51 protein-coding genes and 1 riboswitch (1 of these 52 running past the window's edge) are annotated in these 57,671 nt (G+C 40.4%); of the genes, 46 read left to right on the top strand and 5 right to left on the bottom strand.

Translation table 11 applies throughout. From position 1 onward, the window contains the following. The first annotated feature begins 387 nt into the window (after positions 1-387). Positions 388-720, top strand: a complete 333-nt coding sequence (locus G589_RS0111735) for a hypothetical protein (RefSeq protein WP_022769241.1) — start codon at positions 388-390, stop codon at positions 718-720. 556 nt (positions 721-1,276) lie between these two features. Here G589_RS0111735 and G589_RS19780 read toward each other — a convergent pair. Continuing rightward, entirely contained in the window at positions 1,277-2,992 is a 1,716-nt protein-coding gene (locus G589_RS19780) for a hypothetical protein (protein ID WP_035776003.1), read from the bottom strand. 115 nt (positions 2,993-3,107) lie between these two features. Here G589_RS19780 and G589_RS0111745 point away from each other — a divergent pair, with 115 nt between their 5' ends. Genes G589_RS0111745 through G589_RS0111755 form a run of 3 tightly spaced genes read left to right on the top strand, consistent with a single transcriptional unit; the run spans position 3,108 to position 4,829 of the window. Next, complete coding sequence (locus tag G589_RS0111745) at positions 3,108-3,788, top strand: DUF4417 domain-containing protein (protein WP_022769239.1); 681 nt, start codon at positions 3,108-3,110, stop codon at positions 3,786-3,788. Further along, positions 3,775-4,290 carry a YwqJ-related putative deaminase gene (locus G589_RS19785; RefSeq protein WP_035776004.1) on the top strand — a complete coding sequence of 172 codons (516 nt, stop codon included), beginning with the start codon at positions 3,775-3,777 and terminating at the stop codon, positions 4,288-4,290. The genes G589_RS0111745 and G589_RS19785 overlap by 14 nt, the downstream gene beginning before the upstream one ends. Further along, positions 4,287-4,829 (top strand): hypothetical protein, encoded by a 543-nt coding sequence (locus G589_RS0111755; RefSeq protein ID WP_026522283.1) that lies wholly within the window; start codon positions 4,287-4,289, stop codon positions 4,827-4,829. Before G589_RS19785 ends, G589_RS0111755 begins: the two co-directional genes overlap by 4 nt. A 71-nt stretch (positions 4,830-4,900) precedes the next feature. On the opposite strand, the gene G589_RS0111760 is transcribed toward G589_RS0111755, so the two are convergent. Both G589_RS0111760 and G589_RS0111765 read right to left on the bottom strand, forming a co-directional pair. Further along, on the bottom strand, positions 4,901-6,133 hold the full coding sequence (locus G589_RS0111760; protein WP_026522284.1) for an ATP-binding protein: 1,233 nt from the start codon (positions 6,131-6,133) through the stop codon (positions 4,901-4,903). A gap of 376 nt (positions 6,134-6,509) precedes the next feature. Then, positions 6,510-6,692: a hypothetical protein gene (locus G589_RS0111765; protein WP_026522285.1), complete on the bottom strand. Its 183-nt coding sequence runs from the start codon at positions 6,690-6,692 to the stop codon at positions 6,510-6,512. A gap of 451 nt (positions 6,693-7,143) precedes the next feature. On the opposite strand from G589_RS0111765, the gene dnaX reads away from it, so the two are divergent. From dnaX to G589_RS0111810, 8 genes are all read left to right on the top strand, one after another. Beyond that, the gene (gene dnaX / locus G589_RS19790; RefSeq protein WP_035776011.1) at positions 7,144-8,319 is read left to right on the top strand and encodes a DNA polymerase III subunit gamma/tau; all 1,176 of its coding nucleotides are present in this window, start codon (positions 7,144-7,146) and stop codon (positions 8,317-8,319) included. Between the two features lie 118 nt (positions 8,320-8,437). Then, positions 8,438-9,082 carry a hypothetical protein gene (locus tag G589_RS0111780; protein ID WP_026522286.1) on the top strand — a complete coding sequence of 215 codons (645 nt, stop codon included), beginning with the start codon at positions 8,438-8,440 and terminating at the stop codon, positions 9,080-9,082. A gap of 4 nt (positions 9,083-9,086) precedes the next feature. Further along, complete coding sequence (locus G589_RS21225) at positions 9,087-10,127, top strand: pentapeptide repeat-containing protein (RefSeq protein WP_051192348.1); 1,041 nt, start codon at positions 9,087-9,089, stop codon at positions 10,125-10,127. 141 nt (positions 10,128-10,268) lie between these two features. Continuing rightward, the gene (locus tag G589_RS0111790; protein ID WP_026522287.1) at positions 10,269-11,330 is read left to right on the top strand and encodes a helix-turn-helix transcriptional regulator; all 1,062 of its coding nucleotides are present in this window, start codon (positions 10,269-10,271) and stop codon (positions 11,328-11,330) included. Next, the gene (locus G589_RS0111795; RefSeq protein WP_026522288.1) at positions 11,317-12,087 is read left to right on the top strand and encodes a hypothetical protein; all 771 of its coding nucleotides are present in this window, start codon (positions 11,317-11,319) and stop codon (positions 12,085-12,087) included. The genes G589_RS0111790 and G589_RS0111795 overlap by 14 nt, the downstream gene beginning before the upstream one ends. Before the next feature lie 262 nt (positions 12,088-12,349). Continuing rightward, on the top strand, positions 12,350-12,697 hold the full coding sequence (locus tag G589_RS0111800) for a hypothetical protein (protein WP_026522289.1): 348 nt from the start codon (positions 12,350-12,352) through the stop codon (positions 12,695-12,697). Between the two features lie 25 nt (positions 12,698-12,722). Further along, a complete protein-coding gene (locus tag G589_RS21230; RefSeq protein ID WP_051192349.1) occupies positions 12,723-14,792 on the top strand; it encodes an AAA family ATPase in 2,070 nt (689 codons plus the stop codon). Between the two features lie 62 nt (positions 14,793-14,854). Next, entirely contained in the window at positions 14,855-15,610 is a 756-nt protein-coding gene (locus G589_RS0111810) for a metallophosphoesterase (protein WP_026522290.1), read from the top strand. 30 nt (positions 15,611-15,640) lie between these two features. Here the strand turns inward: G589_RS0111810 and ftsZ are convergent, their stop codons facing one another. Further along, on the bottom strand, positions 15,641-16,819 hold the full coding sequence (gene ftsZ, locus G589_RS0111815; protein ID WP_026489104.1) for a cell division protein FtsZ: 1,179 nt from the start codon (positions 16,817-16,819) through the stop codon (positions 15,641-15,643). A 164-nt stretch (positions 16,820-16,983) separates the two neighbouring features. Between ftsZ and G589_RS21235 the strand changes: the two genes are divergently transcribed. The 8 genes from G589_RS21235 to G589_RS0111855 all read left to right on the top strand — a co-directional run bounded on the left by G589_RS21235 (position 16,984) and on the right by G589_RS0111855 (position 23,865). Then, positions 16,984-17,427 carry a helix-turn-helix domain-containing protein gene (locus G589_RS21235; protein WP_026522291.1) on the top strand — a complete coding sequence of 148 codons (444 nt, stop codon included), beginning with the start codon at positions 16,984-16,986 and terminating at the stop codon, positions 17,425-17,427. Beyond that, positions 17,405-17,833 carry an ImmA/IrrE family metallo-endopeptidase gene (locus G589_RS21240; RefSeq protein ID WP_051192350.1) on the top strand — a complete coding sequence of 143 codons (429 nt, stop codon included), beginning with the start codon at positions 17,405-17,407 and terminating at the stop codon, positions 17,831-17,833. The genes G589_RS21235 and G589_RS21240 overlap by 23 nt, the downstream gene beginning before the upstream one ends. Positions 17,834-17,947: 114 nt before the next feature. Next, positions 17,948-18,469 (top strand): hypothetical protein, encoded by a 522-nt coding sequence (locus tag G589_RS0111830; RefSeq protein ID WP_026522292.1) that lies wholly within the window; start codon positions 17,948-17,950, stop codon positions 18,467-18,469. A 285-nt stretch (positions 18,470-18,754) separates the two neighbouring features. Beyond that, positions 18,755-19,402 (top strand): hypothetical protein, encoded by a 648-nt coding sequence (locus G589_RS0111835; protein ID WP_026522293.1) that lies wholly within the window; start codon positions 18,755-18,757, stop codon positions 19,400-19,402. 16 nt (positions 19,403-19,418) lie between these two features. After that, a complete protein-coding gene (locus tag G589_RS0111840; protein ID WP_026522294.1) occupies positions 19,419-19,895 on the top strand; it encodes a hypothetical protein in 477 nt (158 codons plus the stop codon). Positions 19,896-20,073: 178 nt separating this feature from the next. Beyond that, entirely contained in the window at positions 20,074-20,883 is an 810-nt protein-coding gene (locus tag G589_RS0111845) for a metallophosphoesterase (RefSeq protein WP_081669031.1), read from the top strand. Further along, positions 20,876-23,176 carry an MBL fold metallo-hydrolase gene (locus G589_RS21245; RefSeq protein ID WP_051192351.1) on the top strand — a complete coding sequence of 767 codons (2,301 nt, stop codon included), beginning with the start codon at positions 20,876-20,878 and terminating at the stop codon, positions 23,174-23,176. The genes G589_RS0111845 and G589_RS21245 overlap by 8 nt, the downstream gene beginning before the upstream one ends. Before the next feature lie 68 nt (positions 23,177-23,244). After that, positions 23,245-23,865 (top strand): HTH domain-containing protein, encoded by a 621-nt coding sequence (locus tag G589_RS0111855; protein WP_081669032.1) that lies wholly within the window; start codon positions 23,245-23,247, stop codon positions 23,863-23,865. Between the two features lie 48 nt (positions 23,866-23,913). Here G589_RS0111855 and G589_RS21250 read toward each other — a convergent pair whose 3' ends face one another. Continuing rightward, the gene (locus G589_RS21250) at positions 23,914-24,411 is read right to left on the bottom strand and encodes an SLOG family protein (protein ID WP_051192352.1); all 498 of its coding nucleotides are present in this window, start codon (positions 24,409-24,411) and stop codon (positions 23,914-23,916) included. Positions 24,412-24,635: 224 nt separating this feature from the next. Between G589_RS21250 and G589_RS0111865 the strand changes: the two genes are divergently transcribed. The 26 genes from G589_RS0111865 to G589_RS0111990 all read left to right on the top strand — a co-directional run. Beyond that, a complete protein-coding gene (locus G589_RS0111865; protein WP_026522297.1) occupies positions 24,636-24,920 on the top strand; it encodes a hypothetical protein in 285 nt (94 codons plus the stop codon). Further along, a complete protein-coding gene (locus G589_RS0111870) occupies positions 24,917-29,377 on the top strand; it encodes a PolC-type DNA polymerase III (RefSeq protein WP_026522298.1) in 4,461 nt (1,486 codons plus the stop codon). Before G589_RS0111865 ends, G589_RS0111870 begins: the two co-directional genes overlap by 4 nt. Positions 29,378-29,394: 17 nt before the next feature. Then, positions 29,395-30,783 (top strand): chromosomal replication initiator protein DnaA, encoded by a 1,389-nt coding sequence (dnaA, locus tag G589_RS0111875; protein ID WP_026522299.1) that lies wholly within the window; start codon positions 29,395-29,397, stop codon positions 30,781-30,783. 2 nt (positions 30,784-30,785) lie between these two features. Continuing rightward, positions 30,786-31,304, top strand: a complete 519-nt coding sequence (locus G589_RS0111880; RefSeq protein WP_026522300.1) for a DnaA ATPase domain-containing protein — start codon at positions 30,786-30,788, stop codon at positions 31,302-31,304. Positions 31,305-31,328: 24 nt separating this feature from the next. Further along, positions 31,329-32,678, top strand: a complete 1,350-nt coding sequence (gene dnaB, locus G589_RS0111885; RefSeq protein ID WP_026522301.1) for a replicative DNA helicase — start codon at positions 31,329-31,331, stop codon at positions 32,676-32,678. 26 nt (positions 32,679-32,704) lie between these two features. Beyond that, entirely contained in the window at positions 32,705-33,700 is a 996-nt protein-coding gene (locus G589_RS0111890; protein ID WP_026522302.1) for an ATP-binding protein, read from the top strand. A gap of 149 nt (positions 33,701-33,849) precedes the next feature. Further along, complete coding sequence (locus G589_RS0111895) at positions 33,850-34,311, top strand: hypothetical protein (protein WP_026522303.1); 462 nt, start codon at positions 33,850-33,852, stop codon at positions 34,309-34,311. A gap of 113 nt (positions 34,312-34,424) precedes the next feature. Next, the gene (locus G589_RS0111900; RefSeq protein WP_026522304.1) at positions 34,425-35,603 is read left to right on the top strand and encodes a replication initiation protein; all 1,179 of its coding nucleotides are present in this window, start codon (positions 34,425-34,427) and stop codon (positions 35,601-35,603) included. Positions 35,604-35,617: 14 nt separating this feature from the next. Continuing rightward, positions 35,618-36,274 (top strand): hypothetical protein, encoded by a 657-nt coding sequence (locus G589_RS0111905; RefSeq protein ID WP_026522305.1) that lies wholly within the window; start codon positions 35,618-35,620, stop codon positions 36,272-36,274. Positions 36,275-36,369: 95 nt separating this feature from the next. Then, a complete protein-coding gene (locus tag G589_RS19825; protein ID WP_029232603.1) occupies positions 36,370-37,716 on the top strand; it encodes a serine/threonine protein kinase in 1,347 nt (448 codons plus the stop codon). A gap of 2 nt (positions 37,717-37,718) precedes the next feature. Next, positions 37,719-38,408, top strand: a complete 690-nt coding sequence (locus G589_RS0111915) for a vWA domain-containing protein (protein ID WP_026522306.1) — start codon at positions 37,719-37,721, stop codon at positions 38,406-38,408. 12 nt (positions 38,409-38,420) lie between these two features. Next, on the top strand, positions 38,421-39,347 hold the full coding sequence (locus tag G589_RS0111920; protein WP_026522307.1) for a PP2C family serine/threonine-protein phosphatase: 927 nt from the start codon (positions 38,421-38,423) through the stop codon (positions 39,345-39,347). Next, entirely contained in the window at positions 39,340-40,248 is a 909-nt protein-coding gene (locus tag G589_RS0111925) for a hypothetical protein (protein ID WP_026522308.1), read from the top strand. The genes G589_RS0111920 and G589_RS0111925 overlap by 8 nt, the downstream gene beginning before the upstream one ends. A gap of 321 nt (positions 40,249-40,569) precedes the next feature. Continuing rightward, positions 40,570-41,667: an RNA-splicing ligase RtcB gene (locus G589_RS0111930; RefSeq protein ID WP_035776026.1), complete on the top strand. Its 1,098-nt coding sequence runs from the start codon at positions 40,570-40,572 to the stop codon at positions 41,665-41,667. Beyond that, positions 41,664-42,512 (top strand): hypothetical protein, encoded by an 849-nt coding sequence (locus G589_RS0111935; protein ID WP_026522310.1) that lies wholly within the window; start codon positions 41,664-41,666, stop codon positions 42,510-42,512. Before G589_RS0111930 ends, G589_RS0111935 begins: the two co-directional genes overlap by 4 nt. Next, entirely contained in the window at positions 42,509-43,138 is a 630-nt protein-coding gene (prfH, locus tag G589_RS0111940; RefSeq protein ID WP_026522311.1) for a peptide chain release factor H, read from the top strand. Before G589_RS0111935 ends, prfH begins: the two co-directional genes overlap by 4 nt. Beyond that, positions 43,135-44,220, top strand: coding sequence for an AAA family ATPase (locus G589_RS0111945; RefSeq protein WP_026522312.1), 1,086 nt, complete (start codon positions 43,135-43,137; stop codon positions 44,218-44,220). Before prfH ends, G589_RS0111945 begins: the two co-directional genes overlap by 4 nt. Then, positions 44,204-46,066, top strand: coding sequence for a vWA domain-containing protein (locus G589_RS0111950; protein ID WP_026522313.1), 1,863 nt, complete (start codon positions 44,204-44,206; stop codon positions 46,064-46,066). Before G589_RS0111945 ends, G589_RS0111950 begins: the two co-directional genes overlap by 17 nt. A gap of 140 nt (positions 46,067-46,206) precedes the next feature. Further along, a complete protein-coding gene (locus G589_RS19830; protein ID WP_081669034.1) occupies positions 46,207-47,133 on the top strand; it encodes an ADP-ribosylglycohydrolase family protein in 927 nt (308 codons plus the stop codon). Continuing rightward, positions 47,130-47,726, top strand: coding sequence for a hypothetical protein (locus G589_RS0111960; protein WP_022769186.1), 597 nt, complete (start codon positions 47,130-47,132; stop codon positions 47,724-47,726). Before G589_RS19830 ends, G589_RS0111960 begins: the two co-directional genes overlap by 4 nt. Beyond that, positions 47,701-48,987 carry an RtcB family protein gene (locus G589_RS19835; RefSeq protein WP_081669035.1) on the top strand — a complete coding sequence of 429 codons (1,287 nt, stop codon included), beginning with the start codon at positions 47,701-47,703 and terminating at the stop codon, positions 48,985-48,987. The genes G589_RS0111960 and G589_RS19835 overlap by 26 nt, the downstream gene beginning before the upstream one ends. Before the next feature lie 150 nt (positions 48,988-49,137). Then, positions 49,138-49,214, top strand: a riboswitch (cyclic di-GMP riboswitch). 65 nt (positions 49,215-49,279) lie between these two features. Next, positions 49,280-50,956 (top strand): dynamin family protein, encoded by a 1,677-nt coding sequence (locus G589_RS0111970; protein ID WP_026522314.1) that lies wholly within the window; start codon positions 49,280-49,282, stop codon positions 50,954-50,956. Positions 50,957-50,962: 6 nt separating this feature from the next. Next, positions 50,963-53,194, top strand: a complete 2,232-nt coding sequence (locus tag G589_RS0111975) for a dynamin family protein (RefSeq protein WP_026522315.1) — start codon at positions 50,963-50,965, stop codon at positions 53,192-53,194. Between the two features lies 1 nt (position 53,195). Then, positions 53,196-54,470, top strand: coding sequence for a dynamin family protein (locus tag G589_RS0111980; protein WP_026522316.1), 1,275 nt, complete (start codon positions 53,196-53,198; stop codon positions 54,468-54,470). 1 nt (position 54,471) lies between these two features. Further along, positions 54,472-57,039 carry a CFI-box-CTERM domain-containing protein gene (locus G589_RS21255; protein ID WP_051192353.1) on the top strand — a complete coding sequence of 856 codons (2,568 nt, stop codon included), beginning with the start codon at positions 54,472-54,474 and terminating at the stop codon, positions 57,037-57,039. Beyond that, a protein-coding gene (locus tag G589_RS0111990) for a helix-turn-helix transcriptional regulator (protein ID WP_051192354.1) crosses the window boundary here: on the top strand, positions 57,005-57,671 show its 5' portion. 341 nt of this gene lie beyond the right edge of the window; 667 of the gene's 1,008 nt are visible here — the first part of the coding sequence; the start codon lies at positions 57,005-57,007; the stop codon falls past the right edge of the window. Before G589_RS21255 ends, G589_RS0111990 begins: the two co-directional genes overlap by 35 nt.

Genomic DNA, 57,671 nt, shown 5'->3' on the forward strand with positions numbered 1-57,671 from the left:
TTCTGTTCCCCATACCTATGATTGCTAGTATAAGTTTTTCAATTGGTATTTTTCTGCTCCTAACAAAATCCTTTCCCGGAGAAACACAGAACTGATCGATGGACTTGCAAACGCTGTGTATCTCCTTTAGTAAAATATCTCTAACTTGTTTTGATTTCACGTGCACCTCCTTGAATTTAGACTTTTGCCTCTAATTTCAAGGGCCGCTTTCGCTACCTCTAAAAATAAATCTGTAGCGAAAGCGGCCGCACTTTTATGCTTACATGTCAACTGTTTTTAGAAAAAAAGACCCCTACATCATTTTCAGATGTAGAGATCTTTATAGTGTCATCTTAACTTAATGACATTGGGGGAAACCCTCTTTCCTGCGGAAAGGAGAACGAGGAAATGACAAACGAACAGATTATATTTAACAACCGCATGGAACTTATGAAAGAGGGTATAATAGGAACCACCGGCAAGAACATCGTTATCGAGGATGAAGAGGGAAGAAAGACCCTCACCAAAGAGCCGGAGCAGATACACACATACATGGAATGGAAAAGGCGGGGTTACACCGTAAAGCACGGAGAAAAAGCCGTTTCCGAGATCCCCATTTGGAAGTGCATGGGAGGACATAAAGGAAAGGAGGGAGAAGAACAGGGGAAGATGTTCATGAAACAGGCTTTTTTCTTTAAGGCATCCCAGGTAGAGCCGACAGAAGAGAGCAAGGCAGTTTAATACGGAGAAAAAAATGCAGCGGGCGGGAATTTATCACAGAAATCCTTTTGGCACCTGGCTGCATTTTTTGGTGGGGGAGCCGAGCCTGCCCTTTCCCCCACGCCCCCTTCCCCACACGGATAGCTGGTCCGCGGAGCGGGAGAATTTAGTGCGTCCCAGCTATCCGTGCATCGGGCGGCGATGGAGACGGGAGAACTAAGTTCGCCGCCCGAATAAAGTCAGGAACCCCCCGACACCCCGGCCATAAAGAAGACTGATAGGCCGCGCCCGGTTCCCGACACCCTCCCCAGGCAACGCCCCGCGGGGGCTAAAAAGCAGAAGATAGCCAGTCTGCTAAAAGGGTATGATCAGATGCATCCTGGCTATCAGATGCGGCGGGCGGCTATTGAAAAGGGAGAATTAAGCTCGCCGCCCGAACAAAGTCAGGAACTCCCCCGACACCCTGGCCATAAAGAAGACTGATAGGCCACGCCCGGTTCCCGACACCTTCCCCACAAGGGCGTATGATAGAAAAGAATAACGGAGATGTCTGGGCAGACATCTCCGCGTAGATAGGTTATTTCTTTGCTTTTTTGAAAGAGGATAGTTCTTTTTCAACAGTTTTACTAGGGATCATCCCGCTTTTGTATATTACCGCGACTTCGGCTAGGACGGTTGCTGAGTTTTGCTTGAATGAGATTTTATTAGAAACCCAGCACATATTATATTCATTATGAAATGTAATCGTTTTGCCAAATAATTGTATATATTCGAATTCGGAATCCCACTTTACAATCTTATTTTCCTTTATAAGCTGCCTAAGAACTTTCGTATCTTCTGCCGTGCATTTCATTGTTACGTTTTGATTTGTTAGTCTAACGAATCCTTTGTCGATGATAGTATATAAAGCTTCTGCAAAATATGCATCATCACGTTTCATATCCCGGACATCAAAAACTGTTCTATATGTCGCTTCGATTTTATATACTTTCTTGAAAAAATCGAGAAGTTTAAGGGAATCATCTAACAGTGTTTCGTTATCTGAAGCAAAACTCGTGGTGGAAATAAACTCTGTGTATGCTCCTTTATTTATACATTTATAGAAAGTCAGTTTTTCAGCGGCTTTCATCTTGGATAGCGTTGAGTAGTATCCTATGTTGTCTAATGAAGAGCTGGGATCTTTGATATTTATCTTGAGAGTGGTCTCTGATCTAGTGATATCCTTTTTTATCTTTGGAACTTTGAATATGATGCTCATTACTATGTGTGGGTTGTCATCAGATGTGAATGATGCATAAATACTGTCACCCTGTACTTCGCGTTCTATCTTATAGTTGTATAAAGGAAGTATGGTTTCTCCATATTCATTTCTCAGTTCAAGCGGAAGAGTGTTTCCTGTAGCTTGGATGAACAGCACGCCTGGGCATGCTGGGATGGCGGAATCATCGTATTGTGCTGAATACATATCCGGTAGCAGGGTTGATTCTCCGACAAATAGTTTGTTTTCTATATGCCTTAATAGGTTTTGGGCATAGTCATATATATCTAAGCTACAGATTGGTAATTCTAGTTTTTTTCCTGAGAAAACAAGATAACTGAATAAGGAATCAAAATTTTCATACTCATCAGGGAGGGAGTTCTTGGCAACTTTGAGCCGCAAGATAAACGAGTGACGAGGATCTTTTGCTGTTAAAGACACATTGTAGTTTTCGCTAGGTATATTGAAACTCAACATTTGCCCAAGATTAATTGGCTTTGAGGGTAAATTGCCTTCAATAGAACGCAAGCGATCGTTGATCTGTTTAAGATAGCTTTGATCATTTTCTGTTGCCATCGCGCCGTCCATCGAAGTCATTGGCTTGGCTCTGTTGCTGACGCTTAGACAGTACATGAAAGTATGTGCAAGAAATAAGCCTTCCTCATTTTCTTTGTAAAGATCAATATACTCCTTTCGTTTGATATCGCTTATAACAAATGAAGTCTGAATCGCATTGTATATTTCTTTACTCCAATCATGACCTGTATGCGGGTTTAGTTTTGGAACAATTTCTTTAATAAAGTATTTCTCATAAAAAGCAATAACTGTTTTCTTCTGGACGATATCTACTATTGCTCCATCGACGTCTTTTGATCTGTTTACCAATCTGGAAAAGTAAGTGTCACTGAAGTCAATATTCAGATTGAATCTTTCGTTTAATGGTGAAAAGAGCAGGGTTGCCTCATCAAACTGAGTGCTTAATCCGCTGATTCTACCATGTGCTGCTTTTATATAAAAAGAAATGTTTAAATCCATATTTTTTCTCCTTGAAAAAAAGATGCAAAAACTGTGCAAAATCAATGCAAGTACATTTTTACCCTTCTATTTTAGCCTAGAAATATGAAGTTCACCAATAAAGGAGGGTATGCAAATGAAGAAAAGAAGATTCGATATGGATGATGGTTTTAGGCCTGAGATTGTGGAGGGGGCTAGGTTTGAAGGAATATTGGAGATACCTGTCATAGAAAAGCCTGATCAAATTGTAATTCCAGAAAGCATTGTCCCTTTTAGTCGTGTCACAGCGGAGATAATTGGCAACACAGCTCTTTGCTTTAATGACATGGATGTTATCTTTGCGGATGTTATACGCAGGCCAGAAGAGTATATGGAAGTTATCGATAGGTATCCAATTGTGATAAGCCCAGATGTGTCGATGTACAGAGATCAACCGCTGTCTACGCAGATAATGAATGTATATCGGAATAGAGCTATAGGTTACTATTTGCAATCAAAGGGAAAATATGTCGTACCACAGATTCGCTGGGGAGATGAGAGGACATACACAAAGATGGTACTTCCTGAAAAGGTGGCATTTCTTGGAGCACCTAAGAATAGCATAGTTATGATTAGCCCATATGGATGCATCCAGGGGAAGGACAATAAGATGCATTTTAAAAACGGTCTTTATGCGATGCTAGAGGAGCTTGAACCGCAGGTTGTCTTAGTATATGGAAACATGCCTGATACAGTGTTCGCGGAATATCTTAAGTATACGCGATTTGTTCACTTTGAGGATTATACATCCAGGAGGTGCAAAGATGGGAAGCGGTGAAGGAGGAAGATATTCCGGTACAAGTGGAGCTAAGGCTGGCAGAGGTCCCTTTGCTAGGGTTATGCATTCGCGTGTAAGTAGTTGGGCAAATAAAAAGGCGTCTTTCTTAGACGGAGTATCGAAACGACAAAGAGATAAGTTTACTACGGCGACAGTAGTGTATGACGAATCTACCGGAAAGTATTATTATGGAATGAATAGGGGGATTCAGATAGACAACGATAAGAAAAATCCTATTTTGTTTGGGGACGGTAATCGAAAAGGAATTCTTCCAGAGAAGTCGCTGAATCAGTACTTGGTGGGTAACTGTGCAGAAGTGCATGCTGTGAATAAAGCATTGAATGCGGGCGCCAATCTTAAAGATTTGCATATTACTACTATTCACACAACAAAGTCTAGCATGGGGGATCCCAAGAGAGCATGTGAAAACTGTACATATACATTTAAAGGGAAAGTAAAACATAATAATACTGGTTGGTATAAAAAGGAGACGGGAAAATGATTAGAGAACAACTGGCATCAATATCTATGAATGGACGAATGGCATATGGCATCATGTGTGTAGAGCAGTTTCTTTTATCATTATATCCAGACAGGGATTGGACTATCCTTTCGGAACAGATGTGGCCGGTAACCAATATGTTCTGGGATGAATGGAATGAAAGATTTATGGAGATAATTCCTAAGTATCTCTTTGAATTTGAAAACTACAAAGAAGCTGAGTTTGAGTATCTGTCTGAAAATGATTATGCAGAGTTCGTGAAATTGTATTCTGGAATATCTGATGGGGAAAAGGAAGATGTTTCTGACCCTGTTAATTTCTTGCTCTTGGCCTTATACCGCATTGAAGAAGTTTATGCATATGCGAGCATACCTGGGAAGGGCGAAGAGTGCTTGGATATTCTCGATGAAATGATGTCTGTACTAAATGATGCATCCGTACAATTGCCGGATGTAAATAAAGTGGCGTTTTCATCATTTGATGAAAAGAATGGATGGGGAGAGTCCTTTGAAGGGCGAGACTTGTCATTTGTATTATGATTATTTGGAATACAAGTTGGGCACTTCGGCTAAAATCCGATTGAATCGGATTTTAGCCGAAGTGCTTTTCTTTATATATACCACACAGGAACTATCAGGTTATTACTGTCTACTGCTGAAAGCTCAGGTTTCATGCATATGATCGCGCCAGAGCCTCTTGGTGTTGTTGCTTTGTCTAATACTGAGAAAGCACCTACCGGCTCAGTGCCGGGATTGACCGATCTTTTGACCTCTATTGGATGGAGCATTCCATCACTTTCAAGGATCATATCGACTTCCTTATTGTCTTTATCCCTGTAATACCAGAAGAGGCAGTCCTTGGCTGCGTTTTTATAGGATTTGATGATCTCCATGACAACGTAGTTTTCAAGGATATGTCCTGCCAGAGCGCCATTTGCAAGGATCTCCGGGGATGAATATTTTGTCAGGTAAGCCACAAGGCCGGTATCAAAGAAATACAGCTTTGGCGTCTTAATCGTTCTATGGAGCAGGTTGTTGCTGTATGGACGTAGCAGTGTGATGATCTCTGACTTTTCCAGTACCTGTAGCCAGCGCTTTGCGGTATCATCGTTTATTCCGACGTCTCCTGCTATGGCATGTACATTAAGCACCTCGCCTATCCTTGATGCAGCTGACCTTATGAAGTCCTGAAATAAGAGCTTGTCTACTCCCTGGATCAGGTCGCTTACATCTCTTTCGATATATGTCTGGATGTAACTGCTGTAGTAAACATCCCTGTCAGTAAACTTTCCGCTGATAAGACCGGGCATTCCGCCCATCCAGATGCGTTCATATATTTCATCTAGTGTTGCCGGAGCATGTGTCTTTTTTCGCTTCTTGAGTTCGTTAAGATCGACTGAAAATGGTCTGGAGACATCTTTTCCATATGCCTCGTGCTGGGAAAGTGGAGGGAGCCTTAGTATCGCTACTCTTCCTGCCAGTGACTCCTGTGCCAGGTCCATGAGCTTGAAGGCTTGAGACCCTGTCAGCCAGAATGATCCCGGGGCAGCACCCTTGTCTATTGCGATCTTGATATATGAAAAGAGCTCAGGAGCATACTGCACTTCATCGATCATGACAGGAGGTTCGTGGATCTGCAGAAACATTGCAGGATCTTTCTTGGCAAGAGCACGCTCTTCCAGATCATCTAATGTGACGATCTCCCTTTCTTCTCCACGTTCCTTCATGATGGTCTCGAACAAAGTGCTCTTTCCGACCTGTCTTGCACCTGTGATCAGGATGGCCGAGTATTCTTTGTTAAGCTCTATTATCTTGGATTTAAGATCTCTTTCGATATGTCTCATGATAAATCCTTTCGGCTAAAATATGATTCAATCATATTTTAGCCGAAAATGGTTGCCATATCAATAGGGGTGGGATATTAACAATTTGTTCAATCTATGTTAAAGGCATGTTAATGCTCTTTTGATACCATGTCTTTAGACAGTTAAGCAAATACTTTTTCTTTTTCATAATCGGGCGGCGCCAGAAGGCACCGCCCACCTCCTTTTTATGGGGAGATGGGAACTGCTATCAGATAAGAGATGATATACGAATGTATATGAAAGTGATATGCATTTGTATATAAAAGATGAAAACGAAGATACCTGGGATGACAGGCATCTTCGTTTTTTGCTAGGTAAAAAGCACCGCTCCGGGGTGCGTATGGTTTAAATTGGTTCAGAATATTATGACTGCAAATGCCGCAAACAGGCTGCTTACAATGGCAGATGCAGATGCGATCATAATGACCTTTTCTTTGACAGCAGAAGCGTCAAAGTATTTATTATGTATCCTTATGGTATTTATGACCTTTGGGGAATTCTTGTAATAGCAAGAGGTTGATGAACTTGAACTGTACATGGGCATGTCCTCCATTGTACAAAGAAATAAACTTACCGTGTGACTCGAAACAATGAAACTAAAATACAATATATTGTGTCCTATAAGTGCATTATATACTAGATATTCTAAAATTAGTGTTAACAATTCGAAAGAATTTATTAAACGTTTTAGCAGTGATAATGCAGGGTGGCATCGTCTTTTTTTACATGACCAGGCTGCTGTCGCGCCATTTTGATAAGATGGCTCAAATACTTTTTTGAAGGGAAATAGCTATGGAAGAGCGGCTGGTATGTGAGACTTGCGGATGTACTTTCTTTGACCAAGAGGATGAAGGATATTATTGCTCAGACTGTGAGCGGTTCTATTCATTCTACGAAGCATTCGAGTTAATGGACAGGCAGGCTTATAGGGAATATGAAGCTGCTGTTGAGGAAAGTACTGTGCTCTTCTCGATCGCGTGGGTGTTTAGATGGGATACATAGCGCTTTACAGGAAATTCAGACCGCAAATTTATGACGAGGTTAAGGGCCAGGATCATATCGTTAAGGCACTTAGGAATCAGGTAAAACATGACGTGGTCTCTCATGCATATCTTTTTCATGGTACAAGGGGAACAGGCAAGACCACGATGGCCAGGATTTTTTCGAAGGCGATTAACTGTGAGAACCCAGTGGAGGGTAATCCTTGCGGAGGGTGCGAGTTTTGCAGATCCATCACGGATGGAAGTAGTGCAAATGTTATTGAGATAGATGCGGCTTCTAATAACAAGGTCAGCGACATCAAAAGGATCCTTGAGGATGTTTCGTATCCGCCAATAAATGGGAAATGGAAGATATATATCATTGATGAGGTCCATTCGCTTAAGGGACAGAGGGGAGAGGCTTTTGATATGCTTCTAAAGACCCTGGAAGAGCCTCCGGCGCATGCGGTTTTCATCATGGCAACGACAGATCCTCAAAAAGTCCCTGCGACCATTCTATCCAGGTGCCAGCGGTATGAATTTCGGAGGATCTCAGTTGACCTTATAAAGATGACGCTTCAGAGTGTGGCGGCCTCTGAAGGGATAGATGCTGAAAACAGGGCGCTGGAATACATTGCGAGAGTGGCAGATGGGTCTATGAGAGATGCGCTGAGTATATTGGAGCATTTCGTGACAATAGGCGAAGATAGGCAGCTTACGTACAACTTTGTGGTTAAGACTTTGGCTAAGAGTGATATGGAGAAGATGCATAAGCTGTTTCAGGCGCTATATCACAAGGATCTGCGGACATCAATACTGATCTTGTCAGAAGCTAATAGCAATGGGATCAATCTTTTTGAGTTTGTAAACGACTTCGTCTGGTTCCTTAGAAGTATTATGATTGCGCAGGTGACGGAAAATCTTGAGGATTTCTTTGATGCACCGGAGGAAACAATAAGATCTGTAAAGGAACTTGCTAAGAGCGTTGATCAGTATACAGTTGATGATCTGGTAAGGCATTTTTCGGATCTGTCTTCTAACATCGCCCGCTCAGACCAAAAGAGAGTAATGATAGAAGCTCTGTTTGTCCGTATCTGCAGGAAGGACGATAGGCAGTCAGTTGAGAACCGGATACGGCTTCTTGAGGAGCATGAAAAAGACATTAGAAATCAAATAAGCATATAGATCAGGCGGGCTCACGAGCCTGCCATTTTCATGCGTAAAAATTTCCACATGCCTTCTTTTATCATGAAATCACAAGAACAGAAAACATAAGAGTTTATCAAAGATAGGAGCAGATGATATGGAGAATGTTAAATTTGTTCGTTCTGAAGAAAAAGGTAGAATCTTATATCTTTATTTTAAGATTCATGATAGAGTAGCCGACTTTATCAGGAAGCATACACATTATTATGAGGCTCTGCTGAGTGATTTCTTGGATACAGACAACATATATAGATATTCACTGGATGGAACTGAGTGTTCTGATGAGCTTAGGGAGCTGCTGATAGAGACCATTGAAAAGATAAGTAATGAAGGCTCTGATGACTACTTCTGTAACCATCTGATTACCAACAATGGACGAGACGTGGCTCCCAGTAAGATACATGAGCTTATGCGCGAGAAATATGGCCTTGCAGACATTGATGCAGTTGGAGATACAGAAGACTATGATCAGGGTCAGGTAGATCTTGAATGGTGGACGGCCCATTTCTTTATTTCACTTAAAAACGTAATCTTTGATGATCCTTATCCATTTGAAGGAGATGATGAGGCTCAGCCTGAGGCGATGTGCCATGAGACACTATCTTTTTCTGAGGTTTCAGATTTTCTAAAGATACTTAAATCCATCGATAAGATAGTGGTTGTCGATGATGTAAGAAAGCATGGTCCTGAAGAATTATCGAGGCTTTGTGAAGAACTAAAGGAAGATGATAAAGAGGACTAATTGATTGTTATGGAAAGGAACAGGTGATGATATGCAGATATCTATGGGAATGACGATTTTATCGCAAAAAAAGATTGAAAGGTCTGAATTTGACAGACGAATGGAAGAGCATGCTAAGTGGCTTAAAAATAATGAGGAAGGAAAGCGTGCAGACTTTAGCGATGTTGACCTCAGTGAGATGGATCTGTCTGGGATGGATTTTTCATATGCAGACATGACTGGCGTTAATCTTGGAAGCTCCAATCTTACTGGAGCCAATTTGTCTAATGCTAACTTCTGGGGAGCATATATGCACAATGCAGATTTGACGGGGGCTGTAATTGATGGCACCACTTTCTACAATGTAAACTTAACGCTCTCTAAACTCAATGAGTGCAAAGGAGAAAAGGCATGTTTTAGCTTTTCTTGCATGTGGGACTGTGAGATAAAGAATGCTGTTTTAAAGAAGGCAAATTTCTTTGCGGCAGAAATCTGTAATTGTGATTTTTCCGGATCGGATTTAGAAGAAGCGCGCTTTTGCTGTGCTGACTTTGATGATTCAACATTCGAGGATACGAGGCTCTGCAATGCCGATTTCGATTTCGCCAGAAGGACGTACTGGACCGATTTTACAAACTCTGATATGACGGGACTTAGCACCGCTGACATCGATTTGGATCCTGACAATTTGAAGGGAGTAAAGGGGCTTCACATGCCTATATTCTGCCCGGAAGAGGGATCATTTATTGCCTGGAAAAAGTGTAGGGAAGGAAAGATTGTGAAGTTACTGATCCCTGAGCACGCAAAGAGGAAAGGAAGTACGTTTCATTCTTGCAGAGCATCTGAAGCAGTTGTCCTGGATATTTTTGACAAGGAAGGGAATCCTGTTGATGAAGCAGTAAGCCGTGTGGACAAAGAATTTAAGTATATCAAAGGAGCTACTGTTACAGCGAAGGAAGTTGATCCTAACCGACATGGCGATGTTTCAGGAATATACTTCGAATTATCACGCGCGGAGGCTGAGGCTCTTACTGATAAGGATGAGGATGAAGAAGATAACGACTAATTCTTTATCTGCGATGCATTGCTGACATGCTTCAAGATTCTTTATGATTTCTTAATTTGTCTATGTGGAAAAAATTGCCCATAATTATTAGTAGAATGGTAGCTGACAAAGGGATCCAAATCCCGGTAAAAAGGAGCTGACATGGGCACAAAACAATCAAAAAAACTGATGCTTTTTAACCTTTTGGACATACTAAGGAAATATACAGATGAGGATCACAGGTTAAGCCAGAAGGAAATAGAGGAGCGGCTTAAGGAAGAATACGACATGACGGCTGACAGGAAGTCTATTAAGACAAACCTGATGAATCTTGAAGAATTTGGCTATGAGATCGCCTATAGCGAGTCGATTCGTATGGTCAAAAACCCAAAGACCGGAGAGCTGGAAGAGAATTATATTCTTAGTGACTTTTATCTTGTGAGGGATTTTGAAGACAGCGAGCTGCGCCTTCTTATTGATGGACTTCTTTTTTCCAAGCATCTGCCTTACAGCCAGTGTAAAGAGCTTGTTGAAAAGATCGAGAAGCTTTCAAATATCTATTTTAGGTCCAGGGTTAAGCATATTGCTACAATGCCAAAGGACAGGACAAATAATAAGCAGCTATTTTATAACATAGACGTCATTGATGAGGCTATCAACGAAAAGAAAAAGATAGCCTTCAAGTACGTGGAATATGGAACAGACCTTAAGCAGCATCCAAAGAAGGATGATAACGGGAAGGATCGGGTATATGTTGTAAGCCCCTACCAGATGGCTGCTAAAGAAGGGAAATACTATCTTATCTGCAATTATGACCAGTACGAGGATATATCTAACTACCGTGTGGATCGAATCGTAGATATTGAGAAGTTGGATGAGACGGCGAAGTCCTTTAGTAAGCTCAAAGGTGCGAACGGACAGGCCTTGGACCTTTCAAAGTATATGAAAGAGCATGTTTATATGTATAGCAGCGATACTTCCAGGGCAAAGCTCAGGATAGTCAATGCCATGATCAGCGATATTGTTGATATGTTTGGAAGTGATGTTCGTTTCTATGATCAGGATGATACTCATGTAAGCGTTGCAGTAAATGCCAATGAGACGTCGGTGCTGCAGTTTGCAAAGAACTATGCTCCGGATGTAGTTATTTTAGAGCCAAAAGAATTGAGAGATAGAGCGATTGAGGATTTGAAGAAAGGACTGAAAGGGTATGAGCAAAAATAATAAGGATGGTTTTTATACCTTAGATTTTGATGAGCATGGAATGCTGATACTTAATAGAAAAAATGCACAATTGATCAATGCGTGTATAGCGATTGATTCTAAATATGCTGAAGCCAGCAACGAGGAGAACAAGGAATCCTCGTGTGCTTATATCATAGAGAACCAAGATAATCTGTTGGATTTGAAAATAATGAAAGAGATATGCAGGCGATTGGATAAAGAAAACTCAACGCATCTGGCTGCTTCAGGCAGTAAAAAAGGCGATAATAAAGGTATTGATCAAACTGCTGAGACTATTTGTAATATCCGCAATTTGAAGCAGAGGCTAAAGGATGGCGATGCAGAGTTGGTGACAACGATCTCTGAAGCCGTTCGTGCTTCTGATGGTAAAATACGTAATACATTTAGCTTTGCTTCTAAGTTTTGTACTTTTCTATGTAGGTACTTATTCGAAGGCCAAGAAGCAGACAATTATTCAATATATGACAGTGTTTTGGAATATGTAATCCCATATTATGCATTGGTTTACTTGAATGATTATGACCGCGAAATGGTTAAGAATAAGCATGTAATCAGGAGAACTTTTTTTGATAAGCGTAATTATGATGGTTACAGAAAACTCATAGATGATATACGAGAGAAAGTACACCCCGAGAATGAAGAAAAATTAAGCAGAAAAGATTTTGATAATGTACTTTGGTATTACTATAAAGGGCGGGAAAGAACGGTAAAAAATGTATTGCAGAATCTCCGCTAAGGAATGTAGAGTTTATGAGGGGGGACGTACATGCAATAAAACGGTGGACATTTTTTGTCCATGACGCTTTGTATTATGGGACGATGCAGTTTGCATCGTCCTTTTTTACTTCAACCAGACTGTTGTCGTGATGCTCTGATAGGATTAGCAAAACTGAAAACGATTATGGAATGGCGATTTTTATGTACAAAAAATTCCCCACAGGGACATTTATAATGTGACCATAAGATAGCAGAGAAGCACTAAAATGCAGGAGTTTACTATGAGCAAGGAAGGAATAAGAGGAGTGTTCTGGCTGGTAGAAGATGAGCTGGTTATTGTCAGATATGAAGAAGGAGTAACTGAAGGACTATCCAAATCAGGAAATAACTACAATCATGAGAGGCTTTGGGAGAGCGTTAAGCCAAAGGGATGCAATAAGAAATATGATTATTATCCACGTGGAAGAGTAGAGGTTTCAAATAAGGGAAAGCCCGTTGTTTATATGAGCCCTTACATAGGAAATGAACAGGTACAAACTGTTCTGAAGACGCTTGGGATAGATGTCGAGCCCATTATACATATAGATGGCAGCAAGCATTACCATTGTCACTTTGATGAGGAGAACTGAAGGCGCTACAGCAGGAGGTAAAGAGATGGTTTTTTATGAGTTTTTATATAGCTATACAAGAAGGAAAATAGTTGAAGAAGCTGAAGAAAATGTATCTAAAGCACGTAAGAATAAGCGGAACGAATTTGCGGATTTTGTGAGTGATTTAAATTCGCAGCTCGGGCCAGAATGCGGCTTAGAGGGTAATATATCTATGCTTATTGTTGCTGTAAATGAAAATGAGCTGACCGTTCTTGCTGGTTGTAGCCTTGAAAATGTATCTTTGAAAAAATGTAAGGATTTTGTTAGCAAGACATTAGCGGATTCTGATAAAGCTATTGAAAATGTGTCATTTAAATCGCAGAAAGAAATATGCCCTTATGAGGTCAATGAACTGTATAGGAAGGCCGATCGTCAGGATTTGATACCATGGCAATGTAGGAACTTTACTGATGAACTTCTTATAGACTATTTCCATGGTGCAAACAATTTCAATGTCAAAGAAAAGTGTATCAGTAAAAAAATAACGTATAAGCAGGCTGTAAAGAAAGCAGAAGAGCTGATGGCAGATGATACGCTGATAGAGGAATTGAAGAGGATATATTCGAACGATAATTCCAGGAAGTACTGCGGCAATCCTGTTCATTACAAAATCATTGTTGGCGATTACCAGGCTGCAGAATCAATCAGCGAGCTACTTATCAGCGCACTTTGGTCAAACAACCGCGTTTTGGGTACAAGAATAGAAAAACTGACATCTATTGGTGAACGGGCATATCGAAATGAAGATGAACTGGATAAGATTTTTCAGGTTGCACAGGGAAATGCTGTTTCAATCGATATGTCAGGTGATGATGGAATGCATGGAGTATATGCATCTGCTTACGAGCAGGTTACGGAGCAGCTTAACTCTTTTGTAAAAGATTATGGACTGTATACATTGTGCTTCTTTATTGAAAACACATCTAACCCGGGCTTCTCTAATGCTATGATTTCTAAGGCGGTTGAGAATATAAGTATCATAGAGCTAAAAGAAGGAGCGGGAGATTACAATAAGTCCTTCAGATTCTTTCAAAAGCTTGCAAAAGAACATGATAGTGTTGTGACGGAAGAAGACTTTTATAGCGTACTTTCTAAGAAAAAGCTTTATACCGTTGCAGAAGTTTATAAGGCGTTCAATACCTGGTACGGAAGAAGCCTTAAGGAGCGGATTTATAAAGCCTATAAGGCTTGTGATGTGGTTAAGGTGGATAAAAAAGGACCTGAATCAGAACCATATAAAGAGCTTAAGGAAATGATAGGTCTTTCAGAAATCAAGAATGTTGTCGATCAGATAATCGATTCTGGAAAGGCTCGAAAGTTAAGGTCAAAGATGGGACTGGATACATATTCGAACTCTATGCATATGATATTTACCGGCAATCCTGGTAGCGCTAAGACTTCTGTAGCAAGACTTCTAGCCCAGATATTAAAGAAAGAAGGTGTCCTTGAGAGCGGAAATTATGTGGAAGTAGGACGTGCTGATCTTATTGCCAGGTATGTAGGATGGACAGCAAAGACTGTATGCGAGAAGTTTAGAGAAGCTAATGGAGGAATTCTCTTTATTGATGAAGCGTATTCTCTTGTTGATGGTTCAAATTCTTTTGGCGATGAGGCAATAAACACTATAGTACAAGAAATGGAAAACCACAGAGAAGATGTGATTGTGATTTTTGCTGGATATCCTGAAAAAATGAAAGAGTTCCTTGATAAGAATGAGGGCCTTAGAAGTAGGATTGCATTCCATCTTGACTTCCCGGATTATAAAGCTGATGAAATGTGGCAGATCCTGAAGCTAATGGCTGAAAAGAGAGGATTTATGCTTTCTGAAGACGTTGAACCAAAATCTATGGAGATATTTAAGGAAGCATGCTCCCACGAGGAGTTTGGTAATGGACGATTTGCCCGTAACCTATTAGAACAGGCAGAAATGCGTCAGTCACAGAGGCTCTTTAGGGAAAACAAGGGCAAGAAGATCTCCAAAGAGAAGATTATGCAGCTTAAAGCGGAGGACTTTGAAACAGTAGCTGGCAACCAGTTTAAAGAGAAAAAACAGGGAATTGGTTTTGCGGTATGATAGGTGGACATTTATTGTCCTCGATGTATAGTAGAGTATTATAAGGTTTTTTAGGGGGCATTATGTCAACGTACGCGGTGGCAGATATACATGGACAACTGAATACTTTTCTTGCTGGGCTTAAAGTGATTGGGTTTTCTCCGGAAGATAAGATATATGTCTTAGGTGATGCCGTAGACAGAGGCCCTGACGGGATAAAGGTTCTTCAGAGAATCATGGCAGAGCCTAACATGGACCTAATCATTGGAAACCATGAGTTCATGATGCTTAACTCTGTGGATTCCAGCGGCAAAAATGAGTGGAACGGAAGAGACTGGGACCTTTGGTTATTCTACAACGGTGGCGATAAGACGTTTTCACAGTACGAGACATTAAAGAAAGCCGAAAGAAAAGAACTATTGAAATGGCTTAATGACCGGTATGTCATGATGACAACAGAAGTAGAAGGCAAAAAGATTTGTCTTTCTCATTCGTATTACAAGAAGGGGCTTGAGAACCTGAAGTACAAAGAGATGAGCTACAAAGATGTTTGGAACATTGTCTGGACTTCAATATACCGTGATGATTATGAGACTCAGGGTGAGAACATCTATGGTGACTATGACTATACATTCGTCACAGGACATGTTCCGGTACAACGGATTCGCAAATGGATCGAGGTTGAGGAAGACTTTGGGTGTTTGAAGTCCTTTAGAAAAGGCAATCTTATCGATATTGATGGTGGATGCTCTTTCGGAGAAATCGAAGAAGTTGATAATGGACTGATCTTCTTGCGTCTTGAGGACATGGAGGAATTCCCGGTTTCATTTGTCAGTTGATTAAAGCCAGGTCTCCCTGGCTTTAATGGTTTAGCTTGGCTTATGAAGCAAAAACTCTGGAATCTGCAGTTGGACAGGCTTGGCTTTTGGCTTTGGTTGAATGTTTGAGATGGTTGGAATGTCCGAAGCCTGTTTGGCATTTTTTAGAAAATCCAGATTAGGGTTTATCTGAGGCAATGGCTCTTTAGGAGTGGAAAGCACCTTCGATGTAAACTCTTTTGGATCAGGAGTTGTAGTTTCCTGAGCAGTAGAAATCTGCTTCATTCCTGTGGCAATGACAGTGACAACTATATCTTCAGCTGTTGGGTCTCCGCTTACTGTGCCCCAGAAGATGTTAACGTTGTCGCCAGCCTGTTCTCTTATGTAGGAAACAGCCTTGTTGAGCGCAACAAGGTCAACTCTGCCGCTGGTGTTCAGGAGAATATTGGACGCGCCGGTTATTCTGGTGTCAAGAAGTTGAGAGCTGATGGCCTTTTCTACTGCTTCAACGATTGTTTCTTCTCCGGAAGCTATTCCAATGCCGAATAAGCCATAGCCTTTGTCTTTTAACGTGGAACGGAGATCATTAAAGTCGAGATTTATGGTTCCGTGATTGAAGATGATGTTAGTGATACCTTCAATTGTGTATCGTAGAACAGAATCGCACAGGGTAAAGGCCTCATCGAGAAAGAACTGCTTATCAGTGATTGTGAGGAGCTTATCGTTAGGGATTACCAGAAGGGTGTCGATGTTCTGCTCAAGCTTTTTTAGTCCGGTCTGAGCTGCATAGACTCTGGGCTTGCTTTCAAAAGAGAAAGGCATTGTAACTACAGCGACTGTAAGGATTCCCAGATTCTTGCATATCTGAGCTACGACAGGAATGGCGCCGGTCCCAGTACCGCCGCCCATTCCGCAGGTTAGGATTACCATATTTGCATCATGGACGAGCTCTGCTATATCTTCCTCGCTCTCTTTTGCGGCGGACTCCCCTACAGTAGGGTCGCCGCCGGCACCGAATCCTTGCGTGAGTTTTGTGCCGAGCTGAAGTCGTTTTGTGGCTGGACATTTATCCAAAGTCATGGAATCAGTGTTAAGTGCTGCGTATGTAACATAATCGGATGCCTTTTCAATCATCCTTGTTATGGCGTTGTTTCCCCCACCGCCGATGCCAATAACCATGACTTTTGGCATGGTTTTGCTGTTTGCAAAAGATTCTTTTATCTCAAGCATGTTTACCTCCCGTTTGCACAAGTGCAAGTTTGGTGTAATGGCGATTTGCATTTATGCAAGTAATATTATGATTTACAATATAGCGTTTATGCAAATCAATGTCAACAACAATTTGCATAAATGCAAATTTTGGTGTATGATGTACCACAGACGAGGTAACGCATATGCAGATTGGTGAAAGACTTAAAAACAAAAGAAAAGAACTGGGAATATCTGTAGAGAGCATTGCAGAGCAGCTTGGTGTGTCCTATACGACCATATATCGCTATGAAGCATCAAGCATAAGCAAGATTCCTGTGGAAACATTTGATAAGATTTGCAAGATCTTAGGTGTCACACCGGCTGAACTGATGGGGAACGAAGAGGCCACTGATGCTGACAAAGAAGAGATTGCAAAGCTGCCAAATCACTTTGAGAATCCGCAGGAAGCAATTGAATTTATTCTAAAAACACCGACGCTTGCTGCGTTTGGTGGTTATGACCCTAACCAGATGGATGAGGAGACGATCGTCGAATTTGCAAATGAGCTACTGGGCCATTTAAAAGTTATGAGTCATAGATATCAGACAAAGGGGGCTCCGGGGGATGAGAAAGCAAGAAATCGTTGATTTTGCAAATGGACTGAGGAATACATATCATACTAATGATCCATTTGAGATAGCCAAGATCTGGGGAATAAGAATATTAGAGCGGGATCATGGATTCAAGGGCTTTAAAGCACAGGCCGTTAAGTTTCGTGGGTACGCACCATACATAGCTATAAACTCCAATTACACGGAGGCATCAAAAAAGATCTTATGTGCTCATGAACTGGGACATATCTTTTTACATGATGAAACATTGAATTACTTCGCTGATATTGGTGGAAAGATTAATATGCAGTCAGAATATGAGGCAAACCTCTTTGTACTGGCACTTTTAGAGGACCAGGCAAGACTGAAGGTGGATATGACAGAGATTCCGCCTTATCTGCTTCAGAATATTGTAGAGCAGAGCATAGAGCTAAAAAAGTGAATATGAAATAAGGCTTATCCGGGGCATGCGACAAAAAAGTCGCATGCCCCTTGTTATTGTATAGAAAAGTACAGAAACACTTAAAACGTATAAAGAAATGAGAGGAGACATTCCATGATAAAGATGACATCTGCATATGCGAACAAGCTTATTAAGAAACTAAAAGAAGACAAGGTATATTGGAGAGAGCTGGAAAATGCTCGGCACAAGTACATTGTCGGACAGGGAGAAGAAGCAATAATCCCTGAGTATGATTTCCTTGAGGTTCATAGAACTATTGCTGAGATTGACGACAAGATCATTAAGATCAAGCATGCACTGAACGTATCTAATTCAACTAATACCGTTGAGGTTGAAGGAGAGAAATACACCATAGATATGCTTCTTGTGAAAATGGCGCAGATGACAGAAAGAAAAGCTGTGCTGGGGGCGATGAGAAAACTTACGCCTAAGACAAGAGTGACAGAATCTGGCTATGGTAGGTATAGCAAAACATACACATCGGATATCCAGTGTATTAACTTTGATATGGAGGTGGTTAAGGCCGAATATGACAACATTGAGACCTTTATGAATGCGCTTCTGCTTACCCTTGATAAGTACAATCAGACTGTAGAATTTGAAGTCGATATTTAAGCATTTTTCCGGGCTGTAGTCATTGAAGTTTCTTTTACCCAGAATAGGGCTGTTTGTGTTAGGTTCAAATGTTAGTGACAATGATTATTCTGTTATTTGTTATCATGTATGGTTTATTGTTCAACAAACCCCTTCAGTATTTACAACTTCACTGCCTATGTGCCAAAAACTTCCTCCTCCGTGGAGGTGGCATGGAAGTTCGGTTATACATGCCAATTCTCATTACTGCATGGACAGCATTTGTCCGACAAGCATTCTATACTAATGCTTAGGAGACATGGATATATGAGGAAACTAATCAAATCAAAAGACAAATTTATTACCTGTCCATTAGAGAATCTGTCTCTAAGAGCAGTTTTAGGAGAGCACTTTGTTCTGGATGAAGGTGTGTACAAGGTTTCGGACCCGCTGTTTAAGATTGTCCCGGGTACTCCTGAAATTTTAGATGGAAACCTGACACCATTGGATATAGATCTTTTCATATATGGTGGTTACTCCTGGTACATTTCGTATTATGGAGAGATGGAATCATCTGAAAGTGGCTTTGAACCAAGAAAGGTTTATGCAATCTCCGCGTTCTATGAAGAGGACGGGCATGGAAATAAGATGACATTTTTGGCGAGGAGAATTGTTGCTAAGGATGAAAAAGACAGGCAGGCCAACATTAATCTTAAGGACGATGTAAGTAGAGCCCTGTATGAGCATCTTTCATATCTGCGGGATAAGCGTGTTGGCTGGGTTGAGGCTGCGGGTGACTTGGAAAAGTGCGTCAGTATGGTATATCCGCTAATGGATATCATTGATCCTGAGGACCTGATGTTTGAACGTGGCTTTGAGGAAATGCTTATTAGTTTGGATCAGTTTCATTATGATAGAACCTTAAGAAATGGTGACGTGGCCTCTTGGCTTATTGCCTATGGGAATAGAGGCTGAAGAAGAGGACCTGGATATGAGTAAAATCAAACGGGGAAATTCCTGCTTTGAAGAAACAACCCGGTATCAAAGGCTTCATGAAAAACCTACGAACAAGGTGAAGCGATGGATAAAAAATTCTAAACATGCTTATCAACGTGTCAAGTATGGCTTTTGCGAGGCTGATATCTGGGAAATGGACACTTGGTTTTTGAAGACTGTTCCAGCCATGCTTAAACATTTAAAAGATTCGCATTTAGATTATCCCGAGAGAGTCTATGAATACATGACTGTGCCTGAAGATGAAGATCCAAATGGTAAGTTGGCATTTAGACGATGGAATGAGATCTTATCAGAAATGATCAGGCTTTTTGATGAGGTTTACTCATATGAAGATAAAGTAGCCACGACTCATCCGTTCTTTGGTGATGAGGAGAAGGAAAAGCAGAGAGAAGATATTAAAAACAAGGCATTTTCATTGTTTTCTGAGTGGTTTTTTGATCTGTGGTGGTAGTAACTGAAGTACGGAATGGCGATTTCACACCTATTTCAGGTACGAGAACAATGTAATACATGTGGAAAGACGTGGAGGGACAGATTTTGTCCATCACGTCTTTTATAATGTCTCTACCCCAGAAAGAGAATGTGTTTTTTAATCGTTTTTTTAGAATGGGAAGGGACGAAAAAATAGTATGATTAATGTGCAAAGAGAACCAGGATATAACCCTTGGGCAGATAAGTACGCTAAAGAAAAAGTAGTGATGGGCTCGACAAAAGAGCGGCGCAAGATGAATTACGTAATTGGAGATGTCCATAATGATAACGAAAAACTAAATAAGATTCTGAAAATGATATCTGTTAATCCAGAGGACCACGTTTACTTCTTGGGAGATTTGTTTGATAGATGCAATTCGCATCCAGATCCAGTAGGTGTGTACTTCAATGTGCTTAAGCTTGGGGAGCAAGCCACGGTTTTGATGGGCAATCATGACAAATGGCTGGCTAATTATATTAAAGAGTTCTATTCATTATCAGAGCGTAAGCGCAGAAAGATGAGAGAGTATCCATATAATACGTTTGAGCTGCTGAGGGAAAGACTTACCGATGTCGATATTATGAGACTTGCAGAATTTATAGATACTTTCCCAGCGCAGATTGAGCTGCACGCAGATGGGCGAACCCATCTTTTGGCACATGCAAGGACCTCTGCTCCTGAAGATGTTCGTGACGAAAAGTTTTATCTAATGGGAATGGATGACACTATTCGAGTGGATGAGGATATGTATTATAAAGACGGAGTGCCAGGTTTTACTTCAATCTGCGGTCATACAGAGACATCTCTTATTGGAAGTATGCATGGCGGATCATATTCTGAACATGGCAGAACATCTATATGGAGAAATGAAAAGAATAACCTGATTCTTTTAGACTGTGGTTGTGGCTTTGAAGATGGAAGACTGGCATGTATTTGCCTTGAGACTGGAGAAGAGTTTTATGCTTAAGATCAAGATACATCGCGGGACACATCAGATAGGTGGAAGCATAACTGAAATATACACTGAAAACACTCATATCTTCGTGGACTTTGGCTCTGAGCTTAATGCTGATCCAGCGGATTCAACAGATGCTGAGATGGTGGAAATGATGCAGCATGCGAAATGTGATGCGGTTCTCTTTACTCATAATCACGGTGATCATATTGGGCTGTTACAGCAGATACCTAGGACCGATGTAGATGGCAAAGTAATTAAATTAGCCATGGGCAAAGTATCTCGGAAGGTGCTTTTCAATATACATAAGACACTCACCCAGTTTCCAGAAGTTGCAGCGGAACACGAGGATTATCTGAAAATACTGTCTGACTTAGATAGGAATGTAGATTTAGAAGATGGTGTTCCGGTATTCATTGGCGAGGCAAAAGATATAAAGGTTACCCCGCTACACGTTGATCACTCTGCGTATGATGCGTTTATGTTCATTATAGAAGCAGAAGGAAAAACAATTGTACATACCGGCGATTATAGAACTCATGGACGATTGGGAAAAGACTTTTTTTCCAGACTTGAAAACGTATTGGCAGGAAAAGTAGTAGATGCGCTTATCACAGAAGGCACAATGATGAGCAGGCTTGGGGAAGAGGTTCTTACTGAGGAGGAACTTCAAAAACAAGCACTAGATGTACTGAAGAAGCCAGAGAACAAATGGGCATTTTTGATTTGCTCGTCTACTAACGTTGAAAGTCTTGCTTCATTTGCTAATGCTGCGATGTATCTGGGGAGGGCTTTTTACGTTAATTATTATGTCTATGAGCAGATTCTTTTATACAGAGAGACTGCTGGAGAAGAAGATAAAGCCTTTAAGTTTTGGAAGACATATAAGTTTGAGAGTATGAATAAGTACAATCCTAAGCTCAAGATGACGCAACCAGAATTCATGAAAGAGAATGGTTTCCTTATGCTTATCGGTGCTTCGGAGGCCTATAAGTATCGGATGGATTACTTTAAAGCGCAGGATCCGCTGCTTATTTATTCCATGTGGAAAGGCTATGTTGACGAAGAATCTGATGCTTATGATGAAGAGCTTGGCGCTCTGTACAATGGGTGGAATCCAAGAAGAAGGGAATACCTTCATACAAGTGGCCATGCAACTGCTGACACCATACGTGAGATGATACTGACAGTTAAGCCGCAGAAATATATTATTCCGATACACACTGAGAAACCGGAAGATTTTAACAAACTGGATATAGGGGAATATACTGAGAAAGTCGTTACAGCTACTGATAGTTTATTATTGGAGATGGGCATGGATAAGAGGCTAATGAATGAATACCAAGAAACAGTTGAACATGTAAAGTTGGAGCTTGACAGTAATGCTCAATGGGTTGATCAGTATAAAAATTATGCTTTAAGGATGTTAAAGCATAGAGACTTTTTCTCTGAACAGCGAGGTAAATTTAACGAAATCGGTGGTCTACATTATTACTTAACTATTGGAAAAGTAAAAGACAATAACAATAGTTTTGACATTCGTTATTTGGGACAGAGTGTGGGCACGATTACACTAAAAGATAATGATGTGGTCCTTACTGTGTCTGATGATCAATGCAAAAATAATAAGCGGGATTTTGGCTATGATTTAGGGCCAATAAATGACAAAAACTGGAGTGAAAGTGAAGAAGCAAAGCGATTCCGTGAGTATTTTAAAAAGTATTGCGATGGAAAACCTAGGCAAAAAGAGCACTTGGTTGAGAGCGCATTGTTTTCTGAATTGGGGAAAAAGAGTTCAAAAGACAAACAACTATGCCATATTACACCAATATCGTATGCTGGAACAAGAATTCATATGAAGACTGCCCTTAGAGCAAGTGATAAAAAAGAAGTAACGGTATATTCAAAGACTGGTGGAGAAATCGATCTGCTGTGTAGAAGGGTGGTAAAGCCGGGAGAAAGTAGGTTGGTGGTTATAGAAGTCAAAGATGAAAATAAAGCTAATGAGTCTTTTGATATTGCTATGAATCAGGCTATTTCGTATGCAGTTTTTTTGTGGAAACTCATTCATTCAGATGCTGGAGAGTATTGGAGGAACCTTTTTGGAATGCAGAATCAGAAAAGATATGGTTTTACTATTGACTGTGTCGTAGCTATGCCAGAGGGAGTAACAAAACCAAGCTTTTTAGGACATAGAATTAATTTGGAGAATGAAAACGGAACAACAGACTACTTGGAACTGCATTATATGGAATTAGTAGATATTGGATCTGAAGATGTAAAGTTTAACACTTCATTAAAGTAACTTACTAACCCTGTTGTCGCCGGGCAATGATAATCTAAGTAAAACGATACAGAATTGAGGAAGCAGATATGATGACCATTAACGGGTTAAGCAAAAACTGGGCCAGACTGATCCAGTGTTTTGGGCTGACCGATGACCAGGTAAAAGAGGTCGAAAAGAATGTCCCAACTGGAAGCTGCGAAGTTATGAAGGTGGATTGTTTTACAGATATCATTGCAATGCCACAGATGGTGGCGATTGTTGTCTGGGATGAGATGTCTGAGATAGACAAAGGCTCTTTTGAAGAGTTCTTTACTGAGATATCACCATTCCCCGAGACTCTTGTAGTGATTGGTAATGCAGATCTGAATTCAGAGCTGAAACGGCAGGTGCAGGAGTATGATTCCTATGAATCGCTGGCGCAGAACCTTAAATATGTTCTACTTGGAGCTTATAAGAAGACCAAGAAGAACGAGAACTTTAGCTCTAACTTAGCAAATGCTTTATTCATCCTAAAAGAAATCAAGAACAGACCCTATATTACAACAAGACAACTCGCTGATGCCTTGGAGCTATCACCCAGGACAGTCCAGCGTTATATTGAGACACTACGCGTAGCCGGTGAGTGGATAGACTATGATATGTCCCATAAAGGCTGGAAGCTAGGGGCTTGTGAGTCGTTTTTCACAGAAGGCGTGTGGGAAGATTGATATGATTAAGTGATGAGGATGCAGCAATAGCTGCATCCTCATCATCGCTTAACCCTTCTTACAAATTTGAATCACGTCTCGCCCATTGGCCTCAGCATACTTTATTGTATCAAGGGTACCGCCGGGAGCTCCTGTGTATACAGCTATCACTCTTGACGAATGGTCGACCATCCACTCGTTTCTGGCATAGAAAGCCGCTCTTCCGGGATTGTTTCTAACAAATACATGGTCATCTGCCAGTTTGAAAATATCATTATACCTTTCAATCCAGCTGCTTTCCCATTGCCTTTCCATTCCAGGGAACGCACATGCGGCAAAGAGCCTTATATTCTCGTGCTCTTTTTTCTTCTTTAGGACTATCTCTGCCGCCCAGATATCAACTCCTCTTTGCATACCGCTAATAAAATCGGTATATCCATTCTCAACCGCGGCATCTATCTGCTGGTCAAGCCAATTGACAACCTCCTTTTCACTGTATTGATTTAGGCGTTCCGGTCTATGACCGGTAAATGAACAAGCATGCTTTACATCTATTTCTTTCATCATCAGGTCCCTCCTTGTCATGAGAAGGGTATCAAACACTATGTGAAAAAATTTGTTCATGCCGCCAAGTATGATAAAACCGAGGTTCTATAAGTGAACCAAAAAATAACAACAGTAATGAATGTGAGTGGTCAGAAGTTGTCCACCTCATTTTCTATACTAAACAATGGGTTTTATCACCCTTTGTTTTGCGGAAGAATGCCGTATTTATGCGGCTTGGAGGGGTTATGGGTAGAAAGAAGGACAAGAGAAAATGGAATCCTGAAGAGATTGAATTTGATCTCGATAAGCTCTCGGAATATATGAAAAATCTTAAGCCCGGGCAGTACGCTGATGTGGACGATATGGTTGCTCAGTGTGCGTCTACAGATCTTAATCTGGAAAAACTCTCCAGATATGTCAGTGGGATAAGGCCTGGGGAATACCTGGTGTTTGATAAGCTTGTTATTTCGTGTTCCGAGGATGGTTTTGAAATACAGGAGATTGATGTTGAGGGGGAAAATGATTCATGAATAAGCCTTTTCTGCAGGCATTTCCAACGCTTGCGTTGGATGCATCTACAAAAGACATCTTTAAAGATGTCGTCATAGATAAGATCTCATCAACCAGAAAGCAGGATTTTATTCGTATTTATATCTCCAGCAGCATTCTGATCGAGAAACCAGAGATATATAAGGTAGAAAAAGAAATAAAAGATCAGCTCTTTTCCGGGCTGTCCGTTACAGTAAAGATTTACGAGAAGTACAACCTGTCCTCACAGTATACTCCAGAGTATTTGTTTGAACTGTATCGTGACAGTATCTTTGTTGAGCTCAAGGCTTATGACCCCATAGAATACACGCTGGTTAGGAAGGCTGACTTCTGGTTTGGCGAGGATTATAAGGTTGTCATTTACCTTGAAGATACTGTCATTGCCAGGAAGAAAGCTCAGGATATAGCCCGCGTCTTTGAAAAGATATTTAACGAGCGTTGTGGATTGGGAGCTTCTGTGAGTGTTGAGTATAAAGAGCCTTCAGAGGAAAAAACCAAAGCCAACTACTCAGAAGAAGTAGTTGTGAGGGCCGTTAAGGCAGTGGAAGCGACAGATAAAGAAAAGCCGGAGGCTGAACCCAAGGAAAAGAAAGACTCCAAGGCCAAAGGAAAGGGCTTTGGAAATGGGAAGGGTTCTTATAAGAACGGGTCCTTTGTCAGATCCAAGCTTCCTGATGATCCCAACGTTATATATGGAAAGAACTTTGAGGATGAGGCTACTGCGATTGAGAATATCCTCGGCGATGGAGATGAGGTAACTATTCGAGGCAAGGTTCTAAGCTATGAATGCAAGCCATATAAGCAGAATGAACGTGCGATTCTTATGTTTGTCGTATCGGATTTTACTGACAGCATAAAGGTCAAAATCTTTGTGGCGGCTGAAGCTGTGCCTGAGCTTGAGAAAAAGATTTATCCTGGAGCCTTCCTTAAGATTAAGGGAATGGCACTGATGGATAAGTTCGATCATGAAGTGTCTATGCAGAGCATTACCGGCATAAAGACGATTCCTGATTTCACAGAGAAAAGAGTAGATAACTCTGCGGAAAAGAGAGTTGAACTACACTGCCATACAAAAATGAGCGACATGGATGGTGTATCAAGCGCAGGAGATATCATAGCTCAGGCATATGCATGGGGGATGCCTGGTATAGCCATAACAGACCACGGTGTTGTTCAGGGACTGACAGAAGGATATCACTACATTCAGAAATATAAGGACAAGCATAAGGATTCTGATATTGACCAGTTCAAGATGATTCTAGGAGTTGAAGGCTACCTTGTTGATGACTTTTTCAAGATAGTTCTTAACAACAAGGGACAGCAGTTGAAGGGCAGTACCCTGGTCGTATTTGATCTCGAAACCATAGGATTGTCTCCTGTAAAGGGCAAGATAATCGAGATTGGGGCGGTGAAGATAAAAGAAGGAACAGTGATCGGGCGCTTTTCGCAGTTTGTTGATCCCAAGATTCCGATACCGCCCTACACAACCAGGCTTACCAGCATTACAGATGACATGGTTATTGGTGAACCTACAATAGAGCAGGCTTTGCCAAAGTTCTTGGATTTTTGCGGAGACTGCGTTCTTGTAGGCCACAATGTTTCTTTTGATATCGGTTTTATTAAGGAAAACTGTAAGCGACTTGGGATTGAGAAAGAGTTCACTTGTATAGATACTATGGGCCTTTCCAGAGCTTTTTATCCGGAGCAGGCAAGACACAATCTTGATGCTGTGTGTAAAAAGCTTGAAGTTGTAAATGAGCACCACCACAGAGCAATAGCTGATGCTGAGTGCACTGCGCAGATATATGAAAAGTTTGAGCAGAAGCTCTTTGAAAGAGAAATCTTTGACCTGGAGAAACTAAAAGAATTGGAGGAGCTTAGCCCAGAGGCCATAAAGAGACTGCCGTCTCATCACGTAATTCTATTGGCGACTGACGTTATCGGAAGGACTAACCTGTATACCCTTATCAGCAAATCTCACCTGGATTATTTCCATGGAAAACCGCGTATGCCAAAGAGCGAGATCATGAAGCACAGGGAGGAACTGATCATTGGATCCGCATGCTGCGCAGGAGAGGTGTATGAAGCGGTTCTTGGAGGAAAACCAGAGGATGAGATTGCCAAGATAGTAGAATTTTACGATTACCTTGAGATTCAGCCGATTGCCAATAACCGTTTCATGATTGGCAGCGAGAAATTCGAAGGGATTACCTCAGAGGAAGATCTTAGAGATATAAACCGCGAGATTGTTGCGCTTGGAGAAAAGTATAACAAGCCCGTTGTCGCAACTTGTGACGTACATTTCTTAAATCCGGAGGATGAGATATACAGGCGAGTCATCATGAAGATAAAGGGTATGGATGACGAGGAGCCTGCGCCTTTGTATCTTCGGACTACAGAGGAGATGCTTAAGGAGTTTGAGTATCTCGGAGATGAAAAGGCCAGAGAGGTTGTAATAGAAAATTCTAATAGAATTGCTAATAGATGTAAAAATATAGCTCCTGTAAGGCCCGATAAATGTCCGCCTGTTATCGAGAACTCTGATGAGACCCTCAGGAAGATATGCTACGAAAAGATTCACGAAATCTATGGCGAGCAGCTTCCGCCAATAGTTGAAGAGAGACTGGAAAAAGAGCTTAAGTCCATTATAGGCAACGGCTATGCGGTTCTTTACATTATTGCTCAGAAGCTCGTATGGAAATCCTTGGAAGATGGATATCTCGTTGGATCCAGAGGATCAGTAGGGTCATCTTTTGTGGCCTTTGCAGCTGGAATCACAGAGGTTAACTCTCTGCCGCCGCACTATCTATGCCCCAACTGTAAATACAGTGACTTTGACAGTGAGGACGTTCTGAAGTACTCAGGAAACTCAGGTTGTGACATGCCTGATAAGATGTGTCCGAAGTGCGGTACCAAGATGAAGAAGGATGGCTTTGACATTCCATTTGAGACATTCCTGGGCTTTAAGGGAGACAAAGAGCCTGATATCGACCTTAACTTTTCCGGTGAATACCAGGCCAAAGCCCATAAGTACACGGAAGTTATCTTTGGAGAAGGCCAGACCTTCAGAGCCGGAACTATAGCATCTGTTGCGGACAAAACTGCCTACGGATATGTAAAGAAGTATTTCGAGCTGGAGAATATCACAAAGAGGAATGCAGAGGTGGAGCGTATCGCCCAGGGATGTATTGGAGTACGTCGTGGAACCGGTCAGCATCCGGGAGGCATTATTGTCCTTCCGGTAGGTGAGAACATACACAGTTTTACACCAATTCAGCACCCGGCTAATGATGTGCATACGCCTATAATCACTACACATTTTGACTACCACTCGATAGATCATAACCTGCTGAAGCTAGATATTCTTGGACATGATGATCCAACGATGATCAGGTTCTTAAATGATTGCACAGGACGAGATCCGCAGGAGGTGCCGCTTGACGATGAGAAGGTAATGTCTCTTTTTATGAATACAGAGGCGTTGGGTATTACTCCAAAGCAGATAAGCGGTACCAAGCTTGGCTGTTTGGGGCTTCCTGAGTTTGGAACAGACTTTGCCATGAACATGGTTATTGATGCTGCGCCTCAGTCCTTTTCCGATCTTATAAGGATTTCAGGTCTTTCTCATGGTACTGATGTATGGTTGGGCAATGCGAAAGACCTTATAGAAGCTGGTACAGCAACTCTTAGCTCCTGCATTTGTTGTAGAGACGATATCATGGTCTATCTGATCCATATGGGACTTGATAAGTCAGAGTCCTTCAAGATCATGGAGGCTGTGCGTAAAGGAAAAGTTGCTGCAGGTAAGGAGAACAACTGGGAGGATTGGAAGAAAGACATGCTGGATCACGGTGTCCCTGAGTGGTACATCGAGTCCTGCCAGAAGATCCAGTACATGTTCCCCAAGGCTCATGCTGCAGCCTACGTAATGATGGCCTGGAGAATCGCTTATTTCAAGGTTTATATGCCGGAAGCATTTTATGCCGCATGGTTTTCAATAAGAGCGAAGGCAATAAATTACGAGAGGATGTTCCAGGGGCTTACGACCTTGAGGCGACATATGGCCGAGTACAGGGAAAAAGGGGATGAAATGACTGCCGCTGAGGAGGATGAACTTGCTGCTATGAGGCTGGCAGAGGAAATGTATGAAAGAGGTATTGAAGTAGAGCCTATCGATATCTATAGGGCTGATTCCAGGTCTTTTAAAGTATTCGGAAAAAAGATTATGCCGAGCCTTAAGAGTATCGACAAGCTTGGTGAAAAGGCTGCAGATCAGATAGTTGAGGCTGCGAAGAACGGTCCATTTACATCAAGGGATGACTTTAAGGCAAGAACCAAGTGCCCACAGGTTGTCATGGATACTATGCATCGCCTTGGTATGTTTGGGGATCTTCCGGAATCGAGTCAGCTCAGCATCTTTGATCTGATGGGGAAATAGGAAGTTAGGAGAAGACCATGACTGATGATGTTTCAATAAGCAATCGAATAGAGGAAAAGTGGGACGAAATTAAGCAGATAGTTCGAAAGGAGTGCTGTCTCACCAATATATCCTATGGCACGTGGATAGAGCCATTGGAGTTTTTGCGATATACAGATGGCGTGGCTTATGTACTTCTTCCGCAGAACAATGCCATGGCAATGGACTATGTTAAAAACAGGTTTTACAGCTTTTTTGTTGAAGCTATGGCTGCTGCTGCGGAGCTGGACGGCCTGATAGATGAATTGTCAGTGGAATTCACGTTTGACGCTGAAGAAGTAACAGCGAGAAACGAAGAAAAGATGTCTGAAGAGAAACTGGCACAGCTAAGGGCGAGCCTGAAGCCCAAGTTTACCTTTGAAAGCTTCGTTGTTGGAGGTAGCAACAGGTTTGCTTATAGCGCTGCTGTGGCTGTAGCTGAAGACCCAGGGGCTATATACAATCCGCTGTTTTTATATGGAGGACCGGGGCTTGGTAAGACACATCTTCTTCAAGCCATAGGTAATTACATCTGTAGAACGGCGCCTGAGCAGAAAGTCTTATATGTTACTTCTGAGGATTTCACCAATGAGGTTATTGAGTACATCAGGACAGGGCAGGTAGATGAACTGCATGAAAAATACAGGACGGTAGATGTACTGTTGATTGATGACGTTCAGTTCATAATCGGTAAGAAGGCTACGCAGCTCGAGTTTTTCCATACCTTTAACACCCTGTATCAGGATGGTAAGCAGATAGTTCTTTCTTCAGATCGCCATCCAAAAGAGATAGAGGCGCTGGATGAAAGATTCAGATCGCGCTTCGAGATGGGATTAACTTCAGATATCCAAAAGCCCGACTACGAGACTAGAATGGCGATTCTGAGAAAGCTCCACGAGGGAAAGATTCTGGATATTGATGACAGCGTTTTTGAGTATATAGCAAACGGGGTTGTTTCTAATGTCAGGGAGCTTGAAGGTGCTTACACAAAGGTTGTTGCTTATTCAAGGCTTAATAAGCTGGAGCACATTGGAGAAGAAGAGGCAAAGCTCGCTCTCCGGGATGATATCGAGGTTGGAAGAGCAAGAAATATCCCTCCGTCAGTCATCATAAGCACTGTAGCAGAGCAGTATAACGTGAGTGTTGATCTTCTTAAGTCCAAAAAGAGGAGTAATGATGTTGTTCTTCCAAGGCAGCTTGCAATGTATTTAATCAGGGAATATACGGATACAACGCTCGCTGGCATAGGAAAAGAGTTGGGCGGAAGAGATCACTCAACAGTAAAGAACAGTATTGAGAGGATAACCGACATGCTTTCCACAGATGAGGATATCAACCAAAAGATAGATGTTATCTGTATGAAGCTGAACCTCAACAAGAAGGAGTAGTCATGTATGCGAGAAACAGAGTGTATACATTTGAAAACTTTGACATAGACAGAAGAAATAAGTTTGCATATGAGGCGGCAAAAGAAGTCGCTGATTCACCTGGTGGCAGATTCAATCCTCTTTACCTTTATGGAAAGAGATATGACGGCAAGACACATCTGTTAAAGGCAATGGAGCGAGACCTTCGCGAGAAAAAGCCTCTTTTGGATGTCCTATATGTAAGAGGTGAAGATTTTGATAACGACCTGTTAAGCGCAATATCCTCAAACCAATATGGGCTAGGAATCAAGCTGTTCCGCGAAAAGTACCGAAATGTAGATGTGCTATTGGTGGATGACATTGATTATTTTATGGAAAGACGCGTGGTCCTAAATGAACTCATAAATACCTTTGATTCCCTTTATTTACAAGGGAAACAGATAGTCTTTTCAGCAGACAGGAGGCCCGCTGGCCTGGGGGGGATGGATAAACTGTTCAGAGGAAAGCTCGAGATGGGACTGGCAATAGGGATAAGGAACTAAAAAAATAAACGAGGGAGGAAAGCAATGAAGGAAGAAAGTATGTTGCGGCGGGTTCCGCCGAATAATCTGGAAGCAGAGCAATCTGTAATTGGGGCAATGATACTTGACAGAGGAGCGATCAAAACAGCTGCTGAAATATTGATTGAAGAGGATTTCTATTACAGACAGCTGGGAGCGATGTTCTCTACGATGGTAAAGCTAGAGAATGAGGAAAGCGCTGTTGATCCGGTTACTCTGCAAAATCGACTCAGAGAAAAGAATGTTTCTCCTGAGGTTTGCAGTGGCGAGTTTATCGCAGGGCTGGTAGAAAAAGTACCGACATCAGCCAATGTAAAGTATTACGCCAACATCGTAAAAAATAAGTCTATGCTACGTAAGTTGATTAAGGCATGTAATGATGCTGAGAATGCGTGCTATACAGAATCTGATAATGTGATTGGCGTTTTAAACGATGCTGAGAAAACAGTACTAGAGGTAACGCAGAAGAGAAGTGCAGGAGAGGTTGTTCCTATTGATCAGATTGTCATGGATGCACTTAACCTTATGGAAAAGGCAAGTAAAATGCAGGGGCATGTTACCGGTGTTGCTACGGGCTTTACTGATCTGGATTATAAGACCACCGGTTTTCATTCAGCGGATTTGGTGCTTATAGCTGCTCGTCCTGCCATGGGAAAGACTGCTTTTGCCTTAAACATGGCAGAGTATATGGCGCTACATGATAACAGATGCGTTGCGATTTTTTCTTTAGAGATGCCAAGAGTCCAGCTGGTCAACAGGCTTATTGCGATGGATTCCCGTGTTAGTTCAGAAAATATTAAAAGCGGAAACATGTCTGATGGAGAATGGAGCAGTGTTGTTGATAGTGCCGGTGTTATAAGTAAGTCAAAGCTCATTATAGATGATGCCCCTATAATCACTCTTCAGGATATTCAGGCAAAGTGTAGAAAATTCAAAGCAGAGTCCGGATTGGACGCTGTCTTTATCGACTATTTGCAGCTTGTGAAATATAAGCAGGGTAGAAATGGCCCATCTTCAAGGCAGGAGGAGGTTGCAGAAATTTCCAAATCGCTAAAAGCGCTTGCCAGAGAGCTTGAAATACCGATTATTGCTCTTTCGCAGCTGAATCGTGATACAGAGAAGAGAACGGATCATATCCCGATGCTGTCTGACCTTAGAGAATCAGGATCTATTGAGCAGGATGCTGATATGGTGATGTTTATTCATAGGGAAGATGTCTATGATCACGACTGTGAAGAAAAGAACGTTGCCCAGATTATTATCGCGAAGCAGAGAAGCGGCCCTACAGGAACGGTAAAGCTGGCATGGCAACCAGAGTATACGAGGTTTGCAAATCTTGCAATGGAGAGAAAATAGTTTATCAGTTTCGCAAAGGAGATAACATGCCACTTACTAACAACCAATACAACAGTATTATGCAGCAATATGAAGATTTGCGCATTCGCCATAGACGCGAGCGGGAGGAAAAGCTGCAAGAAATATATGATAATGTCCCCGGATATAAGGAGCTTGATGAACAGACATCTACTGCCAGTGTGGAGTTTGGAAGACGAATTATAGCTGGAGAGAAATTGGATAAAAACCTTTTGGATTCAAAATTAAAAGCTTTAGCCGCTCAAAAGGCGGAGCTTTTAAAAAACTCTGGCTATACAGCAGACTACCTGGACTTCGAATACAAGTGCAAGGATTGTAAGGATACAGGATACATAGGGAATGAAAAATGCCATTGTTTTAAGCAGAAAATAATCGAGACTTTATATGACAAGTCAAATCTTCGATCACTGACCCAGGAATGCAATTTTGCAAATATGACTGATTCGTATTACAAGGGCGAGGATCTTGATAGATTCAGAGGCTTAAGAAAGGTTGCGGAAGAGTTTATTTCTTCCTTTAACACTGACTATCAGAACCTTTTCATATATGGCCCTGTTGGTACGGGCAAAAGCTTTATGACCATTTGCATTGCAGATGAGCTTTTAAAGAGAGGAAACTCAGTTATTTACTTTGGCGCCATTGGCTTATTTGAGCTTATTTCGGAATATGCATTTGATTTCAAAAACAAGGCCTGGTTAAGGGCGGTATACGATGACCTTTACGACTGCGACCTCCTTGTTATTGATGACCTTGGGACAGAGATAACGGGCAATTTCGTGAGCAGAGAACTGTTTTCCCTGCTTGAGGAGCGGAAAAATCGCAAGAAATCAACAATCATTACTACAAACTACTCTCTTGAGGGGCTGCAGAGTATTTATTCTGACAGGATTTTTTCTAGGATCACTGGGAATTATAAGATACTCAAGCTTTCAGGACCGGATATCCGTAAGGAAAAGAAACTTGCCCAAAAAGACTTGGAAAGTAAGCGTAGTAATACTGACTGATATGGTATGCGACGTACCCGGAAGAGGCAGAAACCATGGATATTCCAGTGCTTTGGATAATCACAAATGAAGATGTTACCCCACCTTGGGGTAGGATTGCCAGGATAAAATGCCAGGTAGTATAGTTGATGTATTAGGAGGTATTTGTCATGGACAGTAACTATGATTTTCAGAAGTTTGCCGATTTTATGAATGATTGGAATTTAATGGAGAAATTTAGCGATTCAGTACTGAAGGGACTGAGGTTTTCAGTAATCTTCCTTGAAGGAGAAGGAGCTTTTTGCGACTGGATGGTTAGCTTTACATCTAATAAGAAAATGCAGCTTGCTGAAGCAGAAGAGACCAGGAAAGAGAGCCTTCGAAGGATATTTGGTGGCTATGATATCGAGTACGATCCGGATGACTATTTTTTTGAAGTAGATGATGAAGAATTCATAGAAAACGCTGTGGATGAGTATAACGTTGCACCAACTGTAGAAGAGCTCATAGATACAACATTTGAGGCTCTTATAGATCTGGCGAAGAGCACAGCTTTTGATGATGATAATGCCAAGGATGTTGAAAAAAGGCTACTTGGTAAGAAGGCTGAGGCGATTGAAGCTATCGGTTGAGTGAAAAATCATAAGAATATTGTAAAAATGCGCAGAGTGGTCAAAATATGTCCACTCTGTTTTTTATACTCTAAGGGGATGTATACATTTTGAATTGTTGGGAGAGGTGAAGTATGAAAACAGAAGAACGTAACGAGCTTATAGTTAGGAGCAAGGACTATAAGAAGTCAAATGAACTTATTAATGCGATGGGCATAGGTACTGCTCTCAGCCAGAAGCTCTTTGCTGTTGGAATGCTTAACATGCATATAGATGAGACCAACAACGTTGTGGCAACAATACAGGGGACGCAGCTTAGAAAGCTGTTTAATTCAACCTCTGGGTCTCTGTATCAGCATATTGAAGAACTTTGTGACCAGCAGATCAAAGGCTCTACTATTTTCCAATGGCAATTACTCTTCAAGGACAAGGAAAACGGGAAGATAGAAGCACACCAGGTTGTGACTGATGCAATTTTTGAAAAGGGTGTTCTTACTCTAAGGTATAACAACTACCTTACTGATAAGATCACGAATTTGAAGAAAGGCTACACGACACTAAGCCTTGCGGAGACGCTCAGCCTCAAGAGTGTATATTCCTTGAGAATGTATGAGATTTTCAAGTCGGCCTATGATTATCAGAAAGCCTTAAAGAAGAATATTAACGAATGTGTCCTGGAGTATTCGCTGGTGGAACTAAAGCTGGAACTTGGAATAATAACTACCGGTGGAAATAAGGAGATCAAAGCAGAGCTCGAGAAAGAATACCCCAACTACGAAAGAATTGGGGAAATTGTAGACTCCATGGGGGATAAGGCCAATAACAAATACAAGGAGTATAAGGTTTTTAACAGGAATGTCCTGAGTAAGGCAAAAGAAGAACTTAACGAGAAAACCTGCATCCAAATGGACTATGAGCCTATGAAGAGCGGCAAAAGAGCCACCGGAGTGAGGTTCTTCATTGCCAGAAAAGATCTTGTGGAAGAACCTGTAGAGCAGAAAGCTACATTGACTGATGATCTTTTGGACGAGTTATATGACCTGATGCATGAGAACTTCAGGCTCAGAGAGATTCGGGAGATAGCAGATGCCGCGGAGTATGACGCTGAGAGGATTCGAAAAGCATACAACTATATGCTGAACTATAGCAATCCTATTGATAACGCAATAGCCTTTATGAAGGATTGCATTAAGAAGGAATACTACAATCAGGAAAAGAAGCCATTTTTCCCAAAGAAGAATTCATTTAACAATATTATGCAAAGAGACAACATCGATTTTGATGAGATGGAAAGACTATTGGTAGATAACTAAGAACGAGGTGAATCATGAGTAGTAAAGCAAAAAAGAAAAAACATAATGCATATAGCACAGGACTTTTTGCAGGAATGCCTGTCTTAGCAGAAAGAGCTGCTGACTCAAATCGTAATGAGCTATCTAAGAAATTCATACAGGTGTCAAAAGAGTTTGACACTATGATGAATGAGGTTAATGGAAAGAGTAAGACTAAGAAATATATGACATTTTGGCTGGATTTTGAGGGGCAGAACCTGTTTGATCAGTATATCGATATGTCGTATTTAAGTGATGATTTTGAGGATGCCAATTTCTTTTTGGTTGATGCAGGTTCCAAGTATGAGGCGGCCAGGCAGTTTGTAACCGGGAAATATAATGACCTGATAAGACGAAATAAGAGATCCGAAATACAGAATATGTGTCTGGAATACATCTTTGAGGAACTGTCAGAGGGCGAACACGTTCAGGTAGAAGGCAAGATTGGGCACTTGATAAGTGCAATTGAGAATCTCATGGAAGCTTATGAGATTGATGATGCTTCCTCTGAAGAAATGGATCCATTTAAGATGTTCTTCAGTAAGAGTAATGTAAGCGAGCTTTTTACGCCAGAGGTAGAACTGGAGTTATTCATTAAGGAGAATATCCATAACGTTGGAGTGTTGGAATTAAAAACTTTTCTTCAAACATAAGGCAAATCCTAAATAATTTACAGGTGTAGACAATCTTTGTCCTATCTCTTTTGTAATATGTTGAATGAAAAAGAAAAGTGAATAGGAAAAGTCTTATGAAAAGGAAGGATAAATCAAATAGTGAGTTCTCTGCAGGGAGTGAATTCTCCGCAAGGAGCGGAAACAAGTATTCAATACAAAGATTGATTGGCGAGGGTGGTCAAGGTTGCGTTTACGAGGCTTCTTGCGAGGGAGAAAAATATGCCCTCAAGTGGTATAAAACAGGAACGCAGGGAAGACCTGAACAGAAAGAAATCATAGAAAACCTGATCAGAAGAGCAAAACCGTCTGAGGCCTTTTTGTGGCCAATTGACCTAATTGAGCATGGGGATGAGTTCGGATATGTCATGCTATTAAGGCCGCCAGGGTATTTAAGCATTCCGGCTTTACTGTCAAGAAAAGCGGAGCCGTCATTTATGACAATCTGCAAGATTGGATATAATCTCGTGGCAAATTACAGAAAGCTCCATGCGAGCGGATATAGTTATTGCGATATAAATTTCGGCAATGTTTTTTTTGACGCTGAGACAGGTGATGTTCTGATATGTGACAACGATAATGTGACTATAGATGGCATGAAGCAATCACTGGCAATGGGAACTATAGGGTTTATGGCACCCGAATTGGTAATGGCATGTGAAAATCATACGTCAGAGCGCCCATCAACAGTCACTGATTTACATTCGCTTGCGGTGTTATTGTTTTATCTTTTTATGATTGCAGATCCATTCCAAGGGGAGCTTGTCAATAAGATAAGATGCTATGATCTGGCGGCAAAAGTTCAGATTTATGGCAAGAATCCAGTGTTTATTTTTGATCCTGTAGATAAGAGCAATAGACCAGTTAAAGGCATTGATGACAATGCCATTATTTTTTGGAATTTGTATCCGGATTATTTTAAGGATTTGTTTGTCAGGACCTTTACAGACGGTTTACATTCACCCAAAAAGCGAGTGCAGGAAATTGAATGGCAGAATGCAATCATCAAAATGATGGATGAGATGATCACTTGCCAGAATTGTGGGGCGGAAGTGTTTTACAATCCACTGATAGAAAAGTCGCATGCGGCTCATACGTGCTGGTTTTGTGGGAACTCTTTATGTGTTCCAGCCAAGCTTGAAATTGGTGATATGACAATACTGTTGAATTCTGAGTCAAAGATATCAGAGCACCATATTAAAAGAAATTACAACATGGAAAAGACAGTTGCAAGAATTACAAGGCATCCAACTTATTCGAATGTCTGGGGACTAAAAAATGAAAGCACACAAAACTGGATATATGAAAACAGTAGTGGTGAACAACAAATAGTAAAACCAGGAAAGTCTGCAACAGTTTCTCACAATGCAAAAATACTGTTTGGAGAAGCAACTGGAGTATTTAGAACGAAAGGGGAACAATAAAAATGAAACGACCAGGAAGAGAGTTGGCTAATAGACCTTTACACTTTATTTGGATGGTTGATTGCTCAGGATCAATGTCAGGGGACAAGATATCAGCCGCAAATTACGCTATTAAGGATGCCATACCGGGTATGAGGCAAGCTGCTGAAGAAAATCCTAATGCGCAGCTTTTGGTAAGAGCGTTGAGGTTTGATAATGGTGCGTCCTGGATAACTCCTGCACCTACGCCCGTTGAAGATTTTGATTGGGATCCATTGGATGCAGCAGGTCTTACTGCGATGGGAGCTGCATATGGGCTGCTATGCGATCAGCTGGAGATGCCTCCGATGCCAGAAAGAGCTCTTCCACCTGTAATTGTTATGCTCTCTGATGGTAATCCTACAGACGAGTATAAAGCAAATCTGGATAGACTATTAAAGCTTGCGTGGGGAAAGAAAGCAGTTAGAATTGCTATCGCAATTGGAAATGATGTGGATAGAGCCATATTGGAGGAATTCACATGTAATCCAGAACTTGTTTTAAAGGCTGAGAATGCAGCGCAATTATCAAGTATGATCAAATGGGCTTCCACTGTCGCTAAGCAAGTATCTTCTCCAGTCAGCATGGCTGTTACGTCGGATACTGATGGTGGTGATATGCCAATCGATATATCTGGCATTCCCAGTGGTGATGCCTCAGTTTCTGTTTGGTGATAGGAGCATTCAATGGGGATAAACACATATGCCAAGACGGTTCAAGGATCAAGCCACATCAGAGTCAAGAAAGTGTGTGAAGATTACTCCTGGTATGATAAGCACAAGAATATGCGCGATTGGACCGTCTGCGCTGTAGCGGATGGTCATGGAAGTGATAAGTGTAAATATAGCCATGATGGATCAAGACTTGCTGTTGCAGCTTTCTGTAAAGTGGTTCGCGATGCTATGGAGAATGATTCTGAAACACTAAATCATATGCAGATAAATGAGCTTCTGTGCCAGGAGTTTGTTGTAAATGTTAAGCGGGAGTGGAAGAAGAGAGTAATTGAACTCCATTTAGCAAATCAAAGAGAAACGGATAATTCTTCTATGAAGAGGACATCTGTTAAACTGGCACATGTTAAAGCCGAGGACATGAACTACTCCAATAAAGAGATTGATTATTTGTTGTATGGAACTACATTGATCGGGGTAGTACAGGACAATGATAATACTATGATATTTCAAATTGGAGACGGTGATGCGGTGTATGTGGACAGAAAAGGGGCTGTTCATCTGACAGAAAGCGATAATCTATTAGGCGTTGAAACACATTCCCTGGCAGAGGAAGATTACACTGATCACACGAAGTTAAAGATCTTGAATTTTGGTAAAACGGAAAAAAATCCGTTCATGATAATTCTAACCACGGATGGATTTAGTAATTCATATACAGATGATAAAGCTTTTTTGGACACATGCTTTGAGTATTTTTATTTTGCAAAGAATAAAGGTTTCAAACGGCTATGTGATGGATTAGGAGATAATAGGACTGGTTGGCTTAGAGAAATAAGCGATGGCGGTTGTGGTGATGATGTTTCGATTGCAATGCTGTATTATAAGCCAAATATAAAGGATTATCTCAGACTTTTCACAAGGAAATACCTGAATGCCTAGGAAAAATGATGCTGAATTAAGACTGATTAGCACAATATTCTCTAGTCGGCAAAAGAAGAATAATGAACTGTATACCAGATTTTCCGGAATAATGATTCCAAAATCACGACTTAATAAGGCGATAAAGCTTTACAATGAGCGGATCGTAAGTATCGATACCATCTATCACGCTCATCGTACGGTCTTGGATCCAAAGAGTAAGGATTTTGAAGATAAGCTGATTCTGGTAGCAAATGCTCATGTTCGTGGGAAGATGTCGATGGAGACTGTACAGGTGAAGCTTATAACTTACGGTATAGTTGATGCGTTCTGTGAAAAATGCGGCAGAAAGTCAGATGGGCAAGATAGAAAAGATGCTGCCAAACTGTGTGAGCATGAAATTGCTGTACTGAAATATATAGACGACTATCTTGTTGCGGGGAATGAGTATTTTGGAGCAGATTCCAACAATAATCTCAAATATTATGCAGAGGTGCTTGCGGGAACCAGGAGTGTGGACTCTTTAAAGCTTGTTTCTCGAAAAAGCAGCTTGGAATCACGATATTTGGGTGATTTTCCTGGCATGAGTACGTTGATTGATAGGGTAACCGGAGTATTTCTGTCGGATTCATGTCTGTGGAGCAGTGATAAAAGAATCAAGGCAGTTATTCTTGATGTAATGCCTGAAAAACGATTAGAAAAAAACATAATCAGGATACTGATAGATGAAGGCATAAATGAAGACCTGGAAATCCGCAAAGACATAGAGGGGATAGCCAATAGGTATATTTCAATCCTGGTGTATGAGTATGGTGTAGGAATGGAAGTTGCTAGATCCATCGCCTATTTTTGGATTATTTGCTATGAACGTATTATGGGGAAAAGCAAAAAAAATAATAAAAATCTTGACATGGACATATAATGTCCGATATATATGATAGTGTAATAACAGAAACAACAAACAAAGATTTTTCATGATTCTAAAATGAATTTCAAGAAAGGAGGACGATCATGAAACACACGATGAAAACTAACAACATAGCAACAATAGACAACAGGGGCATGATTGTCCGCCGTCTTTATTTCTAAAACTATTTCACACAAAGAAAAAGGACTGGTATAGGGACAAGACATTAGGCCTCTGAGGATTAGAGGTGTTTTTTGTGTACTCATTTACACAGGCACCTGCAACGGAGGTTTTATTTTGATACCAGTAAAAGGAAAATATTCAGATGCCATGATCATGTGCATGGGGAATGTCGCTGATGGAAATGTTGACCAGTATGCAATTGCTCAGGTACAGATGATCAGCGACATCGAAGCTACAAAGGGTAGCAAGATCCGTGTAATGCCTGACGTTCACCCTGGAAAGGTTGGACCTATCGGGCTCACAATGACAGTGACAGACGCAGTTCTTCCTGCACTTATCGGAATCGACATTGGCTGTGGTATGAGCATGGTAAAGATTGGAAAGATCAGAAAGGATTTCCAGAAGCTCGACACAGTCATCAGAGACAACGTTCCGGTTGGATTCAAGGTAAGAAACACTGTTCACAGGGATGCAGCAGATTTTGACCTTGAGAGACTATCCTGCTTTAAGCACATCAGAGATGATAAGGCAATGCTCAGTATCGGAACTCTTGGCGGAGGTAATCACTTTATTGAGCTCGATGCAGACGAGAATGGAGAGGGATATCTGATCATTCACAGTGGCAGCCGTCACCTTGGCAAGGAAGTTGCAGAGTATTACATGGACAAAGGACACAAGTATTTAATGGAGCACGGAAAAGATGATGTTCCATATGAACTTACTTACCTTACAGATGAGCTTCTTTCAGACTATCTTCATGATATCCAGGTTGTTCAGGAATACGCTGAGCTCAATCGTCACATCATTATGAAGGAAATCTGCAAGGGAATGAAGTGGAAGGTAACAGATGAAAAGAGCTGCATCCATAACTACATTGAGCAGACAAATGGAGCAGCTATCCTTAGAAAAGGTGCCATCTCCGCTAAGGAGAATCAGGAGGTGATCATACCAATAAACATGAGAGATGGCGTAATCCTTGGAATCGGCAGAGGCAATGATGAGTGGAACAGCTCAGCACCTCATGGGGCAGGCAGAATCTCATCCAGAGAGAAGGTTACAACCAGCCACACAGTGTCTGAGTTTAAGGCTTCCATGAAGGGAATTTACACAAGCTGCATCAGCAAGGACACATTGGATGAGGCACCCTTTGCCTACAGGGATATTGATTACATCAAAGAGGCTGTAAAGGAGACTGTTGAGATCACAAAGCTCCTTAAGCCGGTTTATAACTACAAAGGAGGCAATGCTTGAAAATAAAGTTCGATAAGTATCATATCAGGCTGCGAAATGCCGAGCATACGATACTTATTCCGAGAAATACCTCTGGTATTCACTGGAACGCTGTTGGCGGTGAATGGGGAAAAGAGCTTATCGGTGACCGGGAAGCTTTATATGCACTTTTATATGCATGTGCAGTGCTTACATATGATCACAACAAGATAATCTATTTCCCCATTAAGGGAAACGAGCTTAACGAAGAGGATTTTCTTAACTACAAGCATGATGTCGTGTTCACTACATACAAGAGCGGTCTTCATGTTAGTGACTGGAAGGAATACAGACAGATCATCAGAAAGATGACACCACAGACTTATACCTTCGATTATGACAGAAAAAGAATTGATGCCCATGCAAAGGAGGTAGAGGACCAGGACTTCTGGCACTACAAAGTAAGAGAAAGAACATGCGTTGGATATGAGAAGGATGCATTTGACACATGGTTCACAGCTCTTGATGGACAGGCTTATCTTTCAGGTTACGGAACACTCAGAAAGATGGCAGACAGACCACTGGAAAATGAATTTGTGAAGTGCCAGGATTATCCACCGTATGAAACATTTCTTACGTATGAGCCCGCGACAAGGCATGGAGGCAGCTATAACGAAAAGTACTGCTATGGATTTATGTTTTACGATACATCACTGGTTCCGGCTATGAAGGCATATATGGAAAAGATCCGTAGTGAGAAGAAGTTTGACGAGAAAAAGAAAAAGCTCGTAGTAAATGAACACGATACAACCAAGACCAAGAGCGACCTCAGGAATATCAGGGTTGCAAAGAAGAAAAAGACAAAGAAAGAGGTAGTAGATACATGATATTACAGATCAGTTCTGGAATGGGCCCAGTCGAATGTAGAGCAGCTGTAGGCGGCATTTTCAGAGCATTACAAAAGGAATTTCCGGATATAGAGATGATTACAGGCGTGAAAGGAGAGGTAGAAGGAGCCTATTCATCAATTATTTTTACTTCAGAACAGGACTTGTCCGCCCTTGAAGGCACAATGCAATGGGTATGCAAGAGCGGTTACAGACCGGGGCACAAGAGAAAGAACTGGTTTGTGGACGTAAGCATCATCGAAGAACCTGATGAAGTGGATGAGAAGATTACGGAAGACAAGATAAGAACCGAAAAGTTCCACAGTGGAGGACCAGGCGGACAGCATGTCAACAAGACAGAGTCTGGAGTTAGGATTATCCATCTTCCTACAGGCATTACAGTGTCCTCCACCAAGGAAAGAAGTCAGTTCATGAACAAGCAGGACGCACTGAAGAAGCTTTCTGCAGTTCTTAAACAGACAAACGTAGATAGTAAGGATAAACAGAAAAACAGCGCGTGGAGTAAACATGCCCAGATTGTTCGTGGCAATCCCGTGCGCATTTACGAAGGCGAGAACTTTAAGCTTACCTTCGTAAAGGAAGAAGAGGAGAACGAAGATTTATGAATCTACCAGTAACAGTAAACCAGGAAGAATTACTGGATATTCTGCTTAATATTGCACCAGCAAGACCCGTTTTTATCTGGGGAGCACCAGGAATCGGCAAGTCTGCTCTTGTAGAGGAATTCTCTATGGAAGTTGGACTTGAGTGCGTTTCGCTTCTTGGAAGCCAGCTTGCACCTGAGGATATTATCGGTATTCCTCAGATCAGAGGAGAGACATCAGAGTTTCTCCCTCCAAAGATGATTGCAAGAAAAGAGCCATATGTTCTTTTCCTTGATGAGCTCAATGCATGCTCACAGGAGGTACAGAAAGCCTTTTACAGCCTTATCTATGAGAGAAGGATTGGTGAATACCACCTTCCTGAGGGTAGCATTGTCATCGGCGCAGGAAACCGAACACAGGATGCAGCAATAGTCAAGACAATGTCCAGCGCACTTATTAACAGAATGTTTCATGTTCAGCTCAAGCCTGACGTAAAGAGCTGGCTCACATGGGCTTATGGAAATGGTATCCACAGCTGGGTAACTGATTATATCAGCCAGAGACCTGATCACCTTTTCTCTGAGCCTCCAAAGACAGAAGAGCCATTCTCCACACCAAGATCATGGCATATGCTGAGCGATGTACTTAAGGAATTTGGAGCTGGGGAAAAAGAGATCTCAATCGAGACTATCAGAATGCTTGCTTACGGAAGCATTACAGCCAGCCATGCTGGAATGTTCGCTGCATTCGTAAAGCAGCTTGATAATAAGTACCTTCTTGAAGACATCATCAAGGGAGACGCAAGATGGCCTGAGAAGCCTGAGGACAGAGATGTTCTCTACTTCCTCGCACAGTCTTTCAGAGCAAGACTTCTTCATGACCTTCCTGAGAAGAAGGCTGAGATTGACAAGAAGAACCAGTACTTTGCACACAGAGCAAAGTCTCTTTTAAAGGAACTTGCACAGCTCAACTACGAGCTTGCACAGATGGTAGTATCTGCTGATGACGGAAAGGTACTTCCTGAGTGGTTCATGATCGAGATTGTAAGAGACCTTCCCAGACTCGTAGCACAGGAGAAGAAAAAGGATGGGAAAACAGCATAAGGAAAGAGAAGACCCAAATCTTGTCCAGCTTAGAAAGGGAATAGACCTTGTATATGAAAATGAGGTTTTCAGCCATTTTGCAGCCTATTACCTTGAGATGGCAGGGAAGGGTGAGATTGGGAAAAAGACACCCGCATGTTCAAAAGCAGATGGCACAATCCTTGTAAACAAGCAAATCAGCCTTGCACCAAAGCAGTGGGCTTTCGCTATAGCTCACTGCATTCTTCACAACTGCTTTGGACACTATGACCTTGATAAGGTACCAGGATATATGGTGGAGGATGCATCGGGAAAGAAGATTAAGAAAGCAAGTTTTAATCCGAAGCTTTGGAATATTGCCTGCGATATCTACGTAGATAGATTTCTTCATGACATCAAGTTCGGAGAGCCTTTTAATCAGTCACCGGTAGGAACAATCCCTTTCAGTATCATGGAAGATGAGTACAAGATTTACGACTATCTTGTAAGAGAACACTGGGATGAAAACAATAATATCTATGGCGTAGGAGACCTTGATTCTATGGACATGATTGGCCTTGATAAGCCAATTGAGTACGGAATCGACAGATGGGGCAGACAGGAAAAGAATGAGTTTGCCAGTGATTTTGCATATTATCTTGCAAAATCCGTATCAAACGCAATCGACTATGTTTCTGATCATGAGGAGGAGAACTCTTTTGGAAGAGGCATAGCCAGCTGGTTTATAAATGCATTTCCACTTCTTGGAGCTATTGCAGCATCATTCAAGGTGGTTGATGATATCGAGGAATGCAGGAAGTATGACATCAGCATAGCTGCAGTGGATGCTTATGAAGGAATCATCTACATCAATACATCCAAGAACATGTCAGAGGAGGAGTGGAGATTTGTCATGGCACATGAGTTTCTTCATGCAGCTCTGCTCCATCACAGAAGATCTGCCGGAAGGGATCCATATCTTTGGAACATTGCTACAGACTATGTGATCAATGGCTGGCTTTTTGAAATGCAGATAGGAGTTATGCCTGAAGGCGTACTGTATGATCCTGCGCTTAAGAATAAGTCTGCTGAAGAAATCTACGATATGATATGCCAGGATATGAGGACTTATATGAAGATGAACACCTTCAGAGGCAATGGCCAAGGTGACATCATGGGCAGAAGAGTTCCAAGTATGTTTGATGGCTCGGGAAGAGGAGTGTCTCTTGATGAGTTTTACAGGAATTCACTTACTCAGGGGCTTGAGTACGAGACAGGTAAACGCGGCAGAGGTTTCATCCCAGCTGGCCTTGTCGAGGAGATAAGAGCGCTTGCTGTGCCTCCTGTACCTTGGGATGTAAAGCTTTCAGAATGGTTCAACGCACATATCAGACCTCTTGAGAAGCACAGAAGTTATGCTCATCCAAGCAGAAGACAGAGCTGTACACCTGATATTCCAAGAGCAAGATACGTTGTTACAGAGAGCCAGGAAGCATCAAGAACTTTTGGGGTAATCATCGACACTTCAGGTTCTATGGCACCTTCAGATATCGGTAAGGCCCTGGGTGCAGTGGCAAGCTATTCTGCAGCAAGAGATGTTTCTGCAGCAAGAGTAATATTCTGTGATGCGGATGCTTATGACGCTGGTTATATGACACCGGATGATATCGCTGGAAGAGTAAAGGTTATTGGAAGAGGTGGCACCAGGCTTCAACCTGCAATTGACATGCTTCAGAACGCAAAGGATTTTCCAAAGGATGGTCCAATCCTCATTATCACAGATGGCGAGATTGACCAGCACCTTGATATAAAGAGGGAACATGCATATATCATGCCTGTTGGGTGCAGGCTTCCTTTCAAGGCAAAGGGCGAAGTTTTCTATATGTAAAAATGGTATGATGAGCTTTAATGCCCGATGTAGCCTAAGACTCGGCAAGTAGGCAAGAATATGGTAGACATATAGTGTCTTTGCTGTTCTGTATAATAGAATCATAAGGAACTGACAACGCGCTTAAAGAGGAGAGAAGAATGTTAGGAGCTATTATCGGTGATGTATACGGGAGCATATATGAATTTGACAATGAAAAAGACAAAAGCAAGATAAAGCTGAGCAGATTCAGCACCCCAACAGACGACAGCATAATGACAATAGCTATATCTAAAGCACTTTTGATATGCTACGACGAGCTTATTAGCAAGACCAAAGATTATGAAAAGCATTTTTATGATAAATGCGAAGAAGTAATGGTTGCTTATGGTAACGCATATTCACGTAAGGGTTATGGCGGGCGTTTTAGAAAATGGCTGGTTGATCCAAACAGAAAACCCTATGGAAGTTATGGTAATGGCTCTGGTATGAGAGTATCACCAGTTGGATGGATGTTTGATTCCCTGGAAGATACTCTTAACATAGCAAGGATAACAGCTGAGCCTACTCATAATCACCCAGAGGGAATAAAAGGTGCTCAGGCAATAGCGGCAGGAATATATCTTCTTAGGAGTGGTAAAACCAAGGAGGAAGTGAAGGCATATATCTCAGAAACATTTGACTATGACCTGGACAGAAAGCTTGATGCCATCAAAAAGAACTATAGATTTGAGGTTTCATGTCAAAAATCTGTTCCAGAAGCAATTATTGCCTTCCTGGAAGGCGAGTCATATGAGGAAGTCATTCTCAATGCTATCTCTCTAGGTGGAGATAGCGACACAATAGCATGCATGGCAGGTGCTCTTGCAGAAGTTGTATATAAGATCCCAAATCATATGAGAGTGGGTGTGATTGAAAATATTGCAAATCAGCATGAGCTAAAGCCAAGAGACTTTGAGTTCTATAACAAAGTAGTTGTTAAGAAGAAAAACCCTGATTTCCAAGAGCCACCGGTTGAGTTTGAGTATAGTAAATTCAATCCTTTAGAGTACTTGAAGGAATTAGGATTAGGAAGGAATCTGGAATGAACGCAAGTGATGTTATAAATAGGATAGCTGAATACTTTGACAAGGAAGAATTGAAATATGATTACAATGAAGAACTAATGCGTTTTGACTATGGTTTCTGCATAGATAACGAGATCGTTCAGAAGGCGGATTGCCTAATCCTTGTTGATTCAGACGGAGATGATTGCCAGATTGTGGGATATCCAAACATAAAAGCTAAGCCAGAAACCAAGAAAGAATTGGAATCTCTTTTGTTTGGAATTAACTGCAATATGTTCCGTGGTATGTGGCAGTTATGCAAAGATGAAGTTCGCTACATAAGGAGTCTGGCATTGGAAGGAGATGCAGTTCTTACGGATGAGATGCTTGATATTGCTGTATTTAGCGTACCAAATATCATAGCAAAATATGCAGATTCGATGATAGCAGTAGTGATGGGATATTCTACTGCAGATGATGAACTGAAAAAGTTGTACGAAGAAGAGGATACCGAAGACCAGAGTGAAGAGGCAGAGGAAAACTCCAATCAGACAGAGTACGACTTTGATGAACTTGAAAGCATTTTATTATGGGTAAAAGGTGATAAGGATGAAGGAGATAACAGGAAAGTATAATACCGCAAAGGTCTTCACAGATAACTGCGAAGATGTTTGTGTTGAGCAGATAAGAGACTTACTGGATCAGGAACCATTCCGTGATTCAAAGGTAAGAATCATGCCTGACTGCCATGCCGGAAAGAGTTGTGTCATTGGTTTTACAGCTGATTTGGGAGACAAGATCATTCCCAATGTGGTAGGAGTTGATATTGGCTGCGGAATGTTGACAGTAGAACTTGGCAAGGAAGCCATCGACTTTGACAGGCTTGATAAGGTTATAAGGCAATATGTTCCTTCCGGAAGAGAAGTTAATGAAGGACGTCTTATGAGATTTCCCAAGCTTCAGGAGATGAAGTGCTACCGTGAGCTTCAGGACACTAAGAAGATGGAAAGAGCTATTGGCTCACTTGGCGGTGGAAATCATTTCATCGAGATTGACAGGGATGATGATGGAAACCATTACCTTGTAATCCATACCGGAAGCAGAATGCTGGGAACAAGAGTCTGCGAGATCTATCAGAAGATGGCGGTTGGCCTCCACACTGGCAAGGAAGCACTTTGGGATGAAGAGGACAGGATTAAGAGAGAGTATAAGGCTGCAGGTAGAAGATCAGAAATTCAGGAAGTGATCAAGGAACTTCACCGTAACTTTAGACAGACCACTCCGGATCTTCCGCTTGACCTATGCTTCTTGCATGGAAAGTACAGTCAGGACTATTTATATGATATGAAGATTTGCCAGGAATTTGCTGATGAGAACAGGCACATGATTGCTAGGATGATCATTGATAACTATGGATTCAAGCCTCTTGGAGAGTTCACTACAGTTCATAACTATATTGATCATGATAGTAACATAGTAAGAAAGGGCGCTGTTTCAGCGAAGAAGGATGAAAGGCTCATTATTCCCATCAATATGAGAGATGGCTCTCTGATTTGTGTCGGAAAGGGCAATGATGATTGGAATCAGTCAGCTCCTCATGGTGCTGGAAGAAGGTTCTCTAGGACAGAGGCTTTCAATAGATTCACAGTAGAAGAGTTCGAGAAGGCTATGAGTGATGCTGGAATCTACACTACATGCGTTAATCATTCAACGCTGGACGAGAGTCCATTTGCTTATAAGGGAATGGGAGATATAGTTGATAATATTGAGCCTACAGCTGATATTGTGAAGATCATAAAGCCGGTATATAACTTCAAGGCTAACAGTACTACAGTCAAGAAGACTACAAGACAGATTGAGAAGGAAAGTGAAAACGAAAGTTCTAATGACGAGTAATGTTTGCTAATGCGTTCAAATTGATTTAAAAAAGCGAGCGCAACAATTTATAAACACCTCATTAAAAAAGAGTGTTTTTACTGTAAAGATGCGGATTTGCAGGCTTGTTAACATTGACACATTTTGTCCGTCTCACTAATATTATTTTATAGGAATTCTTGGCAAAGCAGCCGAAAGACTGTGACGTAAAACTATTAGGGCCTTTAACATGGTAGCCAGTTGTTAAAGAATTTTGCATCGTCAGGAATGGCGGTGCTTTTTTGGTTGACAATGGAGATTAGGAGGAAGAAATATGCTTGATAGGCAAACAAATGCAAATAAAGCAAAATTAGCGTTGATGGTGGCAGAAAAATATGGTTTTGACGACATTGTAACTGGTCTTAAGCAATTTGAAAAAATTAATGAAAATTATAAAGCGCATATTCTTCTGATTGGAGGATATAGTGCTGGAAAATCAGCGTTACTAAACAAGTTTATTGGAAAGGATGTACTTGTAGAGAATCAAGGACCAGAAACAAATGTTGCTACCGAACTATATTATTCTGTAGATGAAAAAATACTTGCCAATAATATTGATGGCACAGTAGAGGAGATTTCGTCGCCGGATAGCGTAGATGTCTCAAAGACCAGAAACATAAAATACTATATCAATAGCGAAAACATAAGGACACAGAATGAATATGTTATTGTTGATACTCCAGGATTTGATTCTGGAATCGAAGCGCATAATAAAGCGCTTATGCAGTACATCGACAGGGGAACAGCATTCATTCTGGTTATAGATTGTGAAAAAGGGACAATTTCAGATAGTGCTTTAGACTTTTTGAATGAGGCTATGAGGTATAGCACAAATATTTCGGTAATAATTAATAAGTGTGATAAAAAAACACCACAAGAAGTTCAAGACATTAAAAATCACATTGAGGAATTGCTACTTGGGTTCTGCGGAGTTGAATTCAATGTCGTTTGTACGTCAATTCATGATCCTGAAGTGACGAGTCAAATCAAATCAGTAATACAAAGTTTTGATTCACGTAAAATGTATGAACAATATGTTACTGCGAGGCTACAGACATTATTGGATTCTTTATTAGCTTCGCTACGTCTTTTGAAGGAAAAACAAAAATGTGACACATATGAGATAGATGAAGAGATTCGTAATAGAGAATATGCAAAAGAGAAACTTCTTGAGCAAATAGCGTCACAGAAAAAAAGGCTAAGTATTAAGCTCCACAATGAGGTAAAAGAGAAAATTCTTAGTAAGATGCATAGTCAACTTATGGTAAATGCTCCTATTTTGGCAGATGCATATAAAGGAGGGGTAGAATTATTTCAACAGAGAATAATTGAAATAATTCGTCCCATACTGATAACTGAAGTAGAGGGATATTCTGCAGTAGCCTGCGATGATTTTATTAAGCATCTAAATTATAGCTCGCTTGAAAATGTTAAGAATTCAGAAGAGATTGCGGAAATCGTTAATAATGTATACAACAAGATAGTATCTCTTAATGAGGCTCAAAATTTGCTGTGTACAAATATAGATTCAAGCGTAGGAGATGACGAGACCAGGCGTAAGGTTAAAGCTGCCTACAAAACAATAACATCATTGTTGGCTATCACCACAGAGGTCGTAGCTCCACCACTTGAATTAATTATTGTATTTTTGCCGGATATACTAAAATTCTTGGGAACATTAACCGGGAATACTGAAGAACAGCAGCTTGTTGATGCAATTCAAAAAAAGATTATCCCTCAGGTTATTGCCAAGATTCGTGTAGAGTTAGATAGCTCTCTATCCGATGTTGAGGATGCAATGATTGAGAGTATTAGCTCTAATATAGAAGAGATATTGGAAATAGAGAATGAAGCGCTTGAAATTGCAAAAAAGAGAAAAGAAGAATCGATAGCAGATTATGAATCATTTGTCGCTGAAATAGATGCTGATATTGCTGCGTTACGAAAGTAGGTTACCATGGGTGAAATGAATAGTGAATTATCAGAGAGATTGTTATCAGGACTAAGGGAGTTTAAGGGGTTTTACACTCAAGATTATTATTATGAATTTGAAGATAGAATAACAGGTATAGCTTCGCAAATAGAGGAATCAAGGCGGAAGGGACGGCTGCTAAAAATAGGAATAGTTGGTGAGGTAAAGGCTGGGAAATCATCTTTTCTTAATGCGTTGCTTTTTGATGGAGAGGACATATTGCCTAAAGCAAGTACGCCAATGACAGCAGCACTGACAAAGATTACATATTCAGAGACTCAATCTGCGAAAATTGTTTTTTACAGTGAAAACGAATGGGAAAAAATAAAAATGTTGTCTCATGAATATGATGAATCATTTGAAGCAATGTATGTGGATTATTGTAAAAAGCATGAAGAACAGCAAGCTCGGCTGCAAATGAATAGCATGGAAAATGTTGGATTCTATAATTATCAACCTCCGAAAACAAAAGAGGAGATGAAGATATCATTTGATAAACGTATTCCGTTAAAGCAAAAAGCATGCAAAGAACTTGTAGTAATGGCTGAGAGTAAAAAAATAGGCATCAATGAACTTTTAGGCAAAGAGCCTACAATTGAAATAAGAAATATGCAACAGGAGCTTCAGGATTATATTGGAGTAGATGGAAAATACACTCCTATTGTGAAGCATGTTGAATTGGAAATGAATAATGAAGTGCTTAAGGATATAGAAATAGTTGATACGCCTGGATTAAATGACCCAATTGTAAGTAGAAGTGAAAAGACAAAAACATTTCTACGAGATTGTGATGTTGTTTTCTTGCTGAGTTATTGTGGAGAGTTCCTGACACAAGATGACATTTCGTTCATGTGTGAGACTTTACCGAACGAAGGAGTGGAGAACATCATAATTGTCGGAAGCAAATTTGACTCGGGGATTTTAGATGATAATAAGTCAACAGATTATCGAATGGCGGCAAAATCATCAGCAAGAATCTATAGAGAGCAAGCAGAAAATAATATTAATAGATGTATAAATGGGGGATATAGAAATGAGACTGTTATTAAAATTAAGGAATCATTACCACCATGTTTTGTTTCTTCTGTTTTGTTTTCTTGTGCTGTAAAGAAGAAAACAAAACAGGGTTATTCTGAGCTCGAGGCACATATAGTAAATAGACTTAGAGAGCAATTCTCTGATTTTGTTGATGATGAGAGCACTCTTTTATCGTTATCTGGGATATTGGAAATAAAACAAAACAAATTAAAGAGAATAAAAGATGATAAACAGGCAATAATTGAACAGAAGAATGCAAACATTGTTGCTAATGGGAAAAATGCATTGCTAAAAATTTTGGAAGATATAAATATTCAAGCATTACAGAACCAGGAGGATTTGAGGAATTACGACAAAGATCAGTTGGAGAAAAAACTAAAGGCCTTGCAGACAAAACTAAATACTATGAGAAGGGAAATAAAGAATATTTTTGAAAGAAGCGCTGTTGACGCAGAAAAGTTTTTAACTGGGTTAAAAGTGTCAATAGAAAAAGAAATTGATAATTATATTGGCTTTGATGTAGAAACAAAAGTACATACTGAGGAAGGCACATATAGTTATGGTTTTTTGGGAGTCATGAAAGGAAGATATACACAAGAGATTACAACTTATCACGCAAATATATCTGATGTCATTACTAACCTTCGACAATATATTAGCAGATGTAAAGAACTGTCAAATAGTGAATTCGAGAAAATAATCAATATCAATACTCTTAAAGAGGAAGTTAAAACAACGGTAATTGGTGCTTTTGAACTTGGGGATAAGGACTTTAACGAAAACGATGTACTTATTCCATTAGAAATAGTTATTAAAAAAATCCAGATTCCTCAAATTGAAATTGAGGTCTCTGAATTTGAACCTATTATTATAGACGCATTTTCTGGTGCTTCTGTTACAAACGAGACAATACATGAATTACAACTTCTTGAAAATAAGGCTTTATCTAAAATTTCTGAACGCGTGAAGCAAGAAATTGATAAATGCCAACAGAAAGTTGAAAATTTGATGTCAGAGCAAGCAGCTACTTTCGTGGATAATATAATTCGATTATTGACAGATAATATTGAGACACTTAGAACACAAATTGATAATAAGGAGAATGCTATCAGGCAATACGAAACATTATGCAACATGATAATAGAATACAAAGCAGCAGTAAAGGACATGGAGTTATAGAATGGGATTGTTTGATGATGTTGTCGTAGAAAACGTTCTTAATGGGGATGTTAATGACTATGAAGATAATAAAATACTATCAAATAAAGAGAATGCGTTAAAGCTGATTTCTAAAGTGCTAGAAATTAAAAAAGGCAGATATTATCAATTAAGTAGAATAGATAGATTGGATAATATGATAGATGATGCCTTTTTGTCTTCTTTAAAGAAAATCCAAATGGCTAACGAAGCCCAGATTCAGATCGAATTGGCAAAATTAAGCGATAAACTCATGGAGCAAAAAAAATATACTATATTAAGGAATAAGGCGACGATAGGCATTGGAGGAAAGTTTAGTGCTGGAAAATCAAAGTTTATTAATTCGTTACTGAAATCGGGAGAGGAATTCTTGCCGGAAGATCAAAACCCGACCACTTCTATTCCAACATATATGATTTATGGAGAGAATGAAGAAATAAAAGCATTTACAAGAGATGATAATGAAGTTCTACTTAGTATAGAAGAAATGCAAGCTTTAACGCACAAGTTTTTCAAAGAATATCATATTGGTTTTTCTTCCTTTATCGATAGTCTTGTAATTGTAAACCCTGATCTCCCATACAAGGAGTTAGCCTTTTTAGATACTCCAGGATATAGCAAAGCAGATGAGATTGGAAAGGGAAGAACACAACGAGAACTGTCTGATAAAAATCGAGCTTATGAACAATTAAGAAGCGTAGATTATTTGATTTGGCTTGTAGATATAGAAAACGGAACCTTAGTTACGACGGATATAGATTTCATTCTAAAAGTCGGGGTTAGGACGCCAATTCTTATTGTTGCTAATAAGTCTGATAAAAAGAGTGAAAATGAAATAGCTTCAATTTTGGACGAAATAAAAAACAGTGCTATTGGCGCAGGCATTAACTTATATGATGTAACTGCATATTCTTCACGAAATGGTCAGGAATGGCATGATAAAGGAGTTATTAGTGGCTTTTTTGAGTATGCTTTGAACAACCCCATAAAAAAGGACGACATTATAGCAAGAATTGAAGATATTTCAGATGGAATTTCAGCGGAATTGAAAAGTAAAATTGAACACAAAACTAAAGAACGAAATGCGTTATGCGATATTATCTATAGGTCCGATAATATTTTGGAAATAAAATCATTGGTTGATTTGTATGGGGATTCTATGGAGTCTCTAAGGAGCATGAAACAATGTCGAACTGAATATAACAGGACGATAAGAAAGATTAAAAATTTGTTGAAAGAACAGTATTTAGGGGAATAATATGGATGATGCAAAGCGATATTTAGATGTTATTGCAAAGCTTATGAATGAAGAAGAAAATGAGGCGTCTTTATTAGAGGCAAAATATAATCAACTTTATGATTACATCCATGAGGACCTGGCGGATGGACTTGATCAAGGATCATATACCGCAAATTCAGACATTATCAGAAAACTAGATGAACTACTAAAGAAGTATAGAATCTTCAATGCGATTCCAGAATTAGCTGAAAAGCATCTTTTTGTGGTGCGTGGTGACTCATATTATATAGAAAAGATAATAATGAGCAAAGTATTACCAAACTGTTCATGGATAAAACACAACAATAATGTTCCCATCATCATTGTAAATGGTCAGAAAAGTAACAGCGGGTTATGGGTTTTGACATACATGAATAAGCTTGTACATATCAATAGGAATGAATACTTTTGCATTACAAAAGAGCTATTCAAACAGAACATTGAAATCAGAAAACTCGTAAAAGGTTTTTTAGTTTATGCACCTTACAAATATGAAGAACTAAATTTCATGCTTGTCCCTGGGTATACCGAAGACAATAATGATATCTGTGAAGGGTTGATGGGAAATGGATTAAAAGAATATTTGTTAATAGATCCTGATAAAAAATGGGAAAGAAGTAGTAATAGGACTCTTTTGGGAGAAAGGTTTTTATTATGCCAAGATAAGAGTGCTTTGATCAAAACTAATAGTTTGTTATATGACCGTTTTGAATCTTTTGAATATGATGATATTTATAACTTATTGAATCAGCAGAATACAAAAGTAATCAATTTCAATATTGAAAGCCAGATGCTAGAAATCTTAATGGATGCTCAGATTTACTATCATGATTCGATCAAGAGAGTTACTGGCTTAATTGAACGTCTGACTAAAGATTCATTTATGCTGAATGATGTAAAAGTTAAAGGTCAAGTATCTGAGTATAGAAAGAAGGCTGTTGATAGCAAAAAAGATTTGGAACGCGGCAAAAATACATTGACAGAATTAATGAATAATATTGTATGTCTGACTTCAGAATATGAGAGATTGTTTTCAGATGCTCTAATGCATGATTTGGGTGAAGGTATTGATGCAAATGATTATATCTCTACACTCTTATGTGTTTTTTTTAAATCTATTAGGGCTGAGAATTACAACGAAGCAAAAAAATGTGTATTCCGTTTGAAACGTGCCAATTATCCTTTTATTGAGATTTTTGATGAATATTTAAACGTAAAAAAGGGAGGAGAAATATCCTCTAAATGTAAAAGTATATTATTAGAAGTATTAGAACCTTCATGGGAAATTGCAAAAATAAAAATTGATTTATCTAATCAGTTGAAACTTAACTACAAAGATTTAAAGGACCTTGTGAGATATGTAGATGGACACTATGATTTGGGAAAAGAGTATTTCTTTTTAGCCAAAAGAGAGATTGATGAAAAAAACTATTTATCAGCTAAATTTTATCTGGATAAGGCACTGGAATATGATTATCCAAAAGCGGGCGAAGAACTAATAAAGTTGGCCCAAAAAGATGATAGCGTTGGTGTTGACATAGAAGAATTGGCTGAGAATCTTGTTCCAGAGGCAAATTTTATAGTGGGAAGCGAAAATGTTATAGCGCACCCACGCAAGGGGCTTACAAATCTCAAAATGGCTGCGTCTAATGAACATTACGGCGCTATAAAGATGGTTGCTGAGATGCTGTTTTCTGATTGCCGTGAAATCACGTGGCAGGAAATGGAGAAAGAAACTAATAAACAAAAAATATGCAACGTTATACGTTTATATGGATATCTTAGGAAGGTAAGTAATAGCGAGGATGATAAACCGCTGTTTGAACTTAGGCTGGGGTTAATGTATCTTAAGCTGAATGATTATTTAAGGGCTTATGAGTATTTAAAGAATTTAAAAGATTTCGAGGCGCAGTATCAATGTGCTAAAATGTACCAATACGGAAATGGCGTAGCAAAGGATTTAAAACAGGCGTTGAAGCATTATTCGAACTGTGCTCCATCGTATAGGGATTCTAAATCACAAATTGCAAAAATAAAAGAATTACTCAATACTGACACTTCAGGTACTAGTCATATCAAATCATATTCTGCTGATAAAACATATAAGGCGGAATCTACGACGACAAGTTCATCTAGTAGTTTTTGCTTTATTACAACAGCTGCCTGCCTTGCTCTTAATGAAAGCAAGGATTGTCAACAATTGAACGTACTACGATGGTTTAGAGATACACATATTTTAGCGAAGGATAGAATGGGAAAATCATTGGTTGAAGAATACTACAGGATTGGCCCAGAGATTATTAAGTGTATAGATAGAGACTGGAATCCAAAAGCTTTATATCTAGAGCTATGGGAAGATTATATAGCGCCTAGTTGTCAATTAATTAATGAACAGAAATGGGATGAAGCAAAGTGGCTATATATAAATATGGTAAAAACGCTTTGCGAGACATACTCTATTAGAGTTGTTGATACAATTAGTGAGCATTATGGCATCAATATGGAGAAAAATGATGGACAAAGAAGCAAAAAATCTAAGAACCCTTGACATGTACGTTCGTTTATGTGAGGGGAAAGTCCTGAACAAACATGAAGAAGCTCTCCGATTCGGTGTCGATGAGCGTTCTATTCAGCGCGATTTAAATGGAATCCGAGAATATCTTGCTGATCATGCTGGTGAGTCAAAAGGCGTACGCGAAATTGTTTACGACCGCTCTAAAGAAGGTTTTGTCATGACTGGTTCTGATGGATCTCTTATGTCAAACGACGAGATACTTGCGGTGAGTAAGATTCTTCTTGAAAGCAGGGCTTTTACCAAAAAGGAAATCAGCGTCATCCTAGATAAGCTTATATCGGGGTGTGTACCACAAAAGAACATAAAGCTCGTTTCTGATCTTGTTTCCAATGAAAAATATCATTATGTAGAGTTGCATCATAAATCTACTGTCAAAGATAAGCTATGGGCACTTGGAGAAGAAATAAAGCAGACCAATCTTCTCGAAATAACCTATGCAAAGCAGATTGCATCAAAAGAAGTTGTTACTCGTGTCATTCAACCACTTGCCATCATTTTTTCTGAGTATTATTTCTATCTTAATGCTTTTATTGTAGAGAAAAATGATGATGGAGAGTATATAAAGAAGTATGATTATCCCGCTATTTTTCGCATTGATAGAATAA

The sequence above is a fragment of the Butyrivibrio sp. VCB2001 genome, from assembly GCF_000423965.1.
Taxonomy (GTDB): Bacteria; Bacillota; Clostridia; order Lachnospirales; family Lachnospiraceae; genus Butyrivibrio.

Bases quoted from the DNA above. Each gene is read 5' to 3' on its own strand.
- G589_RS0111735 (WP_022769241.1), top strand. From the start codon at position 388: ATGACAAACGAACAGATTATATTTAACAACCGCATGGAACTTATGAAA.
- G589_RS19780 (WP_035776003.1), bottom strand. From the start codon at position 2,992: ATGGATTTAAACATTTCTTTTTATATAAAAGCAGCACATGGTAGAATC.
- G589_RS0111745 (WP_022769239.1), top strand. From the start codon at position 3,108: ATGAAGAAAAGAAGATTCGATATGGATGATGGTTTTAGGCCTGAGATT.
- G589_RS19785 (WP_035776004.1), top strand. From the start codon at position 3,775: ATGGGAAGCGGTGAAGGAGGAAGATATTCCGGTACAAGTGGAGCTAAG.
- G589_RS0111755 (WP_026522283.1), top strand. From the start codon at position 4,287: ATGATTAGAGAACAACTGGCATCAATATCTATGAATGGACGAATGGCA.
- G589_RS0111760 (WP_026522284.1), bottom strand. From the start codon at position 6,133: ATGAGACATATCGAAAGAGATCTTAAATCCAAGATAATAGAGCTTAAC.
- G589_RS0111765 (WP_026522285.1), bottom strand. From the start codon at position 6,692: ATGTACAGTTCAAGTTCATCAACCTCTTGCTATTACAAGAATTCCCCA.
- dnaX (WP_035776011.1), top strand. From the start codon at position 7,144: ATGGGATACATAGCGCTTTACAGGAAATTCAGACCGCAAATTTATGAC.
- G589_RS0111780 (WP_026522286.1), top strand. From the start codon at position 8,438: ATGGAGAATGTTAAATTTGTTCGTTCTGAAGAAAAAGGTAGAATCTTA.
- G589_RS0111790 (WP_026522287.1), top strand. From the start codon at position 10,269: ATGGGCACAAAACAATCAAAAAAACTGATGCTTTTTAACCTTTTGGAC.
- G589_RS0111795 (WP_026522288.1), top strand. From the start codon at position 11,317: ATGAGCAAAAATAATAAGGATGGTTTTTATACCTTAGATTTTGATGAG.
- G589_RS0111800 (WP_026522289.1), top strand. From the start codon at position 12,350: ATGAGCAAGGAAGGAATAAGAGGAGTGTTCTGGCTGGTAGAAGATGAG.
- G589_RS21230 (WP_051192349.1), top strand. From the start codon at position 12,723: ATGGTTTTTTATGAGTTTTTATATAGCTATACAAGAAGGAAAATAGTT.
- G589_RS0111810 (WP_026522290.1), top strand. From the start codon at position 14,855: ATGTCAACGTACGCGGTGGCAGATATACATGGACAACTGAATACTTTT.
- ftsZ (WP_026489104.1), bottom strand. From the start codon at position 16,819: ATGCTTGAGATAAAAGAATCTTTTGCAAACAGCAAAACCATGCCAAAA.
- G589_RS21235 (WP_026522291.1), top strand. From the start codon at position 16,984: ATGCAGATTGGTGAAAGACTTAAAAACAAAAGAAAAGAACTGGGAATA.
- G589_RS21240 (WP_051192350.1), top strand. From the start codon at position 17,405: ATGAGAAAGCAAGAAATCGTTGATTTTGCAAATGGACTGAGGAATACA.
- G589_RS0111830 (WP_026522292.1), top strand. From the start codon at position 17,948: ATGATAAAGATGACATCTGCATATGCGAACAAGCTTATTAAGAAACTA.
- G589_RS0111835 (WP_026522293.1), top strand. From the start codon at position 18,755: ATGAGGAAACTAATCAAATCAAAAGACAAATTTATTACCTGTCCATTA.
- G589_RS0111840 (WP_026522294.1), top strand. From the start codon at position 19,419: ATGAGTAAAATCAAACGGGGAAATTCCTGCTTTGAAGAAACAACCCGG.
- G589_RS0111845 (WP_081669031.1), top strand. From the start codon at position 20,074: ATGATTAATGTGCAAAGAGAACCAGGATATAACCCTTGGGCAGATAAG.
- G589_RS21245 (WP_051192351.1), top strand. From the start codon at position 20,876: ATGCTTAAGATCAAGATACATCGCGGGACACATCAGATAGGTGGAAGC.
- G589_RS0111855 (WP_081669032.1), top strand. From the start codon at position 23,245: ATGATGACCATTAACGGGTTAAGCAAAAACTGGGCCAGACTGATCCAG.
- G589_RS21250 (WP_051192352.1), bottom strand. From the start codon at position 24,411: ATGATGAAAGAAATAGATGTAAAGCATGCTTGTTCATTTACCGGTCAT.
- G589_RS0111865 (WP_026522297.1), top strand. From the start codon at position 24,636: ATGGGTAGAAAGAAGGACAAGAGAAAATGGAATCCTGAAGAGATTGAA.
- G589_RS0111870 (WP_026522298.1), top strand. From the start codon at position 24,917: ATGAATAAGCCTTTTCTGCAGGCATTTCCAACGCTTGCGTTGGATGCA.
- dnaA (WP_026522299.1), top strand. From the start codon at position 29,395: ATGACTGATGATGTTTCAATAAGCAATCGAATAGAGGAAAAGTGGGAC.
- G589_RS0111880 (WP_026522300.1), top strand. From the start codon at position 30,786: ATGTATGCGAGAAACAGAGTGTATACATTTGAAAACTTTGACATAGAC.
- dnaB (WP_026522301.1), top strand. From the start codon at position 31,329: ATGAAGGAAGAAAGTATGTTGCGGCGGGTTCCGCCGAATAATCTGGAA.
- G589_RS0111890 (WP_026522302.1), top strand. From the start codon at position 32,705: ATGCCACTTACTAACAACCAATACAACAGTATTATGCAGCAATATGAA.
- G589_RS0111895 (WP_026522303.1), top strand. From the start codon at position 33,850: ATGGACAGTAACTATGATTTTCAGAAGTTTGCCGATTTTATGAATGAT.
- G589_RS0111900 (WP_026522304.1), top strand. From the start codon at position 34,425: ATGAAAACAGAAGAACGTAACGAGCTTATAGTTAGGAGCAAGGACTAT.
- G589_RS0111905 (WP_026522305.1), top strand. From the start codon at position 35,618: ATGAGTAGTAAAGCAAAAAAGAAAAAACATAATGCATATAGCACAGGA.
- G589_RS19825 (WP_029232603.1), top strand. From the start codon at position 36,370: ATGAAAAGGAAGGATAAATCAAATAGTGAGTTCTCTGCAGGGAGTGAA.
- G589_RS0111915 (WP_026522306.1), top strand. From the start codon at position 37,719: ATGAAACGACCAGGAAGAGAGTTGGCTAATAGACCTTTACACTTTATT.
- G589_RS0111920 (WP_026522307.1), top strand. From the start codon at position 38,421: ATGGGGATAAACACATATGCCAAGACGGTTCAAGGATCAAGCCACATC.
- G589_RS0111925 (WP_026522308.1), top strand. From the start codon at position 39,340: ATGCCTAGGAAAAATGATGCTGAATTAAGACTGATTAGCACAATATTC.
- G589_RS0111930 (WP_035776026.1), top strand. From the start codon at position 40,570: ATGTGCATGGGGAATGTCGCTGATGGAAATGTTGACCAGTATGCAATT.
- prfH (WP_026522311.1), top strand. From the start codon at position 42,509: ATGATATTACAGATCAGTTCTGGAATGGGCCCAGTCGAATGTAGAGCA.
- G589_RS0111945 (WP_026522312.1), top strand. From the start codon at position 43,135: ATGAATCTACCAGTAACAGTAAACCAGGAAGAATTACTGGATATTCTG.
- G589_RS0111950 (WP_026522313.1), top strand. From the start codon at position 44,204: ATGGGAAAACAGCATAAGGAAAGAGAAGACCCAAATCTTGTCCAGCTT.
- G589_RS19830 (WP_081669034.1), top strand. From the start codon at position 46,207: ATGTTAGGAGCTATTATCGGTGATGTATACGGGAGCATATATGAATTT.
- G589_RS0111960 (WP_022769186.1), top strand. From the start codon at position 47,130: ATGAACGCAAGTGATGTTATAAATAGGATAGCTGAATACTTTGACAAG.
- G589_RS19835 (WP_081669035.1), top strand. From the start codon at position 47,701: ATGAAGGAGATAACAGGAAAGTATAATACCGCAAAGGTCTTCACAGAT.
- G589_RS0111970 (WP_026522314.1), top strand. From the start codon at position 49,280: ATGCTTGATAGGCAAACAAATGCAAATAAAGCAAAATTAGCGTTGATG.
- G589_RS0111975 (WP_026522315.1), top strand. From the start codon at position 50,963: ATGGGTGAAATGAATAGTGAATTATCAGAGAGATTGTTATCAGGACTA.
- G589_RS0111980 (WP_026522316.1), top strand. From the start codon at position 53,196: ATGGGATTGTTTGATGATGTTGTCGTAGAAAACGTTCTTAATGGGGAT.
- G589_RS21255 (WP_051192353.1), top strand. From the start codon at position 54,472: ATGGATGATGCAAAGCGATATTTAGATGTTATTGCAAAGCTTATGAAT.